Origin of the sequence: Thermus arciformis, from assembly GCF_900102145.1 — a bacterium.
In the GTDB taxonomy this organism is placed as follows: Bacteria; Deinococcota; Deinococci; order Deinococcales; family Thermaceae; genus Thermus; species Thermus arciformis.
Window position 1 is genome coordinate 1 of the sequence record NZ_FNBC01000017.1, and the last position, 50,929, is coordinate 50,929.

The 50,929-nt window shown below is 68.7% G+C and carries 62 protein-coding genes, 3 tRNA genes and 2 pseudogenes; 33 read left to right on the forward strand and 34 right to left on the reverse strand.

The window, feature by feature from the left end; translation table 11 throughout:
* Together BLP62_RS07160 and BLP62_RS07165 are read left to right on the forward strand one after the other, a co-directional pair.
* Nucleotides 1-336, forward strand: a pseudogene (locus tag BLP62_RS07160) (IS1634 family transposase); the annotation flags it as partial.
* A 91-nt stretch (nt 337-427) separates the two neighbouring features.
* Nucleotides 428-1,018 carry a TIGR01440 family protein gene (locus BLP62_RS07165; RefSeq protein ID WP_093007262.1) on the forward strand — a complete coding sequence of 197 codons (591 nt, stop codon included), beginning with the start codon at nt 428-430 and terminating at the stop codon, nt 1,016-1,018.
* Here BLP62_RS07165 and BLP62_RS07170 read toward each other — a convergent pair.
* Genes BLP62_RS07170 through BLP62_RS07205 form a run of 8 tightly spaced genes read right to left on the reverse strand, consistent with a single transcriptional unit; the run spans nt 981 to nt 8,939 of the window.
* Nucleotides 981-2,039: a pyridoxal-phosphate-dependent aminotransferase family protein gene (locus BLP62_RS07170; protein WP_093007264.1), complete on the reverse strand. Its 1,059-nt coding sequence runs from the start codon at nt 2,037-2,039 to the stop codon at nt 981-983. The genes BLP62_RS07165 and BLP62_RS07170 overlap by 38 nt on opposite strands.
* A gap of 10 nt (nt 2,040-2,049) precedes the next feature.
* The gene (locus BLP62_RS07175) at nt 2,050-2,838 is read right to left on the reverse strand and encodes an NADH-quinone oxidoreductase subunit B family protein (protein ID WP_093007266.1); all 789 of its coding nucleotides are present in this window, start codon (nt 2,836-2,838) and stop codon (nt 2,050-2,052) included.
* A 9-nt stretch (nt 2,839-2,847) separates the two neighbouring features.
* A complete protein-coding gene (locus tag BLP62_RS07180) occupies nt 2,848-4,158 on the reverse strand; it encodes a hydrogenase large subunit (protein WP_093007268.1) in 1,311 nt (436 codons plus the stop codon).
* Nucleotides 4,146-5,492 (reverse strand): proton-conducting transporter transmembrane domain-containing protein, encoded by a 1,347-nt coding sequence (locus BLP62_RS07185; protein ID WP_093007270.1) that lies wholly within the window; start codon nt 5,490-5,492, stop codon nt 4,146-4,148. Before BLP62_RS07185 ends, BLP62_RS07180 begins: the two co-directional genes overlap by 13 nt.
* 3 nt (nt 5,493-5,495) lie before the next feature.
* Nucleotides 5,496-6,128 (reverse strand): hypothetical protein, encoded by a 633-nt coding sequence (locus BLP62_RS07190; RefSeq protein WP_176758164.1) that lies wholly within the window; start codon nt 6,126-6,128, stop codon nt 5,496-5,498.
* Nucleotides 6,116-6,970: an NADH-quinone oxidoreductase subunit H gene (locus BLP62_RS07195; RefSeq protein WP_093007272.1), complete on the reverse strand. Its 855-nt coding sequence runs from the start codon at nt 6,968-6,970 to the stop codon at nt 6,116-6,118. Before BLP62_RS07195 ends, BLP62_RS07190 begins: the two co-directional genes overlap by 13 nt.
* The gene (locus BLP62_RS07200; protein WP_241374180.1) at nt 6,967-8,613 is read right to left on the reverse strand and encodes a proton-conducting transporter transmembrane domain-containing protein; all 1,647 of its coding nucleotides are present in this window, start codon (nt 8,611-8,613) and stop codon (nt 6,967-6,969) included. The genes BLP62_RS07195 and BLP62_RS07200 overlap by 4 nt, the downstream gene beginning before the upstream one ends.
* Nucleotides 8,610-8,939, reverse strand: coding sequence for an ArsR/SmtB family transcription factor (locus BLP62_RS07205; protein WP_093007274.1), 330 nt, complete (start codon nt 8,937-8,939; stop codon nt 8,610-8,612). Before BLP62_RS07205 ends, BLP62_RS07200 begins: the two co-directional genes overlap by 4 nt.
* A 107-nt stretch (nt 8,940-9,046) precedes the next feature.
* Between BLP62_RS07205 and BLP62_RS07210 the strand changes: the two genes are divergently transcribed.
* The gene (locus BLP62_RS07210) at nt 9,047-9,907 is read left to right on the forward strand and encodes a hypothetical protein (RefSeq protein ID WP_093007276.1); all 861 of its coding nucleotides are present in this window, start codon (nt 9,047-9,049) and stop codon (nt 9,905-9,907) included.
* Here the strand turns inward: BLP62_RS07210 and mscL are convergent.
* Nucleotides 9,861-10,241: a large conductance mechanosensitive channel protein MscL gene (gene mscL / locus BLP62_RS07215; protein WP_093007278.1), complete on the reverse strand. Its 381-nt coding sequence runs from the start codon at nt 10,239-10,241 to the stop codon at nt 9,861-9,863. The genes BLP62_RS07210 and mscL overlap by 47 nt on opposite strands.
* A gap of 372 nt (nt 10,242-10,613) precedes the next feature.
* On the opposite strand from mscL, the gene BLP62_RS13740 reads away from it, so the two are divergent.
* The 9 genes from BLP62_RS13740 (at nt 10,614) to BLP62_RS07260 (ending at nt 17,082) form a co-directional block, all read left to right on the forward strand.
* On the forward strand, nt 10,614-11,252 hold the full coding sequence (locus BLP62_RS13740; protein WP_093007280.1) for a hypothetical protein: 639 nt from the start codon (nt 10,614-10,616) through the stop codon (nt 11,250-11,252).
* An 81-nt stretch (nt 11,253-11,333) separates the two neighbouring features.
* Nucleotides 11,334-11,540, forward strand: a complete 207-nt coding sequence (locus tag BLP62_RS07225; protein ID WP_093007282.1) for a helix-turn-helix domain-containing protein — start codon at nt 11,334-11,336, stop codon at nt 11,538-11,540.
* Nucleotides 11,541-11,550: 10 nt separating this feature from the next.
* Complete coding sequence (locus BLP62_RS07230; RefSeq protein ID WP_223968936.1) at nt 11,551-11,739, forward strand: hypothetical protein; 189 nt, start codon at nt 11,551-11,553, stop codon at nt 11,737-11,739.
* A complete protein-coding gene (locus tag BLP62_RS07235) occupies nt 11,726-12,613 on the forward strand; it encodes a bifunctional DNA primase/polymerase (RefSeq protein ID WP_093007286.1) in 888 nt (295 codons plus the stop codon). Before BLP62_RS07230 ends, BLP62_RS07235 begins: the two co-directional genes overlap by 14 nt.
* Nucleotides 12,606-14,522 (forward strand): DNA primase, encoded by a 1,917-nt coding sequence (locus tag BLP62_RS07240; RefSeq protein ID WP_093007288.1) that lies wholly within the window; start codon nt 12,606-12,608, stop codon nt 14,520-14,522. Before BLP62_RS07235 ends, BLP62_RS07240 begins: the two co-directional genes overlap by 8 nt.
* Nucleotides 14,519-14,854: a hypothetical protein gene (locus tag BLP62_RS07245; protein ID WP_093007290.1), complete on the forward strand. Its 336-nt coding sequence runs from the start codon at nt 14,519-14,521 to the stop codon at nt 14,852-14,854. Before BLP62_RS07240 ends, BLP62_RS07245 begins: the two co-directional genes overlap by 4 nt.
* Nucleotides 14,855-14,879: 25 nt before the next feature.
* Nucleotides 14,880-15,449, forward strand: a complete 570-nt coding sequence (locus BLP62_RS07250) for a hypothetical protein (protein ID WP_244880377.1) — start codon at nt 14,880-14,882, stop codon at nt 15,447-15,449.
* Between the two features lie 79 nt (nt 15,450-15,528).
* A complete protein-coding gene (locus BLP62_RS14380) occupies nt 15,529-15,696 on the forward strand; it encodes a hypothetical protein (RefSeq protein ID WP_277621258.1) in 168 nt (55 codons plus the stop codon).
* 246 nt (nt 15,697-15,942) lie between these two features.
* Nucleotides 15,943-17,082, forward strand: coding sequence for a tyrosine-type recombinase/integrase (locus BLP62_RS07260; protein WP_093007292.1), 1,140 nt, complete (start codon nt 15,943-15,945; stop codon nt 17,080-17,082).
* Nucleotides 17,083-17,217: 135 nt separating this feature from the next.
* Here BLP62_RS07260 and BLP62_RS07265 read toward each other — a convergent pair.
* The 3 genes from BLP62_RS07265 to BLP62_RS07275 all read right to left on the reverse strand — a co-directional run bounded on the left by BLP62_RS07265 (nt 17,218) and on the right by BLP62_RS07275 (nt 17,480).
* Nucleotides 17,218-17,293: transfer RNA gene (locus BLP62_RS07265), tRNA-Arg, on the reverse strand.
* A 33-nt stretch (nt 17,294-17,326) separates the two neighbouring features.
* Nucleotides 17,327-17,402: transfer RNA gene (locus BLP62_RS07270), tRNA-Gly, on the reverse strand.
* Between the two features lies 1 nt (nt 17,403).
* Nucleotides 17,404-17,480: transfer RNA gene (locus tag BLP62_RS07275), tRNA-Pro, on the reverse strand.
* 71 nt (nt 17,481-17,551) lie between these two features.
* Here BLP62_RS07275 and tatA point away from each other — a divergent pair.
* A complete protein-coding gene (gene tatA, locus BLP62_RS07280; RefSeq protein ID WP_093007294.1) occupies nt 17,552-17,713 on the forward strand; it encodes a twin-arginine translocase TatA/TatE family subunit in 162 nt (53 codons plus the stop codon).
* Here the strand turns inward: tatA and BLP62_RS07285 are convergent.
* The 5 genes from BLP62_RS07285 to BLP62_RS07305 all read right to left on the reverse strand — a co-directional run bounded on the left by BLP62_RS07285 (nt 17,703) and on the right by BLP62_RS07305 (nt 21,954).
* Nucleotides 17,703-18,443: a formate dehydrogenase accessory sulfurtransferase FdhD gene (locus tag BLP62_RS07285; protein ID WP_093007296.1), complete on the reverse strand. Its 741-nt coding sequence runs from the start codon at nt 18,441-18,443 to the stop codon at nt 17,703-17,705. The genes tatA and BLP62_RS07285 overlap by 11 nt on opposite strands.
* Before the next feature lie 241 nt (nt 18,444-18,684).
* Complete coding sequence (locus BLP62_RS07290; protein ID WP_093007298.1) at nt 18,685-19,749, reverse strand: tetratricopeptide repeat protein; 1,065 nt, start codon at nt 19,747-19,749, stop codon at nt 18,685-18,687.
* Nucleotides 19,750-19,761: 12 nt separating this feature from the next.
* Nucleotides 19,762-21,012 (reverse strand): ATP-dependent protease ATPase subunit HslU, encoded by a 1,251-nt coding sequence (gene hslU, locus BLP62_RS07295; RefSeq protein ID WP_093007300.1) that lies wholly within the window; start codon nt 21,010-21,012, stop codon nt 19,762-19,764.
* Nucleotides 21,009-21,575, reverse strand: coding sequence for an ATP-dependent protease subunit HslV (hslV, locus tag BLP62_RS07300; protein WP_093007302.1), 567 nt, complete (start codon nt 21,573-21,575; stop codon nt 21,009-21,011). The genes hslU and hslV overlap by 4 nt, the downstream gene beginning before the upstream one ends.
* A 10-nt stretch (nt 21,576-21,585) precedes the next feature.
* Entirely contained in the window at nt 21,586-21,954 is a 369-nt protein-coding gene (locus BLP62_RS07305) for a nucleotidyltransferase domain-containing protein (protein ID WP_093007304.1), read from the reverse strand.
* Nucleotides 21,955-22,071: 117 nt separating this feature from the next.
* On the opposite strand from BLP62_RS07305, the gene BLP62_RS07310 reads away from it, so the two are divergent.
* The 4 genes from BLP62_RS07310 to BLP62_RS07325 are packed head-to-tail and all read left to right on the forward strand — an operon-like array spanning nt 22,072 to nt 25,222.
* A complete protein-coding gene (locus BLP62_RS07310; protein WP_093007306.1) occupies nt 22,072-23,466 on the forward strand; it encodes a sigma 54-interacting transcriptional regulator in 1,395 nt (464 codons plus the stop codon).
* On the forward strand, nt 23,456-23,758 hold the full coding sequence (locus BLP62_RS07315; RefSeq protein ID WP_093007308.1) for a nucleotidyltransferase domain-containing protein: 303 nt from the start codon (nt 23,456-23,458) through the stop codon (nt 23,756-23,758). Before BLP62_RS07310 ends, BLP62_RS07315 begins: the two co-directional genes overlap by 11 nt.
* A 16-nt stretch (nt 23,759-23,774) precedes the next feature.
* Nucleotides 23,775-24,998, forward strand: coding sequence for a vWA domain-containing protein (locus BLP62_RS07320; protein WP_093007310.1), 1,224 nt, complete (start codon nt 23,775-23,777; stop codon nt 24,996-24,998).
* Complete coding sequence (locus tag BLP62_RS07325) at nt 24,998-25,222, forward strand: hypothetical protein (protein ID WP_093007312.1); 225 nt, start codon at nt 24,998-25,000, stop codon at nt 25,220-25,222. The genes BLP62_RS07320 and BLP62_RS07325 overlap by 1 nt, the downstream gene beginning before the upstream one ends.
* Nucleotides 25,223-25,253: 31 nt before the next feature.
* Here the strand turns inward: BLP62_RS07325 and BLP62_RS07330 are convergent, their stop codons facing one another.
* Both BLP62_RS07330 and BLP62_RS14060 read right to left on the reverse strand, forming a co-directional pair.
* Entirely contained in the window at nt 25,254-25,667 is a 414-nt protein-coding gene (locus BLP62_RS07330) for a hypothetical protein (RefSeq protein WP_093007314.1), read from the reverse strand.
* 67 nt (nt 25,668-25,734) lie between these two features.
* A pseudogene (locus BLP62_RS14060) lies at nt 25,735-25,833 on the reverse strand (hypothetical protein); the annotation flags it as partial.
* A 151-nt stretch (nt 25,834-25,984) separates the two neighbouring features.
* On the opposite strand from BLP62_RS14060, the gene BLP62_RS07340 reads away from it, so the two are divergent.
* The 3 genes from BLP62_RS07340 to bshA are packed head-to-tail and all read left to right on the forward strand — an operon-like array spanning nt 25,985 to nt 27,759.
* On the forward strand, nt 25,985-26,467 hold the full coding sequence (locus BLP62_RS07340) for a hypothetical protein (RefSeq protein WP_093007316.1): 483 nt from the start codon (nt 25,985-25,987) through the stop codon (nt 26,465-26,467).
* 24 nt (nt 26,468-26,491) lie between these two features.
* Nucleotides 26,492-26,623 carry a hypothetical protein gene (locus tag BLP62_RS14385; protein WP_277621257.1) on the forward strand — a complete coding sequence of 44 codons (132 nt, stop codon included), beginning with the start codon at nt 26,492-26,494 and terminating at the stop codon, nt 26,621-26,623.
* Between the two features lie 41 nt (nt 26,624-26,664).
* Nucleotides 26,665-27,759 carry an N-acetyl-alpha-D-glucosaminyl L-malate synthase BshA gene (bshA, locus tag BLP62_RS07345; protein WP_093007318.1) on the forward strand — a complete coding sequence of 365 codons (1,095 nt, stop codon included), beginning with the start codon at nt 26,665-26,667 and terminating at the stop codon, nt 27,757-27,759.
* Nucleotides 27,760-27,794: 35 nt separating this feature from the next.
* On the opposite strand, the gene lon is transcribed toward bshA, so the two are convergent.
* Nucleotides 27,795-30,212: an endopeptidase La gene (gene lon, locus BLP62_RS07350; RefSeq protein WP_093007372.1), complete on the reverse strand. Its 2,418-nt coding sequence runs from the start codon at nt 30,210-30,212 to the stop codon at nt 27,795-27,797.
* A gap of 122 nt (nt 30,213-30,334) precedes the next feature.
* Here lon and BLP62_RS07355 point away from each other — a divergent pair, with 122 nt between their 5' ends.
* Complete coding sequence (locus BLP62_RS07355; protein ID WP_176758165.1) at nt 30,335-31,171, forward strand: DUF1517 domain-containing protein; 837 nt, start codon at nt 30,335-30,337, stop codon at nt 31,169-31,171.
* On the opposite strand, the gene BLP62_RS07360 is transcribed toward BLP62_RS07355, so the two are convergent.
* A complete protein-coding gene (locus tag BLP62_RS07360) occupies nt 31,168-32,100 on the reverse strand; it encodes an L-lactate dehydrogenase (protein WP_011173185.1) in 933 nt (310 codons plus the stop codon). The two genes, BLP62_RS07355 and BLP62_RS07360, sit on opposite strands and share 4 nt — an antisense overlap.
* Before the next feature lie 15 nt (nt 32,101-32,115).
* Here BLP62_RS07360 and BLP62_RS07365 point away from each other — a divergent pair, with 15 nt between their 5' ends.
* Genes BLP62_RS07365 through BLP62_RS07375 form a run of 3 tightly spaced genes read left to right on the forward strand, consistent with a single transcriptional unit; the run spans nt 32,116 to nt 34,254 of the window.
* Nucleotides 32,116-33,054 (forward strand): alpha/beta hydrolase-fold protein, encoded by a 939-nt coding sequence (locus tag BLP62_RS07365; RefSeq protein WP_093007322.1) that lies wholly within the window; start codon nt 32,116-32,118, stop codon nt 33,052-33,054.
* Nucleotides 33,051-33,725: a TerC family protein gene (locus BLP62_RS07370; protein ID WP_093007324.1), complete on the forward strand. Its 675-nt coding sequence runs from the start codon at nt 33,051-33,053 to the stop codon at nt 33,723-33,725. The genes BLP62_RS07365 and BLP62_RS07370 overlap by 4 nt, the downstream gene beginning before the upstream one ends.
* Nucleotides 33,718-34,254, forward strand: coding sequence for a class I SAM-dependent methyltransferase (locus BLP62_RS07375; RefSeq protein WP_093007325.1), 537 nt, complete (start codon nt 33,718-33,720; stop codon nt 34,252-34,254). The genes BLP62_RS07370 and BLP62_RS07375 overlap by 8 nt, the downstream gene beginning before the upstream one ends.
* On the opposite strand, the gene BLP62_RS07380 is transcribed toward BLP62_RS07375, so the two are convergent.
* On the reverse strand, nt 34,244-36,229 hold the full coding sequence (locus tag BLP62_RS07380; RefSeq protein ID WP_093007327.1) for a (Fe-S)-binding protein: 1,986 nt from the start codon (nt 36,227-36,229) through the stop codon (nt 34,244-34,246). The two genes, BLP62_RS07375 and BLP62_RS07380, sit on opposite strands and share 11 nt — an antisense overlap.
* Nucleotides 36,230-36,303: 74 nt before the next feature.
* Here BLP62_RS07380 and BLP62_RS07385 point away from each other — a divergent pair, with 74 nt between their 5' ends.
* Nucleotides 36,304-36,507, forward strand: a complete 204-nt coding sequence (locus tag BLP62_RS07385) for a hypothetical protein (protein ID WP_093007329.1) — start codon at nt 36,304-36,306, stop codon at nt 36,505-36,507.
* On the opposite strand, the gene BLP62_RS07390 is transcribed toward BLP62_RS07385, so the two are convergent.
* The 12 genes from BLP62_RS07390 to BLP62_RS07440 form a co-directional block, all read right to left on the reverse strand.
* Entirely contained in the window at nt 36,483-36,938 is a 456-nt protein-coding gene (locus BLP62_RS07390) for a divergent PAP2 family protein (protein WP_093007331.1), read from the reverse strand. The genes BLP62_RS07385 and BLP62_RS07390 overlap by 25 nt on opposite strands.
* Nucleotides 36,922-37,773, reverse strand: coding sequence for a bifunctional methylenetetrahydrofolate dehydrogenase/methenyltetrahydrofolate cyclohydrolase (locus BLP62_RS07395; RefSeq protein ID WP_093007333.1), 852 nt, complete (start codon nt 37,771-37,773; stop codon nt 36,922-36,924). The genes BLP62_RS07390 and BLP62_RS07395 overlap by 17 nt, the downstream gene beginning before the upstream one ends.
* 1 nt (nt 37,774) lies before the next feature.
* The gene (nusB, locus tag BLP62_RS07400; protein WP_093007335.1) at nt 37,775-38,230 is read right to left on the reverse strand and encodes a transcription antitermination factor NusB; all 456 of its coding nucleotides are present in this window, start codon (nt 38,228-38,230) and stop codon (nt 37,775-37,777) included.
* Nucleotides 38,223-38,552, reverse strand: coding sequence for an Asp23/Gls24 family envelope stress response protein (locus BLP62_RS07405; protein ID WP_093007337.1), 330 nt, complete (start codon nt 38,550-38,552; stop codon nt 38,223-38,225). The genes nusB and BLP62_RS07405 overlap by 8 nt, the downstream gene beginning before the upstream one ends.
* Nucleotides 38,553-38,564: 12 nt before the next feature.
* Entirely contained in the window at nt 38,565-39,902 is a 1,338-nt protein-coding gene (accC, locus tag BLP62_RS07410; RefSeq protein ID WP_093007339.1) for an acetyl-CoA carboxylase biotin carboxylase subunit, read from the reverse strand.
* Nucleotides 39,899-40,396 (reverse strand): acetyl-CoA carboxylase biotin carboxyl carrier protein, encoded by a 498-nt coding sequence (accB, locus tag BLP62_RS07415; RefSeq protein WP_093007341.1) that lies wholly within the window; start codon nt 40,394-40,396, stop codon nt 39,899-39,901. Before accB ends, accC begins: the two co-directional genes overlap by 4 nt.
* A 147-nt stretch (nt 40,397-40,543) precedes the next feature.
* The gene (efp, locus tag BLP62_RS07420; protein WP_093007343.1) at nt 40,544-41,098 is read right to left on the reverse strand and encodes an elongation factor P; all 555 of its coding nucleotides are present in this window, start codon (nt 41,096-41,098) and stop codon (nt 40,544-40,546) included.
* Between the two features lie 13 nt (nt 41,099-41,111).
* Nucleotides 41,112-42,014, reverse strand: a complete 903-nt coding sequence (locus tag BLP62_RS07425) for a PHP domain-containing protein (protein ID WP_093007345.1) — start codon at nt 42,012-42,014, stop codon at nt 41,112-41,114.
* 6 nt (nt 42,015-42,020) lie between these two features.
* Nucleotides 42,021-42,185 carry a hypothetical protein gene (locus BLP62_RS13745; RefSeq protein WP_176758166.1) on the reverse strand — a complete coding sequence of 55 codons (165 nt, stop codon included), beginning with the start codon at nt 42,183-42,185 and terminating at the stop codon, nt 42,021-42,023.
* Nucleotides 42,186-42,195: 10 nt separating this feature from the next.
* Nucleotides 42,196-43,083, reverse strand: a complete 888-nt coding sequence (locus tag BLP62_RS07430; protein WP_093007347.1) for an alpha/beta hydrolase family protein — start codon at nt 43,081-43,083, stop codon at nt 42,196-42,198.
* A gap of 28 nt (nt 43,084-43,111) precedes the next feature.
* The gene (gene speB, locus BLP62_RS07435; RefSeq protein WP_093007349.1) at nt 43,112-43,993 is read right to left on the reverse strand and encodes an agmatinase; all 882 of its coding nucleotides are present in this window, start codon (nt 43,991-43,993) and stop codon (nt 43,112-43,114) included.
* Between the two features lie 27 nt (nt 43,994-44,020).
* Complete coding sequence (locus BLP62_RS07440) at nt 44,021-45,346, reverse strand: M20/M25/M40 family metallo-hydrolase (protein WP_093007351.1); 1,326 nt, start codon at nt 45,344-45,346, stop codon at nt 44,021-44,023.
* Between the two features lie 17 nt (nt 45,347-45,363).
* Between BLP62_RS07440 and mglB the strand changes: the two genes are divergently transcribed.
* The 8 genes from mglB to BLP62_RS07480 form a co-directional block, all read left to right on the forward strand.
* Entirely contained in the window at nt 45,364-45,852 is a 489-nt protein-coding gene (gene mglB, locus BLP62_RS07445) for a GTPase-activating protein MglB (protein ID WP_093007354.1), read from the forward strand.
* 1 nt (nt 45,853) lies between these two features.
* Nucleotides 45,854-46,444 (forward strand): GTPase MglA, encoded by a 591-nt coding sequence (gene mglA / locus BLP62_RS07450; RefSeq protein WP_039459146.1) that lies wholly within the window; start codon nt 45,854-45,856, stop codon nt 46,442-46,444.
* A gap of 196 nt (nt 46,445-46,640) precedes the next feature.
* On the forward strand, nt 46,641-46,745 hold the full coding sequence (locus BLP62_RS07455; RefSeq protein ID WP_093007356.1) for a cytochrome c oxidase subunit 2A: 105 nt from the start codon (nt 46,641-46,643) through the stop codon (nt 46,743-46,745).
* 3 nt (nt 46,746-46,748) lie between these two features.
* The gene (gene cbaB / locus BLP62_RS07460) at nt 46,749-47,255 is read left to right on the forward strand and encodes a ba3-type cytochrome C oxidase subunit II (protein WP_093007358.1); all 507 of its coding nucleotides are present in this window, start codon (nt 46,749-46,751) and stop codon (nt 47,253-47,255) included.
* 3 nt (nt 47,256-47,258) lie between these two features.
* The gene (locus BLP62_RS07465; protein WP_093007360.1) at nt 47,259-48,947 is read left to right on the forward strand and encodes a b(o/a)3-type cytochrome-c oxidase subunit 1; all 1,689 of its coding nucleotides are present in this window, start codon (nt 47,259-47,261) and stop codon (nt 48,945-48,947) included.
* A gap of 66 nt (nt 48,948-49,013) precedes the next feature.
* Nucleotides 49,014-49,499: a hypothetical protein gene (locus BLP62_RS07470; RefSeq protein ID WP_093007362.1), complete on the forward strand. Its 486-nt coding sequence runs from the start codon at nt 49,014-49,016 to the stop codon at nt 49,497-49,499.
* The gene (locus tag BLP62_RS07475; protein ID WP_093007364.1) at nt 49,496-50,659 is read left to right on the forward strand and encodes an MFS transporter; all 1,164 of its coding nucleotides are present in this window, start codon (nt 49,496-49,498) and stop codon (nt 50,657-50,659) included. Before BLP62_RS07470 ends, BLP62_RS07475 begins: the two co-directional genes overlap by 4 nt.
* Nucleotides 50,659-50,929, forward strand: a 271-nt coding sequence (locus BLP62_RS07480) for a transposase (RefSeq protein ID WP_218121483.1), incomplete at its 3' end; no start/stop codon positions are given. The genes BLP62_RS07475 and BLP62_RS07480, both read left to right, overlap by 1 nt.

The following is a 50,929-nucleotide window of genomic DNA, read 5'->3' on the forward strand; positions in this document are numbered from 1 at the left end:
TTCCGGTTTCTGAAGGACCCCCTGTTCTTTGCGGAGAGCACCTTCTTGAAGCGGCCCGAGCGGGTGATGGCCCTGGGGATGGTGATGGCCCTGGCCCTTTTGGTGTACGCCCTGGGGGAGTGGGCGCTGAGGCGGAGGCTTTGGGAGACGGGGTCCAGCCTGCCGGACCAGAAGGGGAGACCCACAGCCAAGCCCACCTTGCGCTGGGTGTTTCAACTGTTCATGTGGGTCCGCCTGGTGGAGCTGGGGGGCAAGTGGCTGGTTCTCAACCTGGCGCCCCATCACGAGACCGCGGTGCGCCTCCTGGGGGCCGGGCGATATTACCTGCTGGAGTAAAGGGGGTGCGGAATGTGGGTTTTGGGGCCCCCACCGCGGCTTTCGCCGCGGTGGGGTACTTAATCCGCCGAGGCGGGGGTAGGCTAAGGGCATGGAGGGCATCCGCAAGGCGGCCGAAAGGGCCATCGGGGAGTTTCTGGACCTCTTCCCCATGGGGGAAGGAAGCCTCTTCGTCCTGGGGGGGTCCACCAGCGAGGTCCTGGGGGAAAAGGTGGGCACCCGCCCGAGCCTGGAGGTGGCGGAGGCCATCCTGGAGGGCCTCCTCCCCCCCCTCCAGGAGCGGGGGGTGTGGGTGGCGGTTCAGGGGTGCGAGCACCTGAACCGGGCCCTGGTGGTGGAGCGGGAGGCGGCCCGGGCCTTTGGCCTCGAGGAGGTCACCGTCTTCCCCCACCCCAAGGCGGGGGGGGCCTTGGCCACGGTGGCCTTCCTCCGCTTTAAAGAGCCGGTGGTGGTGGAGTCCCTAAGGGCCCAGGCCCACGGGGGGATGGACATCGGGGGGGTCCTCATCGGCATGCACCTCCGCCCCGTGGCCGTGCCCCTGAGGCTTTCCGTGCGGAAGCTCGGCGAGGCGGTCCTCCTCGCCGCCAAGACGCGCCCCAAGCTCGTGGGCGGGGCCCGGGCCGTCTACACCCGGGAGGAGATGCTCAAGAAGCTGGAAGAATTTCGTCCAAAACCTCTCTGAAGAGGGCCGCCACCCCTAGCGCCTCGTAGCGGTCGTAGGCCCCCATGAGGGAGAGGCGGAATATCCTCCCCTTCAAGGGCCCCTGCCCCCCGGCGATGACGGCCCCTCTTTGGGCGAAGGCCTCCTTCACCCGGGCGTAGGGCACCCCTTCCGGCAAGTAGAAGGCGGCCACGGCGGGGCTTTTCTCCTCGGGGACGGCCCTTAGGCCCCGCTCCTCCCCCACCCCGTAGAGGAGGGCGTTCTGCCAGGCCTTGAGGGCGAGGTGGTGGGCAAGGCGGGGAAGGACCTCTTCCAAGACGGCGGCCACCGCCAGGACGAGGTTGATGGCCGGGGTCCAGGCGCTCTCCCCTTCCCTCTGGGCCTTGAGCTCCCGGGCGAGGTCCAGGTAGTAGCCCCTGGGCCTTAGGCGCTCCAGGGCCCTGGGGGAAAGGGCCACGAAGCCGAGGCCCGGGGGGCACATGAGGCCCTTCTGGCTTCCCGAGGCGGCGGCGTCCACGCCCATGGCCTCGAGGGCCACCTCCCGCACGAGGAGGCTCGTCACCATGTCCGCCCCCACCAGGCCCTCGGGGTTTTGCTCCTTAAAGGCCCGGGCCAAGGCGGGAAGGTCCACGAGGGCCCCGGTGGAGGTCTCCGAGTGGACCAGAAGAAGCCCCGCGTACCCCTCCTTGGCCACGTCCTCGGGGCGGGGCACCCGGCCGTAGGGGTAGTCCAGGCGGTGGGCCTCGAGCCCCGCCTCCAAGGCGATCTCGTAAAAGCGCTCGGAGAACTTGCCGTAGACCGGCACCAAGACCCTTTCCCCGGGGGCGAAGAGGTTCTTCACCAAGGCCTCCATGGCCAGGGTGCCGCTTCCCGTGAGGATTAAGACCTCGCCCTCGGTGCGGAAGGCCTCCCTTAGGAGCCCCCTCGCCCTCAAGAAGGCCTCCCGGGCGGGCTCGGTGCGGTGGTGGAGCTGGGGCCGGGAAAGGGCCTCCAAGGCCTTGGGGTGCAGGCGCACGGGTCCTGGGGTGAGGAGCCAGTCCATGGGGAAAAGCTTAGCGCAAAACCCCGCCCACCAGGCGCTGGCGCACCCGGCCCGCCAAGAGGAGGAGGCCGAAGAGGATGGCGCCGGGGCGGGGGGGGTCGCCGGGGACGTACACGTCCACGGGCACCACCCGGTCCACCCCGCCTTCCACCTCGGGGCTTCCGGCAAAGAGCCCGCCGGAGATGGCCTCGTTGCCCACCGCCACCACCCCCTTGGGCTCGGGTACGGCCTCGTAGGTGCGCAAGAGGGCCTCCCTCATGTTGCGGCTCACCGGCCCCGTGACCAAGAGGGCGTCCGCGTGCCGGGGGGAGGCCACCACGGAGAAGCCAAAGCGGCCCATGTCGTGGAAGGGGTTTCCCAGAAGGGCGATCTCCGAGTCGGCAAGCCCCGTGTCCCCCGCGCTCACCTCCCGGAAGGCCAGGGTGGGGAGGGCGAGCTCCTTCCGGGGAGGGGGTGGCGGCCCAGGGTCCAGGAAGGCCCCCCGCTCCAGGTCCACCCGCTGGACCAGGTCCTCCCTCCGGGTGACGGCCACCTCCAGGCGCTTCACCTCCCCCACCGCCTCGGGATGGGCCAGGGCGCACCGCCCGCAACCCACGCACCGGGCCAGGTCCAGCCCGAAGGTTCTCCCCTCCCGGAAGAAGGCCCCGCTGGGGCAGAGCCCCACGAGGTCTTCCTGCACCGGCTCCGTGAGGCCCTCGGGGCGCAGGAGGGGGTAGCCGAAGGCGTGGTCCGGCACGCGAAGGAGGGCCTCGAGGGGACGGGCCAGAAGGCCGATTTTCCAAGTCTTCAAGAGGCTCATGCTCCACCCCTAAAGGTCGGTCCCGGCGTAGGAGAGGTCAAAGGACTTGTTGCAAAGGGGAAAGTCCGGAAGGCCTTCCCCGCGCACCGCCAGCTCCAAAGCCCGCCAGTTTTTGAAGGAGGGGTCCACCCCCTCCGCCAAGGCCACCTTGCCGCCCTCCAACCGCACGAACCAGAAGACCTCGCCCCGCCCCGCCTCCACCCGGGCCATGGCCTCCCCGTCCCCCGGGGGAAGGTCCTGGGCCAAGGGGCCCTCGGGGAGGTGGGCGAGAAAGCCCAGGGCGTAATCCAGGGCCTGAAGCGCCTCCTCCGCGTACACCTGGGCCCGGGAGAGGACGTCCCCCCCCTGGCGCACCACCGGCCGGAACCCGGGGTAGGCGGGGTCCTCCTGCCGCAGGTCCCGGGCCACCCCGCTGGCCCGGGCCGTGGGCCCCACGAACCCATAGGCCTCCGCCTCCACCCGGCGCACCACCCCCACGTAGCGCATGCGGTCCAGCACCTGGGGGTGCTTGAGGAGGCGGGGCAACAGCCGGGAAAGCTCCTCCCGGTAAGCAGCCAAGGCCGCCAGGTCGGGCCGCCCCTCCCGCCACACGCCCCCCACCCGCACGAAGTTCCGCCCGTAGCGGTGGCCGGTGAGGCGGTCCACCTCCCCCTGGAGGAGGGCCCGAACGCGCCCCACCTGGGTGGCCCCGTAGGCGTAGCCGATATCGGTGAAAAGCCCCGCCAGGTGCCCCAGGTGCCCGAAGGCCCGCTCCAGCTCTAAGGCGGCGAGGCGCAGGGCCTGGGCCCGGGGTGGGGCTTTACGGCCCAAGGCCTCCTCCCAGGCCAGGGCGAAGGCCAAGGCGTGGGCCACGGGCTCGCTCCCGGCCCGTTCCGCCAGGAGGAGGGCCGCCTCAGGACCCTTCCCCAGGAGGCGGTTTAGGAGGCCCCGGTGCTGGTAACCCAACCGGATCTCCAGGTGCAGGATCCGCTCCCCCAGGACGCTGAAGCGGAAATGACCAGGCTCAATGATGCCCGCGTGCACCGGGCCCACCGGCACCTCGTGGAGCTCGGGGAACTCCCGGAAGGCGTAGGGAAGGTCGTGCCGCCTCAGGGGCTTAGGCCCAGGGTGGCCCACCGGGGTGTAGCCCCGCTCCCACAGGGCCCGCTCAAACCAATCCAAGGAGGGGAAGTCCGAGGCCAGGCTGGGGAAGCTCCCCCCTTCACCCAGGCGGAAGACCCGGAGGGCCCGCCCCACCTCCACCACCAAAACCGCCTGCCCCCCATCGGGGAAGAGGGCCACGGGACGCCCCTCCCGCAGGGCTTCCTTCACCGCGTCCACAGCACCACCTCCAGGGTCTTAAAGGCCCCCACCGGGGGAAACACCCCGAGAACCAGGAGGAGGGCCAGGAGGAGCCACAGCGCCCACAGGTCAAGCCCTCTGGCCTCGAGGGGTCTTCCCGGACCGAAGCCCATCTGGGTCATGGGGCCGAGGAGGCCCACGAAGGCGAGCCCGAGCCCGGCCAGGTAGAGGACGGCCAAGAGGGGAAAGCGCATGGCCGCCTCCACCGCCTTGAACTCGGCGAAAAAGAGGGGGAAGGGGGGAAGCCCCCCGAGGGCGGCCAGGGCCAGGACGAAGGGCACCCCCAGACCGGGAAGGGAGCGGAAAAGGCCCCCTACCCGCCCCACCTCCTTGGCGTGGGTGAGGGCCAGGATCCCGCTCGCCCCCAAAAAGGCCAGGGTCTTGGCCAGGGAGTGGGCCAGGGTGTGGAAGAGGGCCAGCCAGGGCAGGCCCAGCCCCAGGGCGAAGACGGCGAGGCCCATGTGCTCCATGCTGGAGTAGGCCAGAAGGCGCTTGTACTCCTTTTGGCCAAAGAGAAAAAGCCCCGCCGCCAGCAGGCTTAAGAGGCCGAAGGCGATGAGGAGGCCGGAGGCAAAGGGGAAAAGCCCCGCCGCCTGGGCCAAGGCGGTGTAGCGCAGGAGGGCGTAGAAGGCCACGTTGAGGAGGGTGCCGGAAAGCAGGGCCGAGGCCGGCCCCGGGGCCTCCGCATGGGCGTCGGGAAGCCAGGCTTGCAGGGGGAAGAGGCCCACCTTGGTGCCGAAGCCCACCAGGAGGAGGGCAAAGGCCAGCTTAAGGCCCTCCGGGTTGGCCCCCTTTACCAAGGCCCGGGCCTCCCCCCAGTCCAGGGTGGCCCCGGAAAGCAGGGCGTAGACCAGGATGACCCCCATGAGCCCCAAGGCGATGCCCACGCTCCCCAGCATGAGGTACTTCCAGGTGGCCTCCAGGGCCCGGGTCCCCCCCTTGTGGTAGACGAGGAGGGCCGAGGCCAGGGTGGACCCTTCCACGAAGATCCAAAGCACCCCCAGGTTGTGGGCCAGGTAGGCCCCGTGGGCCGCGAAGAGGAAGAGGGCACCCGCCCAGTAGAAGCGCCAGGCCTCCCCCTCAGGGAAGTAGCCCCGGGCGAACAGGGCGATGAGGGCATAGAGGAGGTCGGTCAGGAGGAGGTAGAAGAGGCCCACCTCGTCCAGGCGAAAAGGCCCCGCCACCTGCCCCAGGAGGAAAGGGGCCAAGGCCGCCGAGAAAAGGGGCGCCAGAAGGGAAAGCCGCACCAAGGCGTCCCGCTCCCGTCGCCCCAGGAAGGCCAGGAGGGGAAGGAAAAGAAGAAGCCAAAGCATCCCCTACCCCCTTAGGGCCCGCATGCGGGCCGTGTCCACGTGGCCCATCTCCCCCTTGATGCGGAAGATGAGGACCCCCGCCAGGAACACCGCGGCGAAAGCGTCCAGCGCCACCCCCAGCTCCACGAAGAGGGGCAGGCCGTGGCTCTCCGAGAGGGCCAGGAGGAAGACCCCGTTCTCCAGGGCCAGGAAGCCCAGCACCTGGCTGATGGCCTTCTTGCGGCTCACCATGGAGAGCACCCCCAGGAGGACCAGGGAGAGGGCCACCGGCACCCCTTGGGGCAAGGGCGCCTCGGGCAGGACGAAGACCGCCCCCACCCGGAAGGCCAGGCCGGTGAGCAAACCCGCCAGGAGGAGGGAGAGGGAAACCGAGAGGTACCCCTCCACCTCGTGGCTGACCTCGAGGCGGTCCAGGAGCCAGAAGAGGTACCAGGGGATGGCCACCCCCTTGATGAGGAACAGGGCCAGGCCCGCCAGGAGGAAGTGCACCTCGCCCCGGGCCAACCCGAAGGAAACCAGGGCCAAGAGCACGTTCTGAAGCGCATAAAGCCTGATGACCGCATCCAGGCTCCTGCGGCTCACCATCAGGAAGCCCGTGGCCAAGACCGCCAGCACCAAGGTGTTCAGAACCTCCATACCGCCCCCAAAAGCGCCAGCACCCCGAAGAGGGTGTTGTAGGAAAGAAAATCGGGAAGCCGCAGGTAGCGAAGCTTCACCCCGAAGGTCTCCAGGTACCCCAAGGCCAGCACCCAGGCCGCGGCCAGCCCCAGGAAGACCAGCACCTTGGGGCCTGGCAGGAGAAGGGCCATGAGGCCGACGTAGAACAGCATCTTCACGGAGGCGGCCAGCTCGTACAGGGCCAGCAAAGGCCCCCCGTGGTCCAGGAGCTGGGCCTCGTGGATCATGGTGAGCTCCAGGTGGGTGGTGGGGTCGTCCACCGGCATCCGCGCCCCCTCCGCCAGAAGGGCCACCGCCAAGGAGGCCAGGACCAGGAGGAGCACCAGGGCGTTTTGCGGGCCGAGCACCGGGAAGCCCGCCATGCGGAGGCCTTCCCCGGCCAGGGCCGCGGCCCCCAGGGCCATCAGGGTCCCCGGCTCGGCCAAGAGGGTGACCAGGCCCTCCCGGTAGCTCCCCTGGGCCCCGAAGGCGCTCCCCGTGTCCAAAGCGGAAAGCATCTGGAAAAAGCGGCCCAGGTTGAGGAGGTAGAGGGCCACCAGAAAGTCCCCGGCGAACCCAGGACCCGGCAGCAGGGGAAGGAGGCTCGCCGCCGCCAGGGCGCCCCCTAAGGCTAAAGCTGGGCCCAGGAGGAAAACGGGGGTGCTTAGGGTGGGCCTCACCCAGGCCTTCCCCCAAAGCTTAGCCAGGTTCCGGTACTCCAGGAGAGGGCTAGCCCCCCGGCGGTGGGTGAGCCTGGCCTTCAGCCACTTCACGCTGCCCCCGAAGAGGGGGGCAAGGAGGAGGAGCAAGAACGCCGTCATAGGAGCACCACCCCCAGGACCACCACCAGGGTTAGAAGCTGGAGGAGGAGGTAAAAGTGCAGGCTTCCCGACTGCAGGGTTTGGACCAGGCGCGCGAACCGGGAGTAGGCCTTCCCCAGCTGGCGGTAGACCCCCGCCAGGGGCTCTTCCAGCCTCGGCCTCTCCCCCACCTCGAGGCGCAGAAAGGGAAAGAGGCGCAGGGCGGGCTCCGAGAAGCCCAGGCCGTTCGGCTGCATCCTGGGGCTCAAGCGGGGAAAGCCGCAGTCCCAGGTGCCATAGGCCCGGTGGGGCCTCCGGGCAAGCCAGCGAACCAAGCCCAGGGTCAGGAAGAGGAGGGGAAAAACCCCCCAGTTGGGGTACACCTCCTGGGCCAAAGGCTTCAAGAAAAAGTCCGGTAGCAGGCTCAAAGCCCCCAGGGGAACCGCCAGCGCCAAAAGCCCCCCGCGCATCCCCGGGCTAAGCTCCGGGCGCACCTCCGCCCGCGCCGCCCCCAGGAAGGCCAGGCCGAAGAGGCGGACGTAGAAGTAGAGGGCGAGCGCCCCCACCAAAGCCAAGGCCCCGACGCCCAGAACCAGGAAACCGGAAGCGGCGAAAAGGCCTTGGTACAGGGCCCACTCCGCCACGAAGACCGCCCCCGGAGGTAGCCCCGCCCCCACCGCCACCCCCAACAGCCAAAGGCTCCCCAGAAAGGGCTCCTGCCGCCAAAGCCCCCCCAAGCGGGAGAGCCGCCGCTCGGCCAAGGCCCCCGAGCCCAGGAAGAGGAGGCCCTTGAAGAGGGCATGCCCCACCTGGTGCAGGAAGAAGGCCGCCAGGAAGAGGGGGGCCCCCGTGAGGAAGTACCCCCCCAAGGCGGCCAGCATCAGGCCCAGGTTCTCCACGCTGGAGTACGCCAGGGCCCCCTTCAGGTCCTCCTCCCCCAGCCCCCGCACCAGGGCGTACACCGCCCCCAGGAACCCGAGCAAGGCCAAGGCCAGGCCCACCCACCCCGGGGGCGGACCGAACCAGGCCTGGGCCTGGTAGAGGCCGTACAGGCCCAGCTTGGTCATGGCCCCGGAGAGGAGGGCGGAGACCGGGCTGATGGCCACGGGGTGGGCCAAAGGAAGCCAAAGGTGGAAGGGGAAGAGGGCCGCCTTCACGCCGAAGCCCAGCAGGAGGCCCGCCCAGACCCAGTCCGGGCCCAGGTGCCCCTGGCCCAGGAAGGCCAGGTAAAGCCCGGCCCCCGAGAGCCGGCTCGCCAGGAAAAAGGCCCTGGCCCCCTCCTGGGCCTTAGGCCCTTCCAGGGCCACCAGGAGGTAGCCCAAAAGGGCCATCCCCTCCCAAAGGAAGAGGAAGGCGAACCCCGGGGGCGCCAGGGAAACCCCGGCCATGGCCAGGAGGAAAAGGGGCACGATCCCGGCGTAGGCCCTGGCCTCCTTGGGGTGGTGGGCCAGGTAGTCCGGGAGGTAGGGGGCAAGGCCGAGGGTCAAAAGCCCCAAGAGCATCAGAAAGAAGCCGCTGGCGCTGGCCTCTCCCCCCCACAGGGCCCCGCCCCCCAGGAGGAACCCCAGGCCGCCCGCCCCCAAGAGCCAGGGGTACGCCCTCCCCCTCCCCGCCAAGGCGGAGGCCCCCACGAGGAGGAAGGCGGCCAGGAGGGGCCAGCTCACGCCTCCTCCTTCAGGGCCTCGAGGCGGCCCCGCTCCGCCTCGAGGTGCCGCTCAAAGATCCGCCGGCCCAGGTCCAAGAAGGCGTAGACCTCCGGGTCGCGGGTGCGGTAGTAGACCATCTGCCCCTCCCGCCTGGCCTCCACCAGCCCACGCTCCCTTAACAGGGAAAGCTGCCGGGAAAGCCCCGACTGCTCGGCCCCGAGTTCCCGCTGCAGCGAGGAGACCGACTTCTCCCCTTCCCGGAGGGCGTCCAAGATGGCCAGGCGCAGGGGGTGGGCCAAGGCCTTGAAGAACTCGGCCTTGTACCGGTGGAGGGCGCTAGGCATATATCCTCCTGTGACCATATGCGCATAGCCACATATCTCCACCCTACGCGGCCCCGCCCCGCCCGTCAACCCCGGAGGTGGTATCATGGCCCGCCGATGGTCTAGCCATGGCCCCCCTCCGCTACGCCCTCCGCTACACGGCCCAAGGCCTCGAGGAGGTCCTCCTCCCCCTGCCCCAAACCCTCCCGGGGCAGGAGGTGGGGGAGGTCTCCCTCTCCCATAAGCCCCTGGAGGTCTACGAGGCCCAAGGCAACCTCCTCGCCCGCTTCGCCCTGGAGGAAGGGGAGGCCTTGGAGGTCCGCTTCCGCCTCCGCACCACCCCCCTTCAGGCCAAGCCCTCTTGGCGGGAGGCCCTCCTCCGGGAACCCCCGGAGGCCTGGCCCGGGATCCTGGCCCACCGGGGCCACCGGGTGGAAAGGGCTCTGGGCTTCCTTCTCTCCGGCAGGCCCCATGCCTGGTTTCTGGTGGACGGCCTTCCCCTAGACCCTCTCCTCTTCCAGGCCCTCGGGGAAAACCCCGCCCTCCTCCTTCCCCTAGGGGTAGCCCCCGACCCCAGGGGCTACCTAGGAGGGCACGAGGGGAAAAGGCTCCTCCTCTTCAAAACCCCCTGGCCCGGGGAAGAGGAACCCCTCCGGCAGAGCCTCCGGCCCCTGGGCCTGGACCCCTTGCCCGCCCTGCGCGGTCTCGCCTTGGCCAGCCTGGGGCTTTCCGCGCTGGGCCTGGCCACCGGACCCTGGCCTTATCTCCCCTACCTGGGCCTTCTCGCCTTCAGGCAAGGGCCAGCCCTAAAAGACCTCTTCAGGCGAAGCCCCCGCCACGCCCTGGAAAGCCTCCTCTTCCACGCCTTCGCCCTTTCCGTGACCACAGACCCCAGGCCGGAGCTCGGCCTGGGGTACCTGGGCCTTTTCTTCTGGAATCGGCTTAGGCCTTTTTCCTCAGCTCCTCGAGGATCTCCCGAAGAAGCTTGACCTCCTCAGGGGGCTCAGGAGGCGCAGAAGGAGCCTCCTCGGCCTTTTTCTGCAGGCGGCTCTGCATGGTCTGCATGGGAACCACCACCAGGAAATACACCGCCGTGCCCACGATCAGGAAGTTGATCAAGGCGTTTAAGAATTTGCCCAAGGCGATGGGCCCCAGCTTGATGCTGGAAAAGTCCGGAGCCCCTCCAAGGGCGCCGATGAGGGGTGTGATGACGTCCGCCACCAGGCTATTCACCACCTGGTTGAAAGCGGTGCCCACCACCACGGCCACCGCCAAATCCACCACGTTCCCCCGCATCAAAAAGTCGCGCAACCCCTTCAACATAAGTTGACCTCCTTCACTGGAAAAACTGAACCCTAAACCGGGCAAGCTCAACCTAGCAAAACCCAAAAGAAAAATCAAGTGGCGGGCCCGGAGGGATTCGAACCCCCGACCTACCGCTTAGAAGGAGGCGAAGGGCCATAACTTAGGCTAACCTAGAGTTGACGAAATGCCCGTTCTGAACGGGGGTTTTGGCCGATAGCATAACCCTGGATTACTTCCGGTTAGGGGTCAGTTTTGGGGGTCAATGGGGGTCAGGTTTGGGGGTCAACCCGTGAAGCCATTCCACGAAAAGAACCCTTTGTAAGAAAGGGTTTCGTGGGGTGATGCCAGGGTGTTGCGAGTGCAGAGGAGGTATGCTATCCTACGGCCAAGATGCAAGAAGCTCTCACGGCCAAGCTACAGCACTTCGCCCAAAGCGAAGCCGTGAGGAGCCTTCAGGCCGTTGTTGACGGCCTTCAGACCGCCACCTGGACCCTTCCCCAGGTCCCCCAGGAAACCTTAAGGAACCTTAACGAGGCGGTGGAAACCGCTAGGAGGACTCTACGCCAGACGTTTGAGGCGGTGGCCCCCCTGGCCGAAGCGGCGGGGGCTGTAATCAAAAGCCTGCAAGATGCGCGGGATAACCTTCTTGGGGCGTTAAGACCCCTGTGGGACTACTTCGCTTTAGTGAAGCGGCACCTTGCCCAAGGTGCTTTCTTCAGGGGTAGGGTCGCCAAGCGCGGGAGGGTGCGGCTTCGCTTCCGGAGGTTGGCCCATGAGCGGGTGCTTAAACTCTTTTTCGTTTACCTGCTGAGGTTAAGGCGCGGGAGGAGCCTTAGCGAAGCGCTTAAAATGGCGCTTAAAGCCCTGACCGCGCTCCTTGCCTTGGCCCTAGACCTCATCCGCCTGACTCACGAACCCCAGAAGACCCTTCCCGAAAGCCTCAAGGAAAGGCCACCCCCTAAAGACCCCACGCAAAACCTGACCAAAAGTTTGGTCATCGCCCCCGTTGCCCCGCCCCTGGCGGCCTAAGGCCGTAGGCTCACGGCTTTAGGCTTCCAGGCCGCCCAAGAGGGTGCCCCACCCTTGGGCCGGAAAAGGCGGGGCAAAAACATGCGGAAGCTTGGCCTTAGCGTTCGCGAAGCGGCTGAAGCCCTTGGAGTCCATACAAACCACGTTTATCGGTTGATTTGGCGCGGTGAACTGAAGGCGGCGCGCCTGGGGGGGCGCGTTATCATCCCCCGGCGGGAGCTTGAACGCCTTCTAGGCGGCCCGGTGGACCTGGAAGAAGAGGCCCCCGAGGAGGCCCGGGGGCGGTAAGGAGGTGGCCATGCGTGCCGTTGTGGTCATCATAACGCCCGAGGGGGCCAAAGAGGAAACCGCCATCTTGCTAGACGCTTTTCAAGCTATCTTCCTGGCCCTTCCCTGGGGGGAGCGCATTGACGCCCGCAAGCGCATTGACCTCCTCATTGATGCGGCCCTGGCCCAGGAGGAGGAGGTGAGTAATGAGGCCGATTGAGCACGTCCTGGGCTACGCCCGTCTGGGCTACGCCGTCCTTCCCCTCCTCCCCGGGGAGAAGCGCCCCCACCCCCGGCTGGTGCCCCACGGGCTCAAGGAGGCCTCCCAGGACCCCGCCACCCTCGAGGCCTGGTGGCGGGCCTGCCCCGAGTGTGGGGTGGGGATTTTGGCCCCGGAGGGGGTCTTGGTCCTTGATGTGGACCAGGGGGAGGCCTGGGAGGCTCTACGCCGGGACTTCCCGGAGCTTGAGGCCGCCCCCCGGCAGAGGACCCCCAAGGGAGGCCGCCACGTCTTCCTCCGGCTTCCTGAAGGGGTGAGGCTTTCCGCCAGCGTGCGGGCCATCCCCGGGGTGGACCTCCGGGGCATGGGCCGGGCTTATGTGGTGGCCGCGCCTACCCGGCTGAAGGACGGGAGGGGGTACGCCTGGGAGGCGCCCCTGGTGGGGCCGGAGGAGCTTCCCCCGGTGCCCCGGGACCTCCTCTTGAAGCTCCTGCCCCCGCCGCCGCCTCCGAGGGAGGTTTGGACCCCGGTGGAAGGGGCTAGCCCTAAGCGCCTGCAGGCCCTTCTCCAGGCCTACTGCCACCGGGTAGCCCGGGCACCTGAGGGGACGCGGCACCTGACTTTGCTCAGGTACGGCCTGGCCGCCTACGGCCTGGTGGCCCACGGCCTCTCCCCCGAGGAGGCGGAAGCCGCCCTTCTGGAGGCCGCCCTGGCCTCGGGCCTGCCGGAGAGGGAGGCCCGGGAGGTGTTGCGCTGGGCCCGGGAGGTGGGGGAGGCCAAGCCTCTCCCCCTGGAGGCCTCCCCTCCTCTTCCTCCCCGCGTGCGCTGGGCCATGAACCGCCGGGCCCGGGTGAAGGGGGTGGGCCATGAGTGAGGCCATCCGCGCCATCGTGGACGCCCTCACCCCGGAGAACTGGGGGCGGGTGCGGAAGGCCCTCTTTGAGGCCCTGGTGGAGGAGGGCCTGGACTCCGTGGAGGTGGAGGCGGTCCTGAAGGTGGCGGCCCGGAAGGTGGGGGCCACCCTGGAGGCCGTGCGCCAGGCCTGGCGGGACTACCTGGGCCCGGCCAAGAAGGAGGAGGCCACCGCCGCCAAGACCGCCGTGGACCTGGGCCTGGGGGAGGTGGTGGCCCTCTGGCACACCCCGAGCAAGGAGGCCTGGGCCACCCTCCCCAGGGACGGGCACGTGGAGCACCATCCCGTGCGGGGGCGGGAGTTTCGCGCCTGGCTTGCCGGGCTTCACTACGCCAAGGAGGGAAAGCCCCTCTACGCCCAAGCCATGCAGGACGCCCTGGCCGTCCTGGAGGCCAAGGCCCTCTACGAGGGGGAGGAGCACGAGGTGCACACGCGCCTGGCCGGGTGGGGGGGCAGGGTGTACCTGGACCTGGCCCGCCCGGACTGGCTGGTGGTGGAGGTGGGGCCCGAGGGGTGGCGCGTCATCCCCGCCCACGAGGCCCAGGTGCGCTTCCGCCGGGGGCGGCACCAGAAGCCCCTGCCCCTACCCGAGCGAGGGGGTAGCCTCGCCCCCCTCCTTGACCTCCTCCCCCTCCAGGAGCGCCGGGACGCGGCCCTGGTCCTGGGGTGGCTGGTGGGGGCGCTTTCCCCGAGAGGCCCCTACCCCATCCTGGTCCTGGCCGGGGCCAAGGGGGCGGGGAAGAGCACCGCCGCCCGGCTCCTCAAGGCCCTGGTGGACCCCCAGGAGGCCCCCTTGCGGGCTGAGCCCAAGGACGTGGAGGCCCTGATGGTGGCGGCCAAGGCGTCCTGGGTCCTGGCCTACGACAACCTGAGCAAGGTGCCCACCTGGCTATCGGACGCCCTCTGCCGCCTCTCCACCGGAGGCGGGCTGGGCAAGCGGGAGCTTTACACGGACTCCGAGGAGCACGTGCTGGAGGCGCAAAGGCCCGTCATCCTCACCGGGATAGGCTTCGGCCTCCTCCGGGACGACCTGGCCGACCGGGTGATGATGGTCAACCTGGAGCGCTTGGAGGACGGGGCCCGGAGGCCTGAGCGGGAGCTTTGGGCGGCCTTTGAGCAGGCCCACCCCAAGGTCCTGGGTGCCCTCTTGGACGCCGTGGCCCTGGCCCTGAGGCGGTGGGAGGAGGTGCGGGCCGCCATGCCCTCCTTGCCCCGCCTGGCGGACTGGGCCATCTGGGCGGAGGCCGCCGCCCCCGCCCTGGGCCTCGAGGCCGGGGAAGTGGTGCAAGCCTTCTACGCGGTGCAGGCCGGGCTCAACCAGGACCTGCTGGACAACGACCCCGTGGCCCAGGCCATCCTCCTCCTCACCGCCGACTGGCCCGAGGGGCACCGGGCCGTCTACACCGCAAGCGAACTCCTCGCCGCCCTGGAGGGGGCCATGGGCCTCAAGGAGGCCCGGGTGAAGCCCGAGGGGTGGCCCCGCACCCCCGCCGGGCTGGGGAAGCACCTGCCCCGGGTGCAGACCGCCCTCCGGGGGGTGGGGGTCAAGGTGGAGGGGGTGCGGGACGCCCGGGTGAAGCGCCTCCTCTGGGTTTTAGAAAGGAGTGGGGAGCCATCCCCCGCAACCCCCGCAACACCCGCAAACGCCCTCCAGGACGCTACTCCCGAGCGCGGGAGGTGGGAAGCCCATCCCCCGCAAACCCCCGCCCATCCCCCGCAAACCCCCGCAACCCCCGCACATCCCCCGCGCGTGCTAAACGGCACCAGGACGCCGTTTGCGGGGGATGCGGGGGATGCGGGAGGTGTTGCCCCTCCTCTTTCTAAAACGGCCCGGGGGGAAGAGGAGGACGAGGTGGAGGTGGAGCTGTGAGCCCCTGGCGGAAGCTCATCACCCTGGCCCCGGACCTCGCGGCCAAGGTGCGCGCCATGCGCCCGCCTAAGGTCCGGGTGGTGGCCGATGGCCGGGTGCTCTACTGGGCTCTGGCCATGCCGGAGGAGGAGGACCTGGAGGCCCACGCCGCCTGGCCTGGGCAGAACGCCCCGAGCCTCGAGGCCTGGCTGGTGGAGCGGTTGAGCTTCCTGGAGGAGGCCTGGCCGGAAGCCCAGGAGGTGGAGCTTCTGGGAGTTTGGGCCGGGAACCCGCCCCGGCTTGAGCCCATCGCCCGGGCCCGGGTGAAGCGGCGTGAGGAGGTGGGGGCGTAAGCCCGTTCGGCATGGGGGTTAGACGATGATGGAGGAAATCAGGGACTTGGACCTGGCGCTTAGGGCCGCCCTCGGGGCGGGAAGGCGCGGCCCTCTCCCCGGGCTGGGGAGGGGACCGGGAAGGCCCTGGGAGGGGATTGCCGAACGAACCCCCCAAGTCTGGGCCGTGTGGCTTTCGGAGTGGTGGCGGATGAAGACGGGCCGCCCCCTCCCCGAGAGGCCGCCCGTTTGCTTGACCTTCGGGGAGCAGGTGGTGCGCCTTGTCGGCGTGGAGCGCCGCTTCGGCCACGAGTGGCAGTTCGTCTGCCCCGGGTGTGGGGGGAAGCGCCGGGTGCTCTACCTGGTCCGCCGGGGGCTCCTCTGCAGGAAGTGCGCCCGCCTGGGCTATCTCTCGCAGGCTAGGAGAGGGGGGAAGGACCGGGCCCTGGACCTGGGCCTGCCCCTGTGGGGGAGGTACGCCCTCCGGGCCTTCCCCGAGGCCCTGGCCGAGGACCTGGGCAAAGACTTCCGCAAGGCGCTGGAAGCCCTCTTCTCCGGGCTCAAGCTCAAGGAGGTGGAAGATGAGGAAGGCGAAGGCGAAGCCGAAGTGGACTGAGCGGTACGAGGCCGCCCGCGCCCGGTGGGAGGAGGCCGAGGCCTAGCGCACGCGCCTGGCCGGGCTTGGGGGCAAGGCCGTGGCGGTCCTGGAGAAGGCCCTGGAGGAGGCGGAAGGCCTCAACCCGGAGCACAAGGCCCGGGTGGCCGCCCTGGCCCTCAAGCTGGCCCTGGCCGCCGCGCCGAAGGCGGAGCCCCATCCCCTCTCCTTCACCGCGGCGGAGTGGCCCTTGGACGAGGAGGGGTAGCCCTCTTTGGAAAACGGCAGGGCTAGAAAGCCCCAGAACCTTCCCCACACGAGGGGGAGGAGCCTTCCCCTCAGCGTGGGGAAAATGGCGCAAACTTTCGCCGGGAAAAACCCGGGGGCGAACCCCCAGGCTACTCCCCCTTCGCGTCATGGGTTGACGGGTTGCCCCCGGCAACCTTCGCGAAACAAAACTTTCGCGAAGGTCAACCCCTTGCCCCCCTGTGGCAACGCCAGGTTAGCATGGGGTATGCCGCGCAAAGGACTCAAGGCCCGCAAGCGTAAGGATGGGCGCTGGGAGGTGCGCCCTTACCTCCGGGAGCCCGATGGGCGGTATAGGCGGGTGAGCGTCTTCGGCAAGACCGCCGAGGAGGCCCTGCGCAAGGCCCGGGAGCTTGTGGCCCAGCACGAGAAGGGCCTGCTTCCCACCAGGGACGCCACTACCCTGGCCACCTTCGCGGAAAAGTGGCTTGCCCGCAAGCGGGCTACCCTGGCCCCCAAGACCTTCATCAACTACCAGCGGGAGGTGGGCTATCTCCTCACCTACCTGGGCCACATGCGGCTCCAGGCCATCAAGCCTGCCGATGTCCGGGAGGCCTTGGACCGCATGGCCGCCCAGGGCCTAGGCCCGAGGGCCATCCGCAAGGCGCTTACCCACTTGCGGGCCCTCTTCAAGGAGGCCCTGGCCCTGGAAATCGTCCACCGGGACCCTACGGCCTCCATCCGCCTTCAGGCCCCCACGCGCCGCACCGCCGGGAGGACCCTGGAGCCTCACGAGGTGGCCGCCCTCCTCAAGGCCCTGGACGCTTGGCCCACCTGGGAGGTGGGCACGGCCCTGCGCCTGTGCCTGGCGGTGGGCCTCCGGCCTGGGGAGGCCCTTGGGCTCAAGTGGGGGGACGTGGACTTCGAGGCGGGCACCCTGGCCGTGCGCCGGGCCTGGACCAACCTCAAAGGGAGGGGGGTACTCACCACCCCCAAGACCCCCTCCAGCCTGCGCACCATCCCCGTCCCCCCCAAGACCCTGGAGCGCCTTCGGGCCCGGTGGGGGGCCCTGGTGGAAGCGGGAGTGGACCCCCTGGACCTTCGGGAAGCCTGGGTGTTCCCGAGCGCCAAGGACCCCTCCCAGCCCCTCAACCCCCACAGCCTGGCCCACGCCCTCCGAAAGATTGTGGCCAGGTTGGGGCTACCCCCCATCCGCCCCCACGACCTTCGGCACACCTACGCTTCCCTGCTCCTGGCGGAGGGGGCCCCTCCGGAAGTGGTGGCGGGCCGCCTAGGGCACGCGCGGCCCTCCATCACCCTGGATATCTACCGCCACCTGCTGGCCAGGGAGAAGGAGGCGTGGACCTTTGACCCCGAGGACCTGGTGGCCCCCAACCCCCAGGCCTGACCCCCAAAGCTGACCCCCAAACCGCCCCCGGCCTCGAGGCCGGGGGTGAGGTTTGCCCTCCCTTTGGGGGTCAAGTTTGGGGGTCAACCCTGCTACTGCCTTACTTCCGAGTGCGGAAGATTTGCGTTCTGGAGCTGGCGGGCCCGGAGGGATTCGAACCCCCGACCTACCGCTTAGAAGGCGGCTGCTCTGTCCCCTGAGCTACGGGCCCAAACAGGGAGCCGGGGCCAAAGCCCCGGCCATTTGGAGCGGGAGACGGGACTCGAACCCGCGACCCTCGGCTTGGAAGGCCGATGCTCTACCAACTGAGCTACTCCCGCGTGGTCGGGGCGGCCCGATTTGAACGGGCGACCCCCTGCTCCCAAAGCAGGTGCGCTACCGGCCTGCGCTACGCCCCGGAGGCCGTGGCCACCCACAGGCCACGATAGCACCTGGCCCAAGGAGGGTCAAGGCGTGCTATCATGGCCCCATGCGCTTAGGACCCTTGGAAATCCTCCTCATCCTCTTGGTCATCCTCCTCCTCTTCGGGGCCAAGAAGCTTCCGGAGCTGGCCCGGGGCATCGGCCAGTCCGCCCGGGAGTTTAAGAAGGGCCTCCAGGAGGAGGAGAAGAGGGACGAGCCTAAGGCTTGAGGGCCCCCTCGGCCACGGGCATGCCTCCGGGAGCGTAGAGGCGGTAGCCCGTGGGCCGCACGTAAGCGGCTAGGGCCAGGCCGTAGGCCCGGGCCAGGGCCACCGCGGGGGCCGTGGCCCCGGTGCGGCTGGCCAGGAGGGCCGCCCCCATGCCGATGGCCTTGGCCGCCATCTCTTGGCTCACCCGCCCCGTGGAGGCCAGGAGGACCGGGGGGGTTACCCCGTGGAGGAGCATGAAGCCCGCCAAGCGGTCCACGGCGTTGTGGCGGCCGATGTCCTCGCTGAGGTAGAGGAGCCGCCCAGAGGGGTCAAAAAGGGCCGCCCCGTGGATGCCCCGGGTCTCGGCGTACCGGGCCGCCCTCTTGCGGAGTTCGGCCAAGAGGTGAAGGGGAAGCCCCGGGTCCAGGGCCACCCGGGGCACGGGAAAGAGCCGGGGCTCCCCGTAACGGAGCCCGGCGGCGGCGCACCCGCTATCCCTGACCCCCAGGCCCCGCTCGGGATCCTCGGGAAGGTCCACGGCCACCACCCCGTCCCCCACCAGGTACCGCACCCCCTCGAGGCCCCGGAGCACCCCGCTCAGGAAAAGATGCCCCAGGGCCAAGTAGACCTCGTCCCCCGGGGTGTAGCTGAAGGCGGTCCAGGGCTTACCGTTCACCACCAAGAGGAGGCGCTTCTCCTCGGGGAGGGCAAAGGCCTCCTCCCGGAACCGCCCCCCTTCATACCGCCACATGGGCTTCCCCCTCCCCAGGGCGCCCGGCCTGGGCCCGCGAGGCGGGCAGGGCCAGGCGGAGCCTCCAAGCCCCAACCCGCGCGCCCTCCCAGATCCCCCGCACGGCCTACCCCCTTCAGGAACCAGGCTACCCCTTCTCCACCCGCGAGGAAGGAAGCCGCTCACACTCAAGCACCCCACCGCGGCGGGGCCCCCAAAAAGCCTTTTCTCAGCCCCGGCCTAAGCGTCCCTGATTGCGAGGCTAAAGCCTGCGCAGGACCTCCTCGGCCTCCTTGTAGCCCGGTTTCAGCTTCAAGGCCTCCTGGCACTGGTACCGGGCCCCCTCCTTGTCGCCGAGCTTCTCGTTGGCCAGACAAAGCCCGTAGCGGTACTCCGCCCGCTTGGGCTCGAGGCGCACCGCCACCGTGAGGCGGCTTCTCGCCTTCTCATAGTCCCCCAAGGAGAGGTAGACCTGCCCCAGGTAGTAGTAGGCGGCGGGGAAGCGCAAGGGGGCCAGGGCCACGGCGTTTTCCAGGGCCACCCCGGCCTCCTTGGTCCGGCCCAGGGTGAGGTAGGCCTGGCCCAGAGTGTACCACCCTTCCGCGTCCAGGGGCTTGAGCTTGTGGCCCTCCTCCAGGACCCTCGCCGCCTCCTCGGCCTTCCCCTTGAGGAGGAGGGCGGAGGCGTAGCGGACCCTAAGGTCCTGGTCCTTGGGGGCCAAGGCCACGGCCTTGGCGTACTGCTCCAAGGCGTCGTCCAGGCGGCCCAAGGAGAGGTAAAGCTCGGCCAACGCCGCCCTCACCTCCGCGGAATCCTGAAGACTAAGGGCCTTCTTAAAGGCCTCCTCCGCCCTATCCGGCTGGCCCAGAAGGGCGTAGATCAGGCCCCGCTGGGCGAAGAGGGGCGCGTAACGGGGGTTGATTTTTTCCGCGTCCCGCAGCACGGAAAGGGCCTGCTCCAGGTAGGCCTTGGCCTTCTCCCGGTCCTCCGAGGCCCGGTAAAGGGCCACGTAGGCCTCGGAGAGGACCATGTACCCCCCGATGTAGCGGGGGTTTTTGGCCACCAGGCCCTTGGCGTTCTCCAAGGCGGGGTTCAGAAGGCCCATCTTCAGCTGGGCCCGGGCCAGCCAGTAGAGGGCGTCGGGGTTCTGGGGGTTCTCCTTGGCCGCCCGCTCAAAGAGGGCCAAGGCCGCCTCATACCGCCCCAGGGCGTAAAGCTGCACCCCCATCTTCAGGGGGTCCTGCTGGGCCTGCCCCGCCGGGGGCGGGGGCGTCTGGGCCAGGGTGGGTGCGGCCAGCAAGCTCAGGGCCAAGAGAAACCAGCGCATATCCTTAACCTCCTACAACACGAACCGCGTCAGGTCCGGCGAGGCGAAGACCGCCTCCAGCCTTTGCTCCACGTAGGCCCGGGTGATCTCCACCCGGCCGAGGTCCGTTTGGAAGCTCACCTCCTCCAAGACCTTCTCCAAAACGGTGGCGAGCCGCCTTGCGCCGATGTCCTCCAGCTCTTGGTTGGCCCGGTGGGCCGCCTTGGCGATGGCCCAAAGGGCCTCGTCCTCAAAGACAAGCTCCGTGCCGTCCGCCTTGAGGAGCTCCGTGTACTGGCGGATAAGGGAGTTCTCCGGCTCCTTGAGGATGCGGTAGAACTCCTCGGGGCCCAAGGGGGAAAGCTCCACCCTGATGGGAAACCGCCCCTGGAGCTCGGGGATCAGGTCCGATGGCTTGGCCACGTGGAAGGCCCCGGCGGCGATGAAGAGGACGTGCTCCGTGGAGATGGGGCCGATGCGGGTGGAGACCACCGTGCCCTCCACGATGGGGAGGAGGTCCCGCTGCACCCCTTCCCCGGAGACGTCAGGGCCCACGGCCCCTTCCCGGCGGGCGATCTTGTCAATCTCGTCAATGAAGACGATCCCCTCCTCCTGGGCACGGCGCCTCGCCTCCTCCTTGAGTTCCTCCTTGTCTATAAGGCGCTCGGCGTGCTGGTTCTTGAGCGCCTCCCGGGCCTCCTTCACCGTCATCCGCTTGCGCACGGGCCGCTTGGGGAGGAGGCCTTTCAGCATCTCCCCCATCCCCCCAAAAGCCTCGCCCCCCAAGACCCCCATGAAGGGGAGGGCCACCTCCTCCTCCACCTGGACCTCCACGAAGTGACCGTCCAGGCGGCCCGAGCGCACCTCGGCCACCGAGGTGCGAAGCAGGGTGGCAAGCTCCTCCTCGGCGAGGGCCAGGGCCTTTTCCTCCACCTTCTTCTTCATCTCCTCCAGCACGAGCCCATAGCTCGCCTCCGCCAGATCGCGGACGATGGCGTCCACGTCCCGGCCCACGTACCCCACCTCGGTGAACTTGGTGGCCTCCACCTTCACGAAGGGGGCCCCGGCCAGGCGGGCGAGGCGGCGGGCGATCTCCGTCTTCCCCACCCCCGTGGGCCCGATCATGAGGATGTTCTTGGGGGTTACCTCCCGGGCAACCTCTGGGGAGAGCTTCTTGCGGCGGTAGCGGTTCCTTAAGGCCACGGCCACGGCGCGCTTGGCCGCCTCCTGGCCCACGATGTGCTTGGAGAGCTCCCGGACGATCTCGGCGGGCGTCAGGTTCATGCCTCCCCCAGGGTGAGGACGGTCACCTGGCCCGAGGTGTAGAGGTCCACCTCGGCGGCGATTCTTATGGCCTCCTCGGCGATCTCCTTGGCGGAAAGCCCCGTGTGCCGGTAAAGGGCCTTGGCGGCGGCGAGGGCGTAGGGCCCCCCAGAACCCACCGCCAAAAGGGGCTCCTCCGGGGCGATCACCTCCCCGCTTCCCGAGAGCAGGACCATACCCTCCCGGTCCGCGGCCACGATCATGGCCTGGAGGTGGCGGAGGACCCGGTCGGTGCGCCAGAGCTTGGCCGTCTCCACCGCACCCCTTAGGAGGTTCCCCTTGGCCTCCTTAAGCCGCTCTTCAAAGCGCTCCAGAAGGGCCATGGCGTCGGCCACGCCCCCGGCGAAGCCCACGAGGACACCCTCCCCCACCTCCAGCTTCCGCACCTTCACCGCCCCCCGCTTGAGCACGGTCTGGCCGAAGGTGACCTGGCCGTCCCCGGCGAGGGCGGTGACCCCGTCCTTGCGGACGGCGAGGATGGTGGTGCCGTGAATCTCCACGCCGCCAAGATACTTCCCCCCCATGAGAAGGGCGTTAGGCTAGGCGGCGGAGGGCCTCCCAGGCCCCCTCCCGCTCAAAGAGGAGCTTCCCTTCCCTGAGGGCGGCCGGGACCACGCCGAAACCCCCCTTGAGGCCCGCCACGGCCTCGCTCAGGGTGTAAGGGAAGACCTCCACCCGGCGCACCCCTTCCGGGCGGTAGCGCACGAGCCTTTCGGGGAAGGGAAGAGGGGTGTCCCGGAGGAGGACGAGGAGGTCGGCGTCGCTGAAGGCGGTGGCCTCCCCCCGGGCCAGGGAGCCGAAGAGGACCACGGCGAGGACCTCGGGGCGCTCCCCCAAGGCCTTGGCCGCCTCGGCCACCTCCTTAAGGCGGGCCTTGGGGTCAAAGCGGAAGACGCGGGTCAAAGCTTTTCCTCCACGAAGGCCAGCCAGTCCCGGGCCCGGTTCACCCCCTTATTATCCCACGCCCTAGGGGAACCCACGGCACACACCCCGCCCACCCCTTCCCCTAGACTGGTAAGGGTGAAGGCCAAGACCCTAGGCGAACTCAGGCGCACCTACCCCCTGGAGAAGCTCCGCCGCACCGTGAAGGACGAGGCCCGGGAGAACCTCCGGGAGAAGCTCAGGCGTGGGGAGAGGCTCTTCCCCGGCATCCACGGCTACGAGGACACGGTGATCCCCGCCCTGGTCCAGGCCATCCTCGCCAAGCAGAACTTCATCCTCCTCGGCACCCGGGGCCAGGCGAAAAGCCGGATCCTGCGAAGCCTCACAGGCCTCCTGGACGAGGAGGTCCCCGCCCTCGCCACGGAGCTTCGCGACAACCCCCTCTTTCCCATCTCCCCCGAGGGAAAGCGCCTTCTGGAGGAGGCTGGGGACGACGCCCCCATCGTCTGGCTTTCCCGGGAGGACCGGTACGTGGAGAAGCTCGCCACCCCCGACACCACCGTGGCCGACCTCCTCGGGGACATGGACCCCATCAAGGCGGCCAGGCGGGGCACGGGGATGGCGGACTTGGAGAGCATCCACTACGGCCTCCTGCCCCGGGCGAACCGGGGGATCTTCGCCGTGAACGAGCTCGCCGACCTCGCCCCCAAGGTGCAGGTGGCCCTCTTCAACATCCTCGAGGAGGGGGACGTCCAGATCCGGGGCTACCCCCTCCGGCTTCCCCTGGACGTCTGGCTCGTCTTCACCGCCAACCCCCAGGACTACACCGCCCGGGGCAGGATCGTGACCCCCCTCAAGGACCGCATCGGGAGCGAGATCCGCACCCACTACCCCCGCTCCCTGGAGGAGGGCGCCCGGATCAGCGCCCAGGAGGCCTACGTGCCGGAGGGGGTCCTGGTCCCGGAGTGGGTGAGGCTTTCCGTGGAGGCCGTGGCCTTCGCCGCCCGGGAGGACCGCCGCGTGGACCAGACGGCGGGGGTCTCCCAGCGCCTCGCCATCAGCCTTTTGGAGGTGGTGGCGGCAAGCGCCGAAAGAAGGGCCCTCCTCTACGGAGGAAGGCCCGTGGCGAGGCCTCTGGACCTCTACCAGGGGCTTCCCGCCATCACCGGAAAGCTGGAACTGGAGTACGAGGGGGAGCTCCAGGGGGCGGAGAGGGTGGCGCGGGAGATCGTGCAAAGGGCCTTCGGCCTGGTCCTCCCCCGCTACCGCCTGAGGACCGAGCCCATCGTGGCCCACTTTGAGGAGGGGAACCTCCTCACCCTGCCCGAAGGGGACGTGGAGGAGGCCCTTAGGGCCATGGCCGGGGTCCCGGGGCTTCTGGAGGCGGCCCGGGCCCTGGCCGAGGGGGAAGCCCCTGAGGTTTTGCTTTCCGCCGGGGAGTTCGTCCTGGAGGGCCTCGTGGGGCGGCGGAAGCTCTCCCGGGGCGAGGCGAGCTACCAGGCGGCGGAGCGCCCGAGGAGCTATGGCAACTAGCCTGGACCGGGACAAGGAGGCGGTCCTAAAGGCCCTGAGGCCCTTCCTCCAGGGCACGGGGACGAGGCTTTTCCTCTTCGGCTCCTTCGCCCGGGGGGAGGGGCGGCAGGCCTCCGACCTGGACCTCGCCCTCCTCTCTCCCACCCCCCTCGCGGACCTCATGCCCCTCCTTCGGGAGGCCCTGGAGGAGGCCCCCGTGGTGCGGCGGGTGGACCTCGTGGACCTCGCCGAGGCCGACCCCGCCTTCCGGGAGCGGGTGCTTAGCGAAGGGGTCCTATGGGCCGAGTTTTAGGGCTTAGGAGGTGGCGATGAAGGCCATCCGCTACAGCCGCTACGAGGGAGGCCTGGAAGAGCTTTCCCCCGAGGAGATCCTCTCCCTCCTGGAGGACTTCCTCCTGGACTCGGGGTTTTCCGACCCCTTCCAGCGCTACGACCCAGACCCTAACCGCGCCCCCACCCTCGAGGACCTCTACGACGCCCTCCTCCAGGCCCTCCTCAAGAACGAGCTCGTCCCCGAGGACTGGCTCCGCGAGGCCCGCTTCGCCAACCGCAAGGAGGAGACGAGGCTCTACCAGGCCATCCAGGGGATGATCCGGAAACTCCAGGAGGCGGGCTACCTGCGCCTTCCCGGGGAGGACCCCACGGAGCCCGCCCAAGGAGGGTACCGGGGCGAGGCGGGGGAGGCCCGCCTGGAGCTCACGGAGAAGGCCTCGGACTTCCTGGGCCTGAAAAGCCTCCGGGAGCTCCTCGGGGCCCTGGGCCGCAACCCCCCGGGCCTCCACCCCACCCCCCACCACGCCCCCGGGGTGGAGAAGACGGGGGAAACCAAGCCCTGGGAGTGGGGGGACCCCTTGGAGCTCAACGTTCCCGAGACCCTCAAGAAGGCCGTGGCCAAGGGGCTGGAAGGCCTTTCCCACGAGGATCTGGTCATAGACCTCGCCGAGTACACCGCCAGCATGAGCACCGTGGTCCTCCTGGACTGCTCCCACTCCATGATCCTCTACGGGGAGGACCGCTTCACCCCGGCCAAGAAAGTGGCCCTCGCCCTCGCCCACCTCATCCGCACCCAGTACCCCGGCGACCGGGTCCGCTTCGTCCTCTTCCACGACACCGCCGAGGAGATCCCCCTGGCCAAGCTCCCCCTGGCCCAGGTGGGCCCCTACCACACGAACACCAAGGCGGGCCTGGAGCTCGCCCGGACCCTCCTTAAGAAGATGGGCGGGGAGATGAAGCAGATCATCCTCATCACCGACGGCAAGCCCTCGGCCTTAACCCTGCCGAGCGGGGAGATCTACAAAAACGCCTGGGGCCTGGACCCCTTGATCCTGGCCGAGACCCTCAAGGAGGCCACCTTGGCGAGGCGGGAAGGGATCCCCATCCACACCTTCATGCTCGCCCGGGAACCCGAGCTTCTCGCCTTCGTGAAGAAGCTTTCCCAGATCACCCGGGGCAAGGCCTACCTCACGAGCCCCAGGAACATCGGCAAGTACCTCCTCCTGGACTTCCTCAACAAGAAGGTGCAGAGGAACTGATGGCCCCCTTGCGCTTGGCCCTTCTCCTAGAGCGCTTGAGGCGCCCCAAGGTCTTCCCCAAACCCCTCCCCGCCTTGGTGCGGCAACACCTCGAGGTGCGGCCCCCCCTCTCCCTGGACCTTCCCTACTACGCCGCACGGAGGGAGAGGGGCTACGCCCTCATCCCCTGGGACCGCTACATGGAGGAGGCCGAGAGGGCGCTGGAGGAAGCGGCCCGCCTTTAGCCCTTCCGCTCGGCCAGAACCCGGCCCTCCGTCAGGGCCCGCCGGGCCAGGGGATTGGCCTCGGCCCTCGGGGCAAAATAAACGCTTTGAGGGCCTTCTCCGCTGCCGCATCTGGTCGCGCGCCCTGCCACCCGATGGCCCAGGCCGCCTCCCGCACCTGGGAGAGGTTGGGGGAGCCGTCCTCCAGGGAAGGGGTGCCCACGCTCAGGAAGACCACCTCCGCCTGGGGGATGGCCTCTTGGTACCGCGTGGTGAAGGAGAGCCGGTCCCGCACCAGGGCCAGGGTCTCCTTGGCGTGGGGCTCGTAGAAGGGCGGCTCGCCCCGCTTAAGCCCGGCCACCTTGCCCTCGTCCAGGTCCACCCCCACCACCTCGTGCTCCACGTAGGCGAGGCTTAGGGCGGTGGTGAGGCCCACGTAACTCGTTCCAATGACGTCGACTTTCATCGGCCCCTCCACATTCCCCTTCTTTGTTCTAGCACGTGAGGGGTGGGAGCCAGGCTAAAAGCGCGCCTCACCCTTCCTCTAGCCTTTGCGCCTCCTCTAAAAGCGCCCGGAGGAGCCCGGGGCTTGGGGCCTCCACGTAAACCCGCACCACGGGCCCCGTGCCCGAGGCCCGGAAGAGGACCTAGGCCCCCTCGATGGCGACGCGGAAGCCTCCGGCACCGAAGCAAACTGCCTCCATCGGGGGGATATACCAGGAAACCGAGGGCGCTCGGTGCGAATGCCCGCCCTCCCCCCGGGCCGATGGGGAAAATGAGGCCATGGGAAAACTCTGGCCCTTCCTCCTCTTCCTCCTCCCCCTGGCCCTGGCCCAGGACTGGGCCCTCACCCGTAGCCAGACCCTCACCGCCCAAGGGGCCAAGGCCTGGCGCTACACCCTAAGCCCCCGGGGCGGGGAGGCCCGGGCCCTCTGGGAGGCCCTTTCCCTCCAGTACCGCGACCACCTTCGGGCGGGCTACCGGGTGGACCTGGGAAGCTGGCGGCTTTACTTCCTCGGGGGAAAGCTCCGCCTGGAGAGGCACTGCCAGGCGGTGAACCCCGCCTGCTTCACCTTCGGGGCCCTGCCGGTGGAGAAGGCCCGGCAGGACCGCTTCCTGCTGGAGCTTTCCGCCCTCCTGGACCAGGCCCTGGGGGAGGCGGCCAAGACTGGGGGCGCGGTCACCTTAAGCCGGCTTTTCCGGGCGGAGCTAAGGCGGAACCAGGCCCCGCCCTACCCGGCGGCTCCTTCGGGCTGGAGGCCCTGAAGGGGTTCCGGTATGCCCTTCCCCATGAAGCGGGTGCTGGTCTGGGCCTTCATTTTGGGCGCCGCCCTGGCGGGCCTCGGGGTTCTTCCTCCTGAGCTTGGGGCCTGGGGGGCAGACCTCCTTTTCCTCCTCCTGGGGCTTCGCGCCCTGCGGTAGACTCGGGGCATGATCCGGCCTGGGCCTTCGGAGGGAAAGCGGTGAGGCCCCTCCGCCTGGGCCTCGTGGCCTACCCCGGGCTTGGGGGAAGCGGTATCGTGGCCACGGAGCTCGCGGAAAGGCTCGCCCGGATGGGGCACCAGGTCTACCTCTTCGCCACGGAGAGGCCCTTCCGCCTCTCCCGGGAAAGCCCGGTGACCTACGTGCCCGTGGACCTCCCCTACTACCCCGTCTTCCCCGGGCCCCTCTACACCCTCTCCCTGGCGGGGACCCTGGAGCGGGAGGCCAGGCGGCTCGGACTGGACCTGGTCCACACCCACTACGCCATCCCCCACGCGGCGGCGGCCTACCTGGCCTTCGGCGAGGCCTTTCCCCTGGTCCACACCCTCCACGGCACGGACGTCTCCCTCCTGGGGATGGACCCCGCCTTTCATGGGCCCACGAGGCGGGCCCTCCAGGCGGCCCGGGCCACCACGGCGGTGAGCCGGGCCCTGGCCAAGGAGGCGGAAAGGGCCTTTGGGGTGCGGCCCCGGGTGATCCCGAACGCCGTGGACCCGGAGCGCTTCCGGCCCCGGCCGGAGCACAAGAGGCGCTACGCCGAGGAGGGGGAGTGGCTCCTTCTGCACGCCTCCAACTTCCGCCCCATCAAGCGGGTGCCGGACCTGGTGCGGGCCTTCGCCAAGGTGCGGCGGAGGCTTCCCGCGAGGCTTCTCCTCCTGGGCAAAGGCCCCGAGGAGGCCGAGGCCCGGCGGGTGGCGGAGGAGCTCGGGGTGGCCCCCTGGGTCACCTTCCACCCCCCCACCCCCCACCCCGAGGAGGTGCTGGGGGCGGGGGACCTCTTCCTTTTGGCCTCGGAGGAGGAGTCCTTCGGCCAGGCGGCCCTCGAGGCCCTGGCCTCGGGGGTGCCGGTGGTGGCCACGGCGGTGGGGGGGGTGCCGGAGCTCGTCACCCCGGAGGTGGGGAGGCTTGTGGAGCTTGGGGACCTGGAGGGCTTCGCCCAGGCAGTGCTGGAGCTTCTAGAAAGCCCAGATCTAAAGAGGATGCGCGAACGGGCCCGGGAGTACGCCGTGGAGCGCTTCCACCCCGAGAGGATCACGCGAGAATACCTGGAGGTCTACCAGGAGGCCCTGGGTTAAGGGCCCCGCCCTGGCTAAAGCCAAGGCGGGGTACCCTAGGCGTGGGCCACGAGCTCCCGCTTGCCCTTGCGGGCGGGGCGCTTCTTCTGGGCGCGGGTCTCCAAGGCCTTGAGCCCTCCCACAAGGGCCAGGTCCAGCACCCCGTCCAGGTGCTCCACGAAGTGGAAGGTCATGTTCTGCCGGAGGGGCCTCGGGATGTCGGAGAGGTCGGGCTCGTTTGGCTTCGGGAGGATCACCTCGCGGATCCCCGCCCGCCTCGCCCCTAAGACCTTCTCCTTCACCCCGCCGATGGGAAGGACCCTCCCCGTGAGGGTGATCTCCCCGGTCATGGCGATGTCGTGCCGCACGGGCACCTCCGTGAGGGCGGAAACCAGGGCGCTCACGATGGCCACCCCCGCGCTCGGCCCCTCCTTGGGGATGGCCCCCGCGGGCACGTGGATGTGGATGTCGCTCTTCTCAAAGCGGTCCAAGGGGATGCCGAAGCGCTGGGCGTTCTTCTTGGCGTAGGAGAGGGCGGCCCGGGCCGACTCCTTCATCACGTCCCCGAGCTGCCCGGTGAGGATGAGGTTCCCCTTGCCCGGCATCACCGAGACCTCCACGAACATGATGTCCCCGCCCACGGGGGTGTAGTACATCCCCGTGGCCACCCCCACCTGGGGATGGCGGGCCTCGGTCTCGGGGAGGAAGCGGGGAGGCCCGAGGTAGCGCTCCAGGTCCTTCTCCGTGATGCGCACCCGCTTCTTGCCTTCCTCCAGGATCTGCCGCGCCGCCTTGCGCAAAAGCGCCCCAATCTCCCGCTCCAGCTGCCGCACCCCCGCCTCGCGGGTGTAGTGGGTGATGAGGCGCATGAGGGCGGCCTCGGTCACCACCACCTGGCCCTCGGCAAGCCCCGTCTCCCGCATCTGCCGGGGAAGGAGGTAGCGCTTGGCAATCTCCAGCTTCTCCTGCTCAATGTAGCTCGTGAACTCAATGGCCTCCATGCGGTCCATGAGGGGCGCGGGGATGTTCTGGGGGAAGTTGGCGGTGCAGATGAACATCACCTCGCTGAGGTCAAAGGGCACCCCCAGGTAGTGGTCCACGAACTCCTTGTTCTGGGCGGGGTCCAAGACCTCTAGGAGGGCCGCCGCCGGGTCCCCCTGGTAGGAGATGCCGAGCTTGTCCACCTCGTCCAGGAGGAAGACGGGGTTCTTGGTCCCGGCCTGCCTCAGGCCCTGGATGATCCGGCCCGGCATGGCCCCGATGTAGGTGCGGCGGTGGCCCCGGATATCCGATTCGTCCCGCACCCCGCCCAAGGAGATGCGCACGTACTTGCGGCCCAGGGCCTCGGCGATGCTCTTGGCGATGGAGGTCTTCCCCACCCCGGGCGGCCCCACGAAGAGGAGGATGGGGCCCTTGTTCACCTCCTCGGCCGGGATCTCCCCCCGCTTGGCCCGCTCCGCCTTCAGCTTGCGCACCGCCAAGAACTCCAGTACCCGGTCCTTCACCTTCTCCAGGCCGTAGTGGTCCCGCTCCAGGATCTCCTTGGCCCGGTTCAGGTCCAGGTTGTCCTCGGTGCGCTTGTTCCAGGGGAGGTTCACGATCCAGTCCAGGTAGGTGCGGATCACGCTGGCCTCGGCGGAGTCCGGGTGCATGCGGGCGAAGCGGTTGAGCTCCCGCTCCACTTCCTGGCGCACCACAGGGGGAAGGTCTAGGGCCTCCACCTTCCTCCGGAACTCCTCCACCTCCTGCTCGCCCTCCTCCCCGTGGAGCTCCCGCTGGATGGCCTTCATCTGCTCTCGGAGGTAGTACTCCCGCTGGTTGCGGTCAATCTCCTCCTTGACCTGCTGCTGGATGCGCCGCTGGGTCTCAATGAGGGCGAGCTCCCCCTCCAGGAGGACAAGGACCGCCTTCAGCCGCTCGGCCACGTTGGCGGTCTCCAGGACCTTCTGCTTGTCCTCGAGGCGGAAGTCCATGTGGAAGGCGATGTAGTCGGCAAGCTGCGAGGGGTCCTCCAGGTTCAGGATGAACTGGGCCACCTCGGGGGGCAGGTACTTCCCCTCCTTAAGGAGGGCCTGGAACTTGTCCTTCACCTCCCGCACCAGGGCCTTCACGGTGAGGGCATCCCCGGGCTCGTCGGGGAGGACCTCCCCCCGGGCCTCGAGGTGGTCCCCCAGGTCCAGCCACTCCTTCACCCGCACCCGGGCGAAGGCCTGCACCAGCACCTGGACGGAGCCGTCCGGGTTCTTGCGCATCTTGAGGATGTTGCAGGCGGTGCCCACCTCGTAGAGGTCCGAGGGCTTGGGGGTCTCCACCTCCTTGTCCTTCTGGCTCACGATGAGAAGCACCCGCTCGCGGGCCAACGCCTCGTCAATGGCCCGGATGGAGATGGGCCGGCCCGCGTCAATGGGCATGACCATGGTGGGGTAGATGACCGAGCCCCGCACAGGGCAGACGGGCAGGGTTTCCGGCAGCATGGCGTTCCTCCTTTCCTCTTGGCTCGTTTCCTTTGGGTCCATAGTCTAAGCCTACCCATATCAAGTTTACTGCGAAATGGCTTTTCACGCAAAGGGGGAAGGCCCTGGCGTATGCTCTAGGGGTGAAGGCCCTCAGGCTCCTGGTCCTGGTCCTCCTCCTGGGCCTCGCCTTGGCCCAGAAAAGCGGGGGCGGGGTCGGGGGGAGGCCCTACGCCCCCGCCCCTCCCCCGCCCATGAGCCCGGGGCCCGCCCCGGTCTACCCCGTCCCGGCGCCCACCCCGGGCCCGGTCTTCGTCTACCCTTACCCGGGAGGCGGGGGGAACCTGGGGGTGGCGCCGGTCCTGGTCTTCTTCGGGCTCGCCCTGGTGGCCTTCCTCGTGGTCCGGGGCCTGAGGCAGGCGGGCGAGGGCGGGCCCCAGGCCAGCGTGGGCCGCCTCCGCCTCGCCCTTCTCGTCCGCCCCGAGGTGCAAAGGGCCCTGAGGCGCCTCGCCGAGGAGGCGGACACCACCACGGCCAAGGGGCTTGCGGACCTCGTGGACGAGGTGGCCCTTCTCCTCCTCCGGGAAGCCCCCGCCTGGCGCTTCGGAAGCTACGAGGCGCGGGAAGGGACGGAGGAAGAGGTCCTGGGTCGGTTTGACGCCTGGATGCTGGAGGACCGGAGCACCTACCAGGAGACCTTCCGGCACTTTGAGGGGAAGAAGGTGGAGGCGGCCTACGCCCCCAAGGTGGAGCCCGGGGGACGCTACCTGGTGGCCTCCCTCCTCCTCGCCGTCCGGGGAGGCCTGCCCCCCCAGGCCCCCCTGGACCGGGAAAAGGCGAGGGAGGTCCTCCTCGCCTTCGCCGCCAGCACCCCCTTCACCCTCCTCGCCTTCCACCTGGCCTGGACGCCGGAGAAGGAGGGCGAGGGCCTCACGGAGGAGGAGCTCCTCGCCCTCTACCCAAATCTGGAAAAGATCTAAAACCCTAGGGCAAAGGCCGCCTCCTTGAGGATCTCGGCGCTTCGCCGCAAGGCCTCCCGCTCCTCCGGGCTCAGGCTCGGGTAGACGGTCCCCTCCACGCCCCCCGCGCCCAGGATGCGGGGCAGGGAGAGGCTCACCTCCAAGACCCCCTCCACCTCGGGGGTGAAGGCGCTCACGGTGTACACCCCCTTTTCGTCGGTGAGGATGGCCCGCACAAGCCGGGCGAGGCCCGCCCCGATGCCGTAGTACGTGGCCCCCTTCCCCTCAATGATCCGGTAGGCGGCCCGGCGGACCCCCTCGTCAATGCGGGCCCGGTCCTCCGGGGAGAGGGCCCGCCCCCGGGCCTCGGCGAACTCCAGGAGGGGCACCCCGCCCACCTGGGCGCTGGACCAGACCAGCACCTCCGAGTCCCCGTGCTCCCCCAGCACGTAGGCGTGGACCGACTGGGGAGCCACCCGAAGGTGCTCCGCCAGGAGGGCCCGGAAGCGGGCCGTGTCCAGGATCGTCCCCGAGCCCACCACCCGCCCCGGGGGCAGGCCGGAGAGGCGGTAGGCCACCTGGGTCATCACGTCCACCGGGTTCGTGGCCACGAGGAGCACCGCCTCCGGGGCCGCCTCCAGAACCCGGGGCACCACCTGGGCGAAGACCTGGGCGTTGCGGTCCAGAAGTTGCAGGCGGGTCTCCCCGGGGCGCTGGGCCACCCCAGCGGCGAGCACCACCGCCCGGGCCCCCTCGAGGTCCCCGTACGACCCCGCCCGCACCCAGACCGGGTGGGCGAAGGGCGTGGCGTGGAGGATGTCCTCGGCGTGGGCCTGGGCCAGCTTCCGGTCCAGGTCCACGAGGACCACCTCCCGCGCCACGCCGAGGAGGGCCAGGGCATAGGCGGTGGCGCTCCCCACCATGCCGCTTCCTACGATGCCGACCTTCACAGGTAGAGTATACCCGTGGTACGGGTAGGACGAAGGAGCGCCACCTTTTACCCGCCGGAAGGGGCCGCCGCCCTCATCGGAGACTTCACCGACTGGGAGAGGAACCCCATCCCCCTCTCGGGCCCCCTCACCCTGGAGTTCCCCGAAGGGGCGTACGTGGAGTACGCCTTCCTGGACCGGGAGGGAAGGCCCTTTCCCGACCCCGAAAACCCCGAGAAGGCCGAAAACCCCTGGTGGAGCTACGCGCGGGCCATAAGGCTTCCTGGCTTCCGCTACGAGGCCCCTCCCGAGCCCACGGAAGAGCCCAAGGTGGCCCGGCACCGCCTGGGGGAGAGGCGCTTTTACGTGGCGGAGACGGGGCTTTCCCCAAAGGCCACGGTGGTGGCCCAGGACGGGGTGGCCTTCTACCGCACCGCGGGGCTCCACAAGGTGGCCCGGGCGCTCTTTGAGGCGGGGGAGGTCCCCCCGGTGCGCCTCGTCTTCGTGGAGCCCATAGACCGCAACGCCGAGTACCGCTTCAGCAAGGCCTACGAGGCGGAGTTCCACCGGGTGCTGGAGGCGGTGGAAGGGGCCTACGGGCCCCTCAAGGAGGTGGTGCTGGTGGGGGCCTCCTTGGGGGGGCTTTTCTCCTTGTGGCAGGCCTGGAGGCACCCCGAGCGCTTCCCCAAGGTCCTCGCCCTCTCCCCCGCCCTCAAGGCCCACCCCGGGGGCAAGGACGCCTACCGGGACGAGGAGTGGCTCCTTCCCCGCTACGCCGAGGCGGAAAACCTCCCCCGGGTCTACCTCGAGGTGGGGCTTCTGGAATGGCTCCTCGCCCCCAACCGCCGCTTCGCCGCCCTCCTCGCCGACCGAAAAGCCCCCCACGCCTACCGGGAAAGGCCCAGCGGCCACAACTGGGTCACCTGGAAGCAGGCCCTGGCCCCGGGGCTTCGCTACCTTCTGGGGGAAAGATGAGCGGAGAAGCCTTTCTGGTGCTCCTCTCCGTGGCGGCCCTCGAGGCCTTGCTCTCCGGGGACAACGCCCTGGTTCTGGCGGTGATGGTGAAGCCCCTGCCCCCGGAGCTGAGGCGCAAGGCCCTCTTCTACGGCATCCTGGGGGCTTACCTTCTGCGAGGCCTCGCCCTCCTCTTCGCCGTCTTCCTCATCCGGCTCTGGTGGGTCCAGGTCCTGGGGGGGCTTTACCTCGTCTACCTCATGGTCCAGCACTTCCGCGACCACCCGGAGGCCAAACCCCTTCCCGAGGCCACGGCGGGGGAGTTTTGGCGGGTAGTCCTCCTCATCAACCTGGTGGACCTGGCCTTCGCCGTGGACTCCATCCTGGCGGTGGTGGCCTTCTCCAAAGACTTTCTCCTCGTGTTCCTCGGGGTGGCCCTGGGGATCCTCTTCATCCGCCTCCTGGCGAGCTCGGTGGTGGCCCTGATGGAACGCTTTCCCGGGCTGGAAAAGGTGGCCTACGCCCTGGTGGGCTGGGCCGGGGTCAAGCTCCTCCTGGAGGGCACCCACACCCTCGCCCACCTCCTCCACCGCCCCGAGCTCGCCCTCGCCCTCCCCAAGGGGGTCTTCTGGGGAGGTACCCTCCTCATCCTCCTCGTGGGGAGCCTCCTCGCCTTTCGCCGCCATGCCTAGGGACTGGGAGGCCTTCTACCGGGAAGCCCTAGAGGAAAGGAAGCCCGCCTTCGTGGTGCGGGCCTACGGCCCCTTCGTCCCCGAAGGGCCGGTGCTGGACCTGGCAGGGGGCTTGGGGCGGAACGCCCGCTACTTCCTAGGGCGGGGCCACCCCGTGGTCCTGGTGGAGAAGAGCCGGGAGGCCCTGAAGAGGCTCCGGGGGACCCCGGGGCTTTCTCTCCTGGAGCTGGACCTCGAGGCCCCCGGGGCCCTGGCCCGCCTGCCCCAAGGCCCCTTCGCCGGGATCGTGATGGCCTACTACGTGAACCGGCCCCTCCTCCAGGGCCTCGCCCCCCTCCTCCTCCCCGGGGGGCTTCTCCTCGTGGAGGGCTTCTCCCGGAAGGAGGCCCAAAGGCGGGGAAGGCCCCATAGCCCCTTCTACTGGGAAGAGGAAGAGCTCCTCACCCCTCCCCCGGGCCTGGACTTAAGGGCCTTTGGGGAGGGGTGGATGGAGGGGTACCGGGCCTACGCCGTCTACCTCAGGCCTTGAGGCCCTGGGCCACCAGCTCGGCGATGTCCAAGACCTCGAGGGGCCTCTCGTCCTGGGCGGTCTCCACGTTCATCATGGCCATGCAGAAGGGGCAGCCCGTGGCGATGACCTCGGCCCCCGTTCCCTTGAGCTCCTTGTAGCGGTTCTCGGAAACCCGCATGGCCCCAGGCTCCTCCTCCTTCCAGAACTGGGCCCCGCCCGCCCCGCAACAGAAGTTCCTCTCCCGGCTCCGGGGAGGCTCGGCGAGGGCGAGACCCACCCCCTTCAGCACCTCGCGCGGGGCCTCGTAGACCCCGTTGTGGCGGCCCAGGTAGCAGGGGTCGTGGAAGACCACCTTGCGGGTTTCCTCCTCCACCCGGATCCGCCCCTTGCGCAAGAGCTCGGCGATGAACTCCGTGTGGTGCACCACCCGGTAGTCGCCGCCGAAGTCCTTGTACTCGTTCTTCAGGGTGTGGAGGCAGTGGGGGCAGGTGGTGACGATGGTCTTGGGGGCCACGGCGTTCAGGGTCTCCACGTTCTCCGTGGCGAGCTGGAAGAAGAGGTACTCGTTGCCCGCCCGCCTGGCCGAGTCCCCCGTGCACTTCTCCCGGGTGCCAAGGACCGCCCAGTCCACCCCGCTGGCGTTCAGGATCTCCACCATGCTCCGGGCGATCTTCTGGGCCCGGGGGTCGTAGCTCGGGGCGCAGCCCACCCAGTAGAGGACCTCGGGGTGGGGCTTCTCCTCCACCGTGGGGACGTTAAGCCCCTCCGCCCAGTCCAGGCGCTTGCCCTGGCCGATGCCCCAGGGGTTCCCGGAGCGCTCCATCCCCCGGAAGGCGTTGTTGAGCTCCTGGGGGAACTCCCCCTCCATGAGCACCTTGGCCCGGCGCACGTCCAGGATGTGGAGCATGGGCTCGTTGCCCACGGGGCAGACCTCCACGCAGGCCAGGCAGGTGGTGCAGGCCCAGAGGGCCTCCTCGTTCAGGGCGAAGTCCATGAGGGGCCTGGGGCTCTCCTTCCCGGCGGCGAACTCGGGGAGGATGGCGTTTAGCTCGTAGCGCTCGGAGATGAGGATGGCGGCCGGGCTTAGGGCCTTTCCCGTGGCGTAGGCGGGGCAGGCCTCCTGGCAGCGGTTGCACATGATGCAGGCGTAGGCGTCCAAAAGCCGCTTCCAGGAGAGGTCCTCCAGCTTCTCCGCCCCGAACTTCTCCTCCTCCTTCTCCAAGTCCAGGGACGCGAGGGCCCCCGGCACCTCCTTGCGGAAGGCCAGGTTGATGGGGGCCATGAAGAGGTGGATGTGCTTGGAGCGGGGGAAGTAAGGGAGGAAGAGGAGGATGGAGCCCAAGGCGCCCCACCAGAAGAAGTGCTCGCCGAAGGTGAGGAGGGCCGGGGAAAGGCCGGAAAGCGCCCCGCCAATGGCGCTCGCCACGGGCTGGAAGGGGTCCGGGCCTTCGCTTGCGAGCTGGAAGGCCTTGGAGAGGAGGCGGCTTCCCACGTGGAAGGCGATGAAGCCCCCCACGATGGCCGAGTCCCGGGCGATGCCCGCCTGGGCTTTCTCGTGCAGGCGCACCTTGGGGTTCCAGGTGAAATCCTGGGGAGCGAGGAGGTAGCGCCTAAGCATGAGGCCCAGGATGCCCACGAGGATCAGGGCGGTGAGGAGGTCAGCGATGAGGTTATAGGGGTTCCAAAGCCCTCCCCGGGCGTGGAGGCCGAAGAAGCCCTCCAGGAAGTCCACGAGGTTCACCAGGAGGTAGTAGACGAAGCCGTAGAAGACGAAGGCGTGGAGGAGGGAGACGAGGGGCCTTCTCTTGAAGACCGTCTGCTGGGTGAGGACAAGCCAGAGGGCCCGGCCGATGCGCTCGGGCAGGCGGTCAAAGCGCTCCTCAGGCCGCCCCCGCCTTATGGCCAGGTAGACCCGGCGGAAGCCCGTGTAGGCGTAGTAAAGGCTCAGGGCCGCGAGGAGGACGAAGAAGATCTTTTCCGGCAAGGTGAGCATGGGCGCCACCTCCTTATACTCGGTAAAAGTTTACCCCATACCCCAGGCTTGGCAAGAGCGTACAATGGCCTGCCATGGAGACGGCGGCCTTTCTCCTCATGGCCTTCTTCGGGCTTCTGAACCTCTGGGTGTTCCATCGCTTCCGCAGGCCCCTCCTGCCCCTGGTGGCGGCCCTCTTCGTGAGCTTCTTCGTCTTCTTCCTCTCCCCCGCCCTAGGCCTCCTCGTCTTCCTCCTGGGCCAGACCCTGGCCTTCTACCAGGCGGGGAAGAGGGCGTAGACGGCGAGGGCCACCAAAAGGCCCAGGAGGGCCCCCACCAGGACCTCGAGGTAGGTGTGGCCCAGAAGCTCCTTCAGGGGCTCCTGGGCGAAGCCCTTCTCCACCAGCTTCTGCAGCTCCTCCACCAGCTGGTTGAGGAGCTGGGCGTGGAGGCCCGCCGCCCGGCGGATGCTCGTGGCGTCGTACATGACGATGAGGGCGAAGACGGCGGCCACGGCGAAGAGGGGGCTGTCAAACCCCTCCCTCAGGCCCACGCTCACCGCCAGGGCGCTCACCGTGGCGGAGTGGGAGCTGGGCATCCCCCCGGTTTCCAGGAAGCGCTCCCACTGGAAGCGGCCCTCGAGGCGGTAGTAGAGGAAAAGCTTCAGGGTCTGGGCCAAGAGGTTGGCCAGGAGGGCCGTCCAGAAAACCCCGTTAGCGAGGAGTTCCATGCCGCCTGAGAAGGGCCGCCTTGAGGGTGTTGGCCATGAGCATGGCCACGGTCATGGGCCCCACCCCCCCGGGCACGGGGGTGAGGGCGGAGGCCACCTCGGCCACCTCGGGGTGGACGTCGCCGAGAAGCCTCCCCTCCACCCGGTTCACGCCCACGTCCACCACGATGGCCCCGGAGCGCACCCACTCCTTCCGCACCAGGTGGGGCCGGCCCACGGCCACCACCAGCACCTCCGCCCGCCGGGTGACCTCGGGCAGGTCCTGGGTCTTGGAGTGGGCCAGGGTCACCGTGGCGTCCTCCCGCAGGAGAAGGCCCGCCAAGGGCTTCCCCACGATGTTGGACCGCCCGATCACCACCACCTCCTTGCCCCTAAGCCCCACCCCGTAGTGCCTGAGGAGGCGGACCACCCCCAAGGGGGTGCAGGGGAAAAGCCCCTCCCCCCCGCTCCAAAGCCTCCCCACGTTCAAGGGGTGGAAGCCGTCCACGTCCTTCAGGGGGTGGATGGCCTCGAGGACCCGCTCGGGGCGGATGTGGGGGGGGAGGGGCAGCTGGACGAGGACGCCGTCCACCTCGGGGTCGGCGTTGAGCTCGGCGATGCGCTCAAGGAGGGCCTCCTCCGAAAAGCTTTCGGGGTAGACCTCCACCTGGCTCCTGAAGCCCAGCTCCCGGGCCTTCTTGTCCTTGAGGCGCACGTAGGACACCGAGGCCGGGTCCTCCCCGAGCCGGATCACCCGCAAGGAGGGGACGAAGGGGAGGGAAGCGAGCCTGGCCTGAAGCTCGGCGTACACCGCCTGGGCCGCCTCGTGGCCGGAAAGAAGCCGTGCCTTGACCATCTCAGTCCTCCTTGGGGGCCGCCTTCACCTCCCCCTCCTGGATGCGGCGGAAGAGGCGGCCCAAGACCCCGTTCACGAAGGCCCCGGAGTGCTCCCCCCCGTAGCGCTTGGCGATCTTCACCGCCACCTCTATGAGGGGGGCGAAGGGGGTGGGCTCGTGGAGCATCTCGTAGGCCGCGAGGCGCAACACGGTGAGGTCGGTCTTGGACATCTGGCCGAAGTCCCACCCCTCCACCGTCTCCTTCAAGACCCGATCCACCTCCTCCTGGTGGGCCTTGTAGCCGAAAAGGAGCCTCCGGGCGAAGGCCACCCCCTCCTCGTCCAGGGGGTCCCCGTAGGGGTCGTCCTCCCCGCCCATCTCCTCCAGGGCGTGGCGCAGGGCCTCCTCCAGGTCCACGCCCCCCTGGGTGTGGGCGAAGAGGGCCCGCATGGCGAGTTCCCGCGCCCGCCTACGCATGCCCCTCCGGACGGTAGGCCACCTGGGCCACCGTGACGTTCACCGCCTTCACCTTTTCCCCCGTGGCCAAAAAGAGGGCCTCGGCCACCGCCTTCTGCACCTCCCGGGCCACCTCGGGGATGGCCACCCCGTAGTCCACGGAGAGGACCACCTCCACGGAAAGCCCTTCCGGGGAACGCTCCACCTTCACGGGCTTCATCCGGCGGAACACCTCCCCCAAGGAACGGGGAGGCGCCTCCAGAAGCCGCGCCCCCTGGAAGCCCGAGAGGGCGTGGACCACCAGGCCCTCGAGGGCGTGGTCGCTGATCTCGTAGTCCACCATCACAGGCCCAGTCTACATCTCCATGCGCCGGGCCACGAAGTTGGTGTAGACGGCCCCCCGGCGGAAGAAGGCGTTCTGGAGGACCTTCTGGTGGAAGGGAATGGTGGTCTTGAGGCCCGGCCCCTCAATCACCGTCTCGGAAAGGGCCCGCTCCATGCGCCTTATGGCCTCCTCCCGGGTGGGGGCCCAGGCGAGGATCTTGGCGATGAGGCTGTCGTAGTGGGGCGGGATCTGGTAGCCCGCGTAGAGGTGGCTGTCCACCCGGATGCCCGGCCCCCCGGGGAAGAGGAGGGTCTCCACCTTGCCGATGGAGGGCCTGAAGCCCTTCTCCGGGTCCTCGGCGTTGACGCGCACCTCTATGGCGTGCCCCCGGACCTGGATCTCCTCCTGCTTGAGCCAGAGCTTCTCCCCCTGGGCGATGCGGAACTGGGCCTGGACCAGGTCAATCCCCGTGATCATCTCGGTGACGGGGTGCTCCACCTGGATGCGGGTGTTCATCTCAATGAAGTAGAAGTTCCCCTCCTTGTCCACCAAAAACTCCAGGGTGCCCGCGGAGACGTACCCCACGTGCTCGGCGAGGCGCCGCGCCGCCTCGGCAATGGCCCGGCGGGTCTCCTCGGGAAGGAGGCTTGGGGCCTCCTCAAGGAGCTTCTGGTGGCGGCGCTGGATGGAGCAGTCCCGCTCCCAAAGGTGCACCACCCGCTCCCCGTCCCCCAGGACCTGGATCTCAATGTGCTTGGGCTCCTCAATGTACTTCTCCAGGTAGACGGCGGGGTTCCCGAAGGCGGCCCGGGCCTCCTCCTGGGCCTGGAGCACCGCCCGCTCCAGCTCCTCCTCCGTGTGGACCACGCGCATCCCCCGGCCCCCGCCTCCCGCGCTCGCCTTGAGGATCACGGGGTAGCCGATCTCCTGGGCCGCCCGCTTGGCCTCCTCCACGCTACCCAGCTCGTCCGTGCCCGGCACCGTGGGCACCCCCGCCTCCCGGGCCACCTTCCTCGCCGTGGCCTTGTCCCCTAGGGCCCTCATGTTCTCCGGAGTGGGGCCGATGAAGGTGATCCCGTGCTCCCGGCACATCTCGGCGAAGGTGGCGTTCTCCGCCAGGAAGCCGTAGCCCGGGTGGATGGCGTCCGCCCCGGTAACGATGGCCGCGGAGAGGAGGTTGGGGATGTTGAGGTAGCTCTGCCCCGAAGGAGGCGGCCCGATGCAGATGGCCTCGTCGGCGAGGAGGACGGGAAGGCTCTTCTCGTCGGCGGTGGAGTGGGCCACCACCGTCTTGATCCCAAGCTCCTTGGCCGCTCGGAGGATCCTTAAGGCGATCTCGCCCCGGTTGGCGATGAGGACCTTCTTCATACCGGCTGAATAAGGAAAAGGGGCTGGCCGTACTCCACGGGCTCTCCGTTTTCCACCAGGATCTTCTTGACGATCCCCGAGACCTCGGACTCGATCTCGTTCATCAGCTTCATGGCCTCAATGATGCAGAGGACCTGCCCCTTCTCCACCCGGTCCCCCTCCTTCACGTAGGGAGGGGCGTCCGGGGCCGGGGCCCGGTAGAAGGTGCCCACGATGGGGGCCCGGACCTCCACGCACCCCGGGCAGTCGTCCTGGGGCTCCGCCTTGGCCTGGGGCTGGGGCCCCGCCGCCGGGGCCGCCGGCGCGGGCGGGGTCGGGGCCGGTACCTCCGGGGGGGCCGCCAGAATGGGGGCCTGGACCTGGGGAACGCTCACCACCTGCACCTCCCCGCCCCGGCGCACGGTGAGCTTGTAGTCCGGGGTCTCCAGGGTGAGCTCGCTCACCCCGTGCTCCACCAGGGCCTGCAGGATCTGCTTGAGCTCCTTGGGCGTCATGGGTCCTCCTTGCGGCAACAAGCATACCTGAAGGAAAGGGGGGGGCCGACCCTCTTGTACCCGGTCAAAGCCCCCCGGAAGGGACCGGCCTAATGGAGAACCCTTTGCCGGGGCCCCCATGCTGGCTTGCGCCAGCATAGGGTGGCATCAGGCCCGGCCCACGTACTCCCCGGTGCGGGTGTCCACCTTGATGACCTCTCCCGGCTCCACGAAGAGGGGCACCTGGACCACGGCCCCCGTCTCCAAGGTGGCGGGCTTGGAGCCTCCGGAGACCGTGTCCCCCCGCACCCCGGGAGGGGTGTCCACGATGCGAAGCTCCACCACCGTGGGGAGGGCGATCTTCAAGGGTCGCCCCTCGTACATGTCCCCCAGGACGGTCATCCCTTCCTTCAGGAAGCGGGCCCCCTCCACCCGGCCCTTGGGCACGTGGAACTGCTCGTAGGTCTCCAGGTCCATGAAGACCAGGTCCTCCCCGTCGGGGTAGAGGTACTGGAGCTCCCGGGTTTCCACGTAGATGTCCTCCAGCTTCTCCCCGGAGTTGAAGGTGCGCTCCACCGTGGCCCCGGTCTCCAGGTTCTTGAACTTGGCCACCACCTTGGCCCCCCCGCGGCCCAGCTTCTGGTGCTGGTACTCCACGCACTCCCAAAGGCCGCCGTCCATTTTCACCTTGGTGCCGGGGCGGAGATCCGTCACGCTGATCATGTTTCCTCCAGGCTCACTGGGCTTCTCCCAGGTCCAGGACCTGGGGCTTAAGCCCCAGTTGGTCAATATACCGAAGGTAGTCCTCCTCCCCAAGCTCCCGCCCGGCCAGGGCCACCAAAAGGGCCTCCACCACGTTGGTGCCGAAGCTTCGGCCGCTAAGCCTCGGGGTGGTGGTGACGAGGCGCCTCACCCCCCGCTCCCGGAGGAAGGCCACGTCCTCCTCCGTGGTGGTGTTGGTGAGGACCGTCTTGCCCCGCATGTCCTTGGGCATGTGGCGGCGGAGGTAGTGCCAGTCCCCGGCCACCACGTCGGCCCAGAGGTAGTAGCGGCTCCGCCAGTCCTCCTGCACCTCCTCCTGCTTCTTCCCCGTGGGGTAAAGGAGGCCGAAGGGAAGCTGGGTGAAGAGGGGGAGGAGCAAAAAGGCGAGCTTCTGCAGGAAGGAGAGGCTGTAGAGGGGGATGGGCAGGCCCAGGGCGAAGATGAAGTCCCCGTAGAGCACCCTCGCCCCCGCCTCGTCCAGGGCCTCGGCGAGGCCGAACCGGTCCACGGCCGAGGGCAGGAGGACCTTGGTTTTCCTCCAGTCTATAAGGGAGGCGAGCTCCCCCACCGCCCGCCTCTCCAAGGTGTGCTTGAGGCCCGAGCCGTCCACCACCGGGGTCTTCCTGGCGGCCTCCTTGAGCCTCCTCGCGTCCCTTAGGGTGTAGCGCCGCCCCCCCGCCACCAGGTAGAGGTCAATCCCCCCGAGGCCGATGGCGTCCACCTTCCCGTCCAGCTCCCGGATGAGGCAGAGGGCCCCTTGGAAGTCCCCGTCCGTGCCCCGCCTCTCCAGGACGATCTTTTCCCCCAGGAGCTCAAGCTCGGCCACCGCGTCCCGGCGGCGGCTGCCCAGGGAAACGGAAACCACGCGCTTCGCCACGAAGGGCTATTCTAGCCGGAAAAGAAGGGCGAAGAGCAAGAGGAGAAGGGCCGAGGCGAAGAAGGGCCAAACCCTCCTGGCCCCAAGGAGCCTGGCCAAGACGCCGAAAACCGCCGCCCCAAAGGCCAAGGCCAGGAAAAGGGCGGAAAGGTTCGCCAAGAAGGCCGCCATCCCCTAAAGCCTAGCGCAAAACCCGCCCGAGGAAGGAGAGCGCCCTCCCGCGAAAGGCCCGGTCCACCTCCCCCCGGAAGAGGTGCCCCCCGGGGTAGCGGAAGCACTCCACGGGCTTTTTCAGGGCCTTGAGCCTGCGGCAGAGCTCCCAGGACCACTCCGGGGGCACCTGGGCGTCCTGGGTGCCGTGGTGAACGCTCAAGGGCACGGAAAGCTCCGCCAGGTAGGTCCAGGCCGAGGCCTGGCGGAGGACCTCCGGGGAAAGGGCGAAAAGCTCCTCTCCCCGGCTTCCCCTGGACCAGTAGCGGATCCGCTCTAGGTTCCGCCGCTCGTCCCCGCTCATGCTCCCGTAGAGGACCGCGCCCTTGAGGCCGGGGTCCACTAGGCTCACGATCTGGGCCACCCCGCCCCCCATGGAGTGGCCGAAGAGGGCGATGCGGGAGGCCTCCGCCTGGGGAAAGGCCCCCCGGCGCACCTCGGCGAGGAGGTTCAGCACGTCCACGGCGTAGACGTGGCGGAGGCCTTGGGCCGGGGCGCCCTCGGAAGGGGGGTGGCCCCGAAAGTTAGGGTGGAGGACGAGGTAGCCCCTTTCCGCCAGGAAGTCAGCGTAGGGGGTGGTATAGGCGAGGAGGCGGTAGCGGCTTGGCTCCACGTAGCCGTGGAGGACCACCACCACCGGGAAAGGCCCCCTTCCCTTGGGCAGGTTGGCGAAGCCGTGGACCCGGAGGCCGTCCGAGAGGTGGGAGAACTGGACCCGGGTGAAGGCGGGCCTCTCCTCCAGGACCCGCTCCAGGCGAAACCCCCCCTCCCCGTAGGTCCGCGCCCGGAGGCCAGGGAGGGTGAGGACCTGGGCCAGGGCCGGGAGGAGGAGGAAGGGAAGCCAAAGCCCGAGGCGCATGCCCCCAGGCTAAGGGGAACCTCTCGGGCTAAATGTGGTCCACTTCTTGGGAAAGCCAGCCCGCCTGAAGCCCCTTCAGGCCGATGGCGTGGTAGACGAGCTGGGCCGCGGTCATCTCGGCGTGGAACTGGCCGTTGGGGGAGAGCTCCACGAAGTCCATGCCCACCACCTCTTTCTCCTGGAAGAGGGCCTCGAGGAGGTCCACCACCTGGCGGTAGGAAAGCCCTCCCGGCAAGGGCGTCCCCACGCTGGGCATCACCGAGGGGTCCAGGGCATCAAAGTCCAGGCTGACGTAGACCCGCTTCCCCAGGGCCTTAAGGATCTCCTCCAGGGGAAGCCCCTCCCGGTGGATCCGGTGGGCGGGAAAGAGGGCCACGCCCTTCTCCTGAGCCAAGCGCAAGGCCTCCCGGTCCATGGCCCGGATCCCCACCTGGACCAGGGAAAACCCCTCCGTGAGGAGGCGGTAGAAGGGGCTTGCGTGGGAGTAGACCGAGCCCTGCCACTCGGGGTAGAGGTCGGCGTGGGCGTCAATGTGGAGGAGGGAGAAGTCCCCCAAGGCCTCCCGGTGGGCCTGGACCAGGGGGTGGGTGATGGAGTGGTCCCCGCCCAGGGCCACCACCCACTTGCCCGCCTGGAGGTGCCTCAGGGCCTCCTCCCGGATCAGGCGGTGGCTTTCCTCGGCCATCCCCGCCACCCAGGGCACCGGCTCGGCGGCGTGGACCCCCACCTCCTCGGGGGCCACCCCGAGCTCAAGAAGGAAGGGCTCGAGCTCACGGCTTGCGAGGAAGATGGCCTCGGGGCCCCGCCTGGCCCCCGGGAGGAAGGAGAGGGAGAGGTCGTAGGGCACGGGCAGGACCACCACCCGGGCCTCCTCGTAGGGCGTGTCGCGCTCGCCAAAGATCAGGCGCATACCCCAAGAGCCTAGCAGAAACCGCCCTCAGTGGCCCAGGAAGAAAAGCTCCAAGAGCCTGAGAAGGGCCAGGGTGCCCCGCTCAAAGTCCCGCACGCGGATGTGCTCGTTGGGGCTATGCACCCGGCTTCCCGGGTAGCCCACCCCGAGGCCCACCGCCGGGGCCTTGAGGTGGTGGAGGAAGGGGTGCATGGGCCCCGAGCCCGCCATGTTGGGGTAGAGGACGGCCTTTTCCCCGAAGGCCTCCTCCAAGGCCCGCCGCGCCAGGGCCACGAAGGGGTGGGCGAGGTCGGAGCGGGCCGGGCGTTCCCCCTTCTCCAAGACCACCACCTCCACGTCGTGGAAGCCCTGGGCCTCGAGGTGGCGCCGAAGAAGCTCCGGCACCTCCTCCGGGTCCTGGTCGGGGACGAGGCGGAAGTCCAGCTTGGCCCGGGCCTCCGCGGGGAGGACGGTCTTGGACCCGGGGCCCCCGTAGCCCGCGTGGAAGCCGTTGAAGTTCACGCAGGGCTCCGTGTAAAGGCGCTGGTTGAAGTCCAAGTTCCTCGCCCCGCCCAGGAAGTCCCTCACGCCAAAGGCCTCCCGAAGGGCCTCCGACTCGTCCGGGATCTCGGCCAAGACCTCCATCTCCAAGGGGGTGAGGGGGCGCACCTTGGCGTAAAACCCCGGGATCAAGACCCGCCCCTCCTCGTCCCGAAGGGAGGCCAGGGCCCGGCTCAAGCGGTAGATGGGGTTTTCCACCACCGCCCCGTAGGAGGAGTGGAGGTCAAAGGCCGCGGTGCGCGCCCTAAGCTCCAGGGCCACGATGCCCTTGAGCCCGGCGTAGAGGTAGGGCCTGCCCTTGGCGTCCACCCCCCCGGCCTCCCAGAGGATGGCCTCGGCCTTCAGGCGGTCCCGCTTCTCCGCCACGTAGGCCTCGAGGTGGGGGCTTCCCACCTCCTCCTCCCCCTCCACCACGAACTTCACCCGGGGCAGGAAGCCGTGCTTCTTCTGGAAAAGCCTCAGGGCCATCACCCGGGCCACCAGCTCCCCCTTGTCGTCGTGGGCGCCCCGGGCCCACCAGGCCCCCTCCCGCTCGGCGAGGACGAAGGGGTCCGTGTCCCAAAGCTCCAGGGGGTCTGGGGGCTGGACGTCGTAGTGGTTGTAGAAGAGGAGGGTCCTCTCCCCCTCCCCCCCTTCGGCGAAGACCACGGGGGGGCCATAGCCTTCGTGGAGCTCAGGGCGAAGCCCCAGGCCCTCCAAAACCTCGGCCACCTTCGCCGCCCCTTCCCGCAAGGCCCGCCCTTCGGCGCTCACGGAAGGGATGGCCACAAGCTCCGCAAGGAGCGCCCGCGCCTCCTCAAGAAAGGCCTCCATGGTAGACTGAGCATACTATGGTGGAACCCTCCCTGGTCCTCTACGGGGCCCTCTACGAGGAGGCCCTCCGGGTGCTGGAGGAAGCCCTTCGGGAAACCGGGGCCCGCTACGCCCTCCTCGTGGACCGGAAGGGCTTCGTCTTGGCGCACAAGGAAGCCCTCTGGGCCCCCAAGCCCCCGCCCCTGGACTCCCTGGCCACCCTGGCGGCGGGGAACGCCGCCGCCACCCAGGCCCTGGCCAAGCTCCTGGGGGAAGCCCGCTTCCAGGAGCAGGTTCTCCAGGGGGAGCGCATGGGCCTCTACGTAGACGAAGCGGGAGAGCACGCCCTTTTGCTCCTCGTCTTTGACGAGAACGCCCCCTTGGGCAAGGTGAAGCTCCACGGCAAGCGGGCGGCGGAAGCCCTCGCCCGGCTGGCCGAGGAAGCCCTCGCCCACCCGCCCAAGCTCCACCTGGACACGGAGTACCGCGAGGAAGCCAAGGCCCTCCTGGACGAGCTTTTCAACTAGCATGAGCACCATCAACTTCGCCAACCGCGAGATCAACTTCAAGATCGTGTACTACGGCCCTGGGCTTTCCGGGAAGACCACCAACCTCAAGTGGATCTACGGCAAGATCCCCGAGGGCCGCAAGGGGGAGATGGTCTCCCTGGCCACGGAGGACGAGCGCACCCTCTTCTTTGACTTCCTTCCCCTGGACCTCGGGGAGGTCAAGGGCTTCAAGACCCGCTTCCACCTCTACACCGTGCCGGGCCAGGTGTTCTACAACGCCAGCCGCAAGCTCATCCTGAGGGGGGTGGACGGGATCGTCTTCGTGGCGGACTCGGCCCCAAACCGTCTCCGGGCCAACGCCGAGAGCATGCGCAATATGCGGGAAAACCTGGCGGAGTACGGCCTCAAGGTGGAAGACCTCCCCGTGGTCCTCCAGGTGAACAAGCGCGACCTCCCCGACGCCCTTCCCGTGGAGATGGTGCGGGCGGTGGTGGACCCCGAAGGGCGGTTTCCCGTGTTTGAGGCCGTGGCCACCGAGGGGAAGGGGGTATTTGAAACCCTAAAGGAAGTGAGCCGCCTGGTCCTGGCCCGGGTAGGAAGCGGGGCCTAAGCGCTTCCGGGTTGGGCTGGGCTCCTCCGAGCCCGGCCTACGGCGCCGTTTTCCACCAAGGACCCCCCCGGGCCGGGGTGGGATTACCCTCACCCCGTACTGCAACCATGAGAAGGGACAAATGTACCTCTCACTTTCCTCCCAGCTTCGCTACCATGGGCAGTGTATACGGCAACCTGCCGTAGGGAGGAAGGGTATGGAAGAAAAACCGGTGGGCGCCATAGGAGTGATCGTGGTTCTTACCCTCGCCATCCTGGTCTTCTGGCTGGGGGTATACGCCGTCTTCTTCGCTAGGGGGTAGGGTATGGTGGACGAGCACAAAGCCCACAAGGCCATTCTGGCGTACGAGAAAGGCTGGCTCGCCTTCTCCTTGGCCATGCTGGTGGTCTTCATCGCCCTCATCGCCTACACCCTGGCCACCCACACCTCGGGGGTCATCCCCGCAGGAAAGCTGGAGCGGGTGGACCCCACCAAGGTGCGCGCCGAAGGCCCCTGGGCCGACCCCGCCCAGGCGGTGGTGGAGACCGGCCCCAACCAGTACACGGTCTACGTCCTGGCCTTCGCCTTCGGCTACCAGCCGAACCCCGTTGAGGTGCCCAAGGGCGCGGAGATCGTCTTCAAGATCACGAGCCCGGACGTGATCCACGGCTTCCACGTGGAGGGCACCAACATCAACGTGGAGGTGCTCCCGGGCGAGGTCTCCACCGTGCGCTACACCTTCAAGAAGCCCGGGGAGTACCGGATCATCTGCAACCAGTACTGCGGCGTAGGCCACCAGAACATGTTCGGCAAGATCGTGGTGAAGGAGTGAGCCATGGCGGTGCGTAGCGGTGAAATGAGCCGGATCTACGAGGCCCACCCAGAGAAGAAGGCGACCCTCTACTTCCTGGTCCTGGGCTTCATCGCCGTCATCGTGGGTAGCCTCTTTGGCCCCTTCCAGGCCCTGAACTACGGGAACGTGGACGCCTACCCCCTCCTCAAGCGCCTCCTCCCCTTCGTCCAGTCCTACTACCAGGGCCTGACCCTGCACGGGGTCTTGAACGCCATCGTCTTCACCCAGCTCTTCGCCCAGGCCATCATGGTCTATCTCCCCGCTAGAGAGCTGAACATGCGGCCCAACATGGGCCTCATGTGGCTCTCCTGGTGGATGGCCTTCATCGGGCTCGTGGTGGCCGCCCTTCCCCTCCTCGCCAACGAGGCCACGGTGCTTTACACCTTCTACCCGCCCCTCAAGGGGCACTGGGCCTTCTACCTCGGGGCAAGCCTTTTCGTCCTCTCCACCTGGGTGAGCATCTACCTCGTCCTGGACCTATGGCGGCGCTGGAAGGCGGAGAACCCGGGGAAGGTGACCCCCTTGGTCACCTACATGGCCGTGGTCTTCTGGCTCATGTGGTTCATCGCTTCCATCGGGCTCGTGCTGGAGGCGGTCCTCTTCCTCCTGCCCTGGTCCTTCGGCCTGATCCAGGGCGTTGACCCCCTTATCGCCCGCACCCTCTTCTGGTGGACGGGCCACCCCATCGTCTACTTCTGGCTCCTCCCCGCCTACGCCATCATTTACACCGTCCTTCCCAAGCAGGCCGGGGGGAAGCTGGTCTCCGACCCCATGGCCCGCCTCGCCTTCCTCCTCTTCCTCCTCCTCTCCACCCCCGTGGGCTTCCACCACCAGTTCGCCGACCCCGGGATTGACCCCACCTGGAAGATGATCCACTCCGTCCTCACCCTCTTCGTGGCCGTGCCGAGCCTCATGACCGCCTTCACCATCGCGGCAAGCCTGGAGTTCGCGGGGCGCATGCGGGGCGGCAAGGGGCTTTTCGGCTGGATCCGGGCCCTCCCCTGGGACAACCCCGCCTTCGTGGCCCCGGTCCTGGGCCTCCTCGGCTTCATCCCCGGGGGCGCCGGGGGCATCGTGAACGCCAGCTTCACCCTGGACTACGTGGTGCACAACACCGCCTGGATCCCCGGCCACTTCCACCTCCAGGTGGCAAGCCTCGTGACCCTCACCGCCATGGGCTCTCTTTACTGGCTCATCCCCAACCTCACGGGGAAGCCCATCTCTGACGCCCAGAGGCGGCTCGGCCTGGCGGTGGTGTGGCTCTGGTTCCTCGGCATGATGGTCATGGCGGTGGGCCTCCACTGGCAGGGCCTCCTCAACGTGCCCCGGCGGGCCTACATCGCCCAGGTGCCGGACGCCTACCCCCACGCCGCTCTCCCCATGGTCTTCAACATCCTGGCGGGGATCATCCTCCTCGTGGCCCTGCTCCTCTTCATCTACGGGCTTTTCAGCGTCCTCTTGGGCCGGGAGCGCCGCGCGGAGCTCGCCGAGGCCCCCGTGCCCTTCGCCGAGGCGATCTCCGGACCGGAAGATCGGCCTCTGGTCCAGGCCATGGACCGGATCGGCTTCTGGTTCGCCGTGGCGGTGATCCTCGTGGTCCTGGCCTACGGGCCCACCCTGGTGCAGCTTTTCAGCAACCTGAACCCCGTGCCGGGCTTCCGCCTCTGGTGAGGACCTAAAGCGGTCAAGGGCCAGGGCCTCCTGGCCCTTGACCTTTTCCCCGGAAGGAAAGAGGCTATGCCTGTGGGTTTCCTACCCTCGCCCGCCCTTCCTCGGATCGCGGGGCTCAACCTCCTTCCCTTTTTCCTGCAGTTTCTCGGCCTGGGCCTAGGGGAAACGCTCGGCCAGGGGCTTTGCGGAAGCGCCCTTGGGGTTTCCGAGGCCGAGGCGGTGCGGTACGGGCTGGTGAGCGAGTACTACTTTTACGGGCAGCTCTTCCTCATCCTTTTGGCCCTGAAGGTCACCTACGCCCTGGGGCTTGTGGTCCTCCACTTCATGTACCCCGGGGAGGACCCCTCCTTCGCCCCTTTGGTGTGGCGGCTTGGGGTGGGGCTTTCCCTGGCCCTTCTCCTCCTCTTCCTCCTCACCCGCACCCTGCCCCTTCCCTTCGCCACGCCCCTCGGCCTGGCCTTCCTCTCCCCCGCCCCCTTAGACCCCCTTTCCCTCCTCATGGTCCTCCCCGAGCCCTTCCTGCTTTGGCTTTTCTGGAGGCACCGCCCGTGAAGCTTCCCCCCGTGGTCTACCTCCTGGGCCTGGTGAGCTTCCTCATGGACGTGGCGAGCGAGATGGTCTACCCCCTCCTCCCCCTCTTCCTGGCAAGCCTGGGAGCGGGCCCCGGAACAATCGGGCTGGTGGAAGGGGTGGCGGAGGCCACGGCGAGCCTCTTCAAGGTGGTGGGGGGGAGGCTTTCGGACCGGCTCGGGAAGAGGCGCCCCTTCCTCCTCCTGGGGTACGGCCTCCCCGCCCTCTTCCGCCCCATCCTCGCCCTGGCCTCCCATCCCCTGCACGTGCTCCTCTACCGCTTCCTGGACCGGACGGGGAAGGGCCTCCGCACCGCCCCGCGGGACGCCCTCATCGCCGAAAGCGCCCCCCAGGAGGCCCTGGGCCGGGCCTACGGCCTCCACCGGGGCCTGGACACCCTGGGGGCCACCCTGGGCCCTTTGGTGGCCTTCCTCCTCCTGCCGGTGGTGGGGGTGCGGGGGGTGTTTTGGCTTTCGGCGGTGCCCGCCTTTTTGGCCTTTCTCCTTCTTCTCCGCCTGAGGGAGGCCGAAAGGCCCCCCAAGGCCCTCCCCCCCTTGCGTCTGGCCCGCATGGACCCGGGCTACCGCCGCTTCCTCTGGGTCTCCGGGGTCTTCACCCTGGCCCTTTCCTCCAACGCCTTTTTGCTCCTAAGGCTGAAGGACCTGGGCCTTTCCGAGGAGCGGGTGACCCTGGCCTACACCCTCTACAACCTGGCCTACGCCCTCCTCGCCTACCCCTTGGGAAGCCTGGCGGACCGGGTGGGCCTGCGCCGGGTGGTGGCCCTGGGCTACGGCCTCTACGCCCTGGTCTACCTGGGCTTCGCCGTGGCCACCTCCGCCCCCCTCGCCCTGGCCTTCCTCCTCCTCTACGCCGTTTACTCCGCAGCCTTTGAAGGGGCGAGCCGGGCCTACCTGGCCACCCTGGTCCCCGAGGAGGAAAAGGCCAGCGCCATCGGCCTCTACCACACCCTCATGGGGCTTCTCCTCCTCCCGGCAAGCCTCCTCTTCGGCCTCCTCTGGCAGAGCCTGGGGGCCGCGTGGGCCTTCGGGGTAGGGGGAAGCCTGGCCCTGGCAGCCCTTTTCCTCTTCCTGGTGGGCTTGCCTTGCAAAGGTCAGGAGGACGGGTGTATATCTCCCTCCTGATGGGCAAGCGCGGCTTCGTTCGCCGGGAGGCAAGCCCCAAGGAGGTCCTGGAACACTGCCTGCGCCTGGCCCGGGAGGTGGCCCCTCCCACCCCCAAAGGCAAGCGGGGCCGCCCCTGGCGCTACAGCCACGCCCTTTACCTGGCCCTCCTTCTCTTCCGCGCCTTCTTCCACCTCACCTACCGCGAGACGGAGGCCTCACTCCAGGACCTGATGGAAGGCCCCTTCCCTTCCCACCAGTCCCTGGCCCGCTACGCCCTCAAGCACCTGG

Coding starts and splice junctions, on each gene's coding strand:
- mglB (WP_093007354.1), top strand. CDS start 45,364: ATGGTGGAACCCTCCCTGGTCCTCTACGGGGCCCTCTACGAGGAGGCC.
- hslV (WP_093007302.1), bottom strand. CDS start 21,575: ATGGGGGGGAAGTATCTTGGCGGCGTGGAGATTCACGGCACCACCATC.
- BLP62_RS07330 (WP_093007314.1), bottom strand. CDS start 25,667: ATGAAAGTCGACGTCATTGGAACGAGTTACGTGGGCCTCACCACCGCC.
- BLP62_RS13745 (WP_176758166.1), bottom strand. CDS start 42,185: ATGGCGGCCTTCTTGGCGAACCTTTCCGCCCTTTTCCTGGCCTTGGCC.
- BLP62_RS07380 (WP_093007327.1), bottom strand. CDS start 36,229: ATGCTCACCTTGCCGGAAAAGATCTTCTTCGTCCTCCTCGCGGCCCTG.
- BLP62_RS07440 (WP_093007351.1), bottom strand. CDS start 45,346: ATGGAGGCCTTTCTTGAGGAGGCGCGGGCGCTCCTTGCGGAGCTTGTG.
- BLP62_RS07390 (WP_093007331.1), bottom strand. CDS start 36,938: ATGGAACTCCTCGCTAACGGGGTTTTCTGGACGGCCCTCCTGGCCAAC.
- BLP62_RS07405 (WP_093007337.1), bottom strand. CDS start 38,552: ATGGTGGACTACGAGATCAGCGACCACGCCCTCGAGGGCCTGGTGGTC.
- accC (WP_093007339.1), bottom strand. CDS start 39,902: ATGAAGAAGGTCCTCATCGCCAACCGGGGCGAGATCGCCTTAAGGATC.
- BLP62_RS07320 (WP_093007310.1), top strand. CDS start 23,775: ATGAAGGCCATCCGCTACAGCCGCTACGAGGGAGGCCTGGAAGAGCTT.
- BLP62_RS07285 (WP_093007296.1), bottom strand. CDS start 18,443: ATGTGGCGGTATGAAGGGGGGCGGTTCCGGGAGGAGGCCTTTGCCCTC.
- lon (WP_093007372.1), bottom strand. CDS start 30,212: ATGCTGCCGGAAACCCTGCCCGTCTGCCCTGTGCGGGGCTCGGTCATC.
- BLP62_RS07395 (WP_093007333.1), bottom strand. CDS start 37,773: ATGGTCAAGGCACGGCTTCTTTCCGGCCACGAGGCGGCCCAGGCGGTG.
- BLP62_RS07260 (WP_093007292.1), top strand. CDS start 15,943: ATGCCGCGCAAAGGACTCAAGGCCCGCAAGCGTAAGGATGGGCGCTGG.
- BLP62_RS07225 (WP_093007282.1), top strand. CDS start 11,334: ATGCGGAAGCTTGGCCTTAGCGTTCGCGAAGCGGCTGAAGCCCTTGGA.
- BLP62_RS07240 (WP_093007288.1), top strand. CDS start 12,606: ATGAGTGAGGCCATCCGCGCCATCGTGGACGCCCTCACCCCGGAGAAC.
- BLP62_RS07185 (WP_093007270.1), bottom strand. CDS start 5,492: ATGCTTTGGCTTCTTCTTTTCCTTCCCCTCCTGGCCTTCCTGGGGCGA.
- BLP62_RS07195 (WP_093007272.1), bottom strand. CDS start 6,970: ATGACGGCGTTCTTGCTCCTCCTCCTTGCCCCCCTCTTCGGGGGCAGC.
- BLP62_RS07455 (WP_093007356.1), top strand. CDS start 46,641: ATGGAAGAAAAACCGGTGGGCGCCATAGGAGTGATCGTGGTTCTTACC.
- BLP62_RS07315 (WP_093007308.1), top strand. CDS start 23,456: ATGGCAACTAGCCTGGACCGGGACAAGGAGGCGGTCCTAAAGGCCCTG.
- BLP62_RS07210 (WP_093007276.1), top strand. CDS start 9,047: ATGGCCCCCCTCCGCTACGCCCTCCGCTACACGGCCCAAGGCCTCGAG.
- nusB (WP_093007335.1), bottom strand. CDS start 38,230: ATGCGTAGGCGGGCGCGGGAACTCGCCATGCGGGCCCTCTTCGCCCAC.
- BLP62_RS07165 (WP_093007262.1), top strand. CDS start 428: ATGGAGGGCATCCGCAAGGCGGCCGAAAGGGCCATCGGGGAGTTTCTG.
- cbaB (WP_093007358.1), top strand. CDS start 46,749: ATGGTGGACGAGCACAAAGCCCACAAGGCCATTCTGGCGTACGAGAAA.
- accB (WP_093007341.1), bottom strand. CDS start 40,396: ATGACGCCCAAGGAGCTCAAGCAGATCCTGCAGGCCCTGGTGGAGCAC.
- BLP62_RS07175 (WP_093007266.1), bottom strand. CDS start 2,838: ATGAGCCTCTTGAAGACTTGGAAAATCGGCCTTCTGGCCCGTCCCCTC.
- BLP62_RS07170 (WP_093007264.1), bottom strand. CDS start 2,039: ATGGACTGGCTCCTCACCCCAGGACCCGTGCGCCTGCACCCCAAGGCC.
- BLP62_RS07250 (WP_244880377.1), top strand. CDS start 14,880: ATGATGGAGGAAATCAGGGACTTGGACCTGGCGCTTAGGGCCGCCCTC.
- BLP62_RS13740 (WP_093007280.1), top strand. CDS start 10,614: ATGCAAGAAGCTCTCACGGCCAAGCTACAGCACTTCGCCCAAAGCGAA.
- BLP62_RS07340 (WP_093007316.1), top strand. CDS start 25,985: ATGGGAAAACTCTGGCCCTTCCTCCTCTTCCTCCTCCCCCTGGCCCTG.
- BLP62_RS07190 (WP_176758164.1), bottom strand. CDS start 6,128: ATGGAGGTTCTGAACACCTTGGTGCTGGCGGTCTTGGCCACGGGCTTC.
- BLP62_RS07370 (WP_093007324.1), top strand. CDS start 33,051: ATGAGCGGAGAAGCCTTTCTGGTGCTCCTCTCCGTGGCGGCCCTCGAG.
- mglA (WP_039459146.1), top strand. CDS start 45,854: ATGAGCACCATCAACTTCGCCAACCGCGAGATCAACTTCAAGATCGTG.
- BLP62_RS07290 (WP_093007298.1), bottom strand. CDS start 19,749: ATGCGCTGGTTTCTCTTGGCCCTGAGCTTGCTGGCCGCACCCACCCTG.
- tatA (WP_093007294.1), top strand. CDS start 17,552: ATGCGCTTAGGACCCTTGGAAATCCTCCTCATCCTCTTGGTCATCCTC.
- BLP62_RS07385 (WP_093007329.1), top strand. CDS start 36,304: ATGGAGACGGCGGCCTTTCTCCTCATGGCCTTCTTCGGGCTTCTGAAC.
- hslU (WP_093007300.1), bottom strand. CDS start 21,012: ATGAACCTGACGCCCGCCGAGATCGTCCGGGAGCTCTCCAAGCACATC.
- speB (WP_093007349.1), bottom strand. CDS start 43,993: ATGCGCCTGATCTTTGGCGAGCGCGACACGCCCTACGAGGAGGCCCGG.
- BLP62_RS07465 (WP_093007360.1), top strand. CDS start 47,259: ATGGCGGTGCGTAGCGGTGAAATGAGCCGGATCTACGAGGCCCACCCA.
- BLP62_RS14385 (WP_277621257.1), top strand. CDS start 26,492: ATGAAGCGGGTGCTGGTCTGGGCCTTCATTTTGGGCGCCGCCCTGGCG.
- BLP62_RS07230 (WP_223968936.1), top strand. CDS start 11,551: ATGCGTGCCGTTGTGGTCATCATAACGCCCGAGGGGGCCAAAGAGGAA.
- BLP62_RS07470 (WP_093007362.1), top strand. CDS start 49,014: ATGCCTGTGGGTTTCCTACCCTCGCCCGCCCTTCCTCGGATCGCGGGG.
- BLP62_RS07205 (WP_093007274.1), bottom strand. CDS start 8,939: ATGCCTAGCGCCCTCCACCGGTACAAGGCCGAGTTCTTCAAGGCCTTG.
- mscL (WP_093007278.1), bottom strand. CDS start 10,241: ATGTTGAAGGGGTTGCGCGACTTTTTGATGCGGGGGAACGTGGTGGAT.
- efp (WP_093007343.1), bottom strand. CDS start 41,098: ATGATCAGCGTGACGGATCTCCGCCCCGGCACCAAGGTGAAAATGGAC.
- BLP62_RS07235 (WP_093007286.1), top strand. CDS start 11,726: ATGAGGCCGATTGAGCACGTCCTGGGCTACGCCCGTCTGGGCTACGCC.
- BLP62_RS07375 (WP_093007325.1), top strand. CDS start 33,718: ATGCCTAGGGACTGGGAGGCCTTCTACCGGGAAGCCCTAGAGGAAAGG.
- BLP62_RS07430 (WP_093007347.1), bottom strand. CDS start 43,083: ATGCGCCTCGGGCTTTGGCTTCCCTTCCTCCTCCTCCCGGCCCTGGCC.
- BLP62_RS07325 (WP_093007312.1), top strand. CDS start 24,998: ATGGCCCCCTTGCGCTTGGCCCTTCTCCTAGAGCGCTTGAGGCGCCCC.